Source organism: Pseudomonas sp. RA_15y_Pfl1_P11, assembly GCF_963970975.1.
GTDB lineage: Bacteria > Pseudomonadota > Gammaproteobacteria > Pseudomonadales > Pseudomonadaceae > Aquipseudomonas > Aquipseudomonas tritici.
Genome location: NZ_CAXAOY010000009.1, coordinates 115,344 through 171,644, shown reverse-complemented (window position 1 = coordinate 171,644; position 56,301 = coordinate 115,344). Strand labels below are relative to the sequence as shown.

The following is a 56,301-nucleotide window of genomic DNA, read 5'->3' as shown; positions in this document are numbered from 1 at the left end:
TACGCCAATCTCGATGCGCCCGGCGTGCAACGCCCAGGCGGTGGTCACGGTGGAGATGATCAGGCTGAACGCGGCGAACAACAGCCGGCCATTGGCAACGCGTTGATGGATCTTGTCGGCGATCCAGCCGCCGAGGGTCAGGCCCACCAGGCCGGTCAGGCCGACGATCACCCCGGTGGCCACGGCGGCGTCTTGCAGCGGCATCAGGAAGTAACGCTGCAACATCGGCACCAGGAACGAGTTACAGGCGTAGGTGGCAAAGTTAAAGCACAGCCCGGCCAGCACCAGCCACAGGAAGGTAGGCACCGCCAGCACGCGGCGAACCGGGCGATCGATGCGTTCCTGGGAAACCTGCACGGTTTCCGCCGCGCCGCGCTTGGGCTCCTTGATATAGAACATGAACACCGCAAGGATCAGCCCCGGCACTGCCGCGATAAAGAACGGTGCGCGCCAGCTGTCAAACGCCTTGACCATCCAACCGATGGTGAAAAACGCCAGCAATAACCCCAATGGCAAGCCCAGCATGAAAATGCCCATGGCCCGCGCGCGACGGTGCGCCGGGAACAGGTCGCCAATCAGCGAGTTGGCCGCTGGCGCATAGCTGGCTTCGCCGATGCCGATGCCCATGCGCACCAGCAAAAACGTCCAAAAACTGCCGACCAGGCCGTTGACCGCCGTCAGCCCGCTCCAGGCGAACAGGCCCCACCCCATCAGCTTGCTGCGCGAGCCGGTGTCGGCCATACGCCCCAGGGGCAAGCCGGCGATGGCGTAGACGAGGGTGAAGGCGGTGCCGATGATGCCGAGCTGGAAGTCGCTCAGGTGCCATTCCATACGGATTGGCTCAATGATGATCGCCGGAATGGTGCGGTCGAAAAAGTTGAACAGATTGGCCAGGAACAGCAGGAACAGAATGCGCCAGGCATTCGCCGCTTGGGTCGAGTTCTGCATGGGTCCGTCTCTTTTATTGTTATGAGAGCTGCGATGCCCGCTGCATCCTGCCCGGTACCTGCAACATAGTCAGGCGGGCGGCGGTTGTCTGTAATGATTCGTAAAGCTGATAGGGCATGATTTCACCCGGTGCTGCGGGACTTTGGCTACGAAAATATAAGTCCGCGCCCCCCTTCCCAACCGCCATGGCACGGATAGAATGGCGAGCCTTCCCGTAGTCCCCCCTCTCCTTATCCTATTGATGACGCCCATGTCCGAAGCCAGTCCGTGTCTGAGTTGCGGTGCCTGCTGTTCATACTTTCGTGTGTCTTTCTTCTGGGGAGAGTGCGCCTCATCGGGGGGCACGGTGCCCGACGACCTGGTGGTGCAAATCAACCCAACGCGCGTGGCGATGATCGGTACCGACAAGAAGCCCGTCCGCTGCTGCAGCCTTGAAGGTGAAGTGGGTAAAGGGACGAGTTGCTCGATCTATGAGCAACGCTCAAGCCCCTGCCGCGAGTTTGACGCGTCGTGGAGCCGGGGCGTGCAGAACGTCGATTGCGATGCCGCACGCGCCGCGTTTGGCTTGGCGCCGTTGCAAGCGCCCTTCGAATTGGCGCTGCCCATCAGCGCTTAGCATCAAACGCTATGAGCAGGATGCCAAAATAATTCAGAGCAAAGTGCTATCACCCATGGCAAATTCCGTAAGGCCTCTATACTCGACCTAATAGGTCATCGCCGTAGGCAGTGACGTGACGCTATGACAGGGCATGCTATGGAATGGCTGGGTCTGCATTTTTTCACCGGGCTTCCAGAAAGCGGGCATTTATTACTCAATTGCAGTCATAACCCCTTTTTGGTGCTATTGGCCTACCTCGTCGCTTGCGCGGCAGGCTTCGGCACGCTCGACATGGCTGAGCGCGTAGGTCATGTCGAGGACCCGACCGCGCAGCGCCATTGGCGCTGGCTCGGCGCCAGTTGCCTGGCTGGCGGGATATGGTCCACCCACTTCATCAGCATGCTGGCCTTCCAGGCGCCTATCGCGATTCACTACGACCTGTTGATGACGTTCGCGTCCTTGCTCATCGCGCTGATCGCCTCGTTGATCGCCATGCAGACCCTCAGCCATCCTCGCCTGCGGTTGCACCAGTATGGGCTGGCCTCCCTATGGATGGGCGCCAGCATCGCCTTGATGCATTACGTCGGCATGTCGGCCATGCGTTCCCAGGCCCAGCTGTATTTTGAGACAGAGTTGTTCATAGCCTCGGTGGCCATCGCCATGGGCGCAAGCCTGGCTGCGTTGTTACTGTCGAGCTACCTGCGCACCGGCACCGGCATGTTTCATCAACTGCTCAAATACACCGCCAGCCTGGTATTGGGCGCGGGAATCCTGAGCATGCATTTTACCGGCATGGCCGCGATGCAATTAATAGTGCCCACCGGGGCTGACCTCTCATTGCCTTCGGGTAACAACCCTATCCAGCTGGGCTTGTCGGTGGCGGTCATCACCCTGCTGGTGATTGGCAGCAGCATCAGTGCTGCCCTGGCCGACAAGAAACTGCAGCATAAGGAACGCGACCTGCGCCGGGTTAATGCGTTGCTCAGCGAACTGGATCAGGCGCGCGCTTCATTGCAACAAGTGGCCCATTACGACGCCCTGACCAGCCTGCTCAATCGCCGGGGTTTCAATCAGATCTTTGCAGAGAAGCTTGCCGAAAAAACCGCCTCCCACGGCATGATGGCGGTGATTTTTCTTGATATAGACCACTTCAAACGCATCAACGACAGCCTCGGGCATGACGCAGGTGACCAGTTGCTCACCGTGCTGGCCGCGCATATCAAGGGCTCGGTGCGCAGCCATGCCGACGTGGTTGCGCGGTTCGGCGGCGATGAGTTCTGCATCCTGATCAGCATCCACCACCGCGACGAAGCCCGGCACCTGGCCCAGCGCATCATGCAACAGATGAAAGAACCCATCGAGCTGGCCGGTCGACGCATGGTAATGACCACCAGCATCGGCATCAGCCTGTTCCCCGATGACGGCCTCACCTGCGAGGAGCTGCTGAAAACTGCCGACCTGGCGCTGTATCAGTCCAAGGACACTGGGCGCAATAACCTGAACTTCTTCAGTTCCAACCTGAAAGCTCGCGCCTTTCTCGAGCTGCAATTGGAAGAGGAACTGCGCGGCGCTTTGCGCACCCACAACCAACTGGTGCTGTTCTATCAACCGATCTTTGACATGAAACTGGGCAAAGTTACGCGGCTGGAGGCCCTCGTACGCTGGCAACATCCAAAGCACGGCCTGCTGGCGCCAGATCGGTTTATCGGCATCGCCGAAAACAATGGGCTGATTGCCGAGTTGGACCACTGGGTGTTGCGCCAAGCCTGTCATGACCTAAGAATGCTTTCTGACAGAGGCTATACCGAACTGACGATGTCGGTGAACTGCTCGGCCCTGAACCTCGCCCGTGACGAGCTGGCGGATGAAATCGAAGATGCGCTGCGCTTCAGCGGCGTCGCCGCCACCCGCCTGGAGCTGGAAGTCACCGAAAATGCGCTGATGGGCAATATCAGCAGCACCCTGACGCTGCTGCGGCAAATTCGCGCGCTGGGCGTGTCACTGGCCATCGACGACTTTGGCACCGGCTACTCGTCCCTCGCCTACCTCAAGCGCCTGCCGCTCAATACCTTGAAGATCGACCGCTCGTTTATCCAGGATATTCCCAAGTCCACCACGGATATCGAGATCGTTCAGGCAATTATCGGCATGGCCCACACCCTGCACTTGCAGGTAATCACTGAAGGCGTCGAAACCCAGGCGCAATTCGAGCTGCTGCTCAAGCATGACTGCGATTTCGTCCAGGGTTACCTGCTGAGCCCAGCAGTGGCGGCCAGTGACATCATTGGTGTGATCCAGAGCATCAACATGCGTAACCCGATCTACCCGCGCAGCGTGGTGGACACCAAAGACAACAGCTCGCCGAAAGAAACGTCCTCAAGCCGCGGCGGCTCAAAGTCCATCGTCAGGCCAATTCGCTGACGCCCAACATTTGGCATTTCGCCATCATTCGCCTAAAGAACGCCGACAAACGGCCGATTCATCAGAGTCCGGCCAGGTTTTCCCTGGAGAAACCAGGGTTATCCCCCTTCGCCCAAGACAAGGACGCACTGCAAAGTCGCGAACACCCATTCCGTGATGGCCCTTTGATTTGTTTCAGCCATCCGTCCAGGCACATGGCGCAAAATGACCTCTAAAAATAGCTCTGCCACCGTGGTATCCGACGTGTTGCTCCCAGCTCCTGCGGACAAACCCTCAGGTTCAAAGTCATTGAGCACCGCCCGGCCGCTGGCCACCCAGCAATACCTGTACTTCACCGAAACCAATACCGACCGCATCCTCGACAACCTCGATGGCCTGCGTGACATGGTGTTCCCGCGCCCGCCCCACCAGGAAGGCGACAGCGATCCGCGCAATGAGCAGGAATTCCCCTCGGTGTGCCTGATCGGCCTGGGCCGCTGCGGTTCGAACATTGCGCTGGACGTGGCGGAGTTGGTGTACAACGCGCGCAAGTTCTATTTGAACGAGTTCAGCAACGAAGACAAGTCGCAGGACAAGGGCTACAGCCCGGCCCAGTGGATCCGCAACAACCTGCGCCTGGGCAGCGGCAAGGCGAGCAAACCGGTGTTCCTGGTGGAACCACTGGTGATGCTCGGCGACCTGGACAAGGACATCGCAGGGCGCATCCGCTTCTCGCGCAAGGGCGAAAAAAGCGGCTTCCTGCGCGACTACAGCAAGATGAAAATCATGGACCTCTCGGAAGTCCATGCCGGTGGCGCCGGTAACGCGCCGATCCTCGGCCAGTACCTGGCCAAGATCATCCTCAATAAAGACACCCAGCGTTTTTCCAGCCCCGACTGGAAGATGATCCACTCGTACCTGATCGACTCCTGCGGCATCAAGGCCAACCAGTCGCGCCTGTACTTCTCGATCTTCAGCGCCGGCGGCGGCACCGGCTCGGGCATGGCCTCGGAATTCGGTCTGGCCCAGCAACACTCGTACATGAACAAGACATTCGACACCAAGCCCGCCGACGAGCACGACAGCAAAAGCGGCCACGCGTTTGTGTTCGAGCCGATCTTCACCAGCGGCATCTGCGTGCTGCCGAATATCTCCGACCACCGCAGCGAAATGTCCGAAGCGCTGCACATCAACGCCGGGCGACTGCTGTGCAAATACCTGTCGGAAGAATGGGACTTCTCTTACAACTTCGACAACGAAGACAGCAGCGAAGCCAGTGTGAAGGGCCGCATCCGGCCGTGGAACGCGATGATGCTGATCTCCAACGACATCATGCGCTACGCCGAAGAGAGCGATGACGGCAATATTCAGAACATTGACGTCAATGCCATGGAAAAACACGCCAACCAGTACATTTCCCAGCAGATCTTCAACATCCTCACGGCCCAGGCCGTCACCACCGACTACGACCAGAACTACTTCCGCCGCGCCGGCATCGACATCGGCGAAACCATTCGCCTGGATGCCAACGACCTGTTCATGAGCCTGGCCGGCCCGGTGGCGATTGCCTACGCCGAGTCCGTGGTTCCGGAAACGCCGGCACCGTCGAATGACAAATTCAAGGTATTCGAGAAAGAGCCACAGCGCCTGAACATCGACGACCTGTTCTTCCGTTCCATCGACCTGCCGCACTTCAACAAGGTCACCCAGGCCATCGAAGGCATCAGCCTGTTGCCGATCGAATCCAAACGCTACAAGGCCTCCCTGGAGCAGTACAAGAACTCCGGCTACGACGCGGCAGCGCTGCATGACCTGCACTTCTTCAAGAACTGCTCGTCAGTGGTCTCGATCGTGTCCCTGCCCAAGGACTACAAGCTGTCCTACATGGACCTGAACCGGCTCAAGACTCACCTCAACAGCCTGTTCCCCAACACCACGCTCAAGCGCTACGCCTTGGTGATCGGTGCCTCAGCCAACTTGTCGCTGACCACCCTGATCGCGAAAAGCCCGTGCCTGTCGGATGACTTCCTGACGCTGATCGTGGCGTTTATCAAACGCTGCTTTGCGCGCAACCCGTACCGTTTCGATGACACCCTGGACAACTCGATCCTGGACTTCATCATCCACGAGGACTTCGACGAAGACCGTATCGACGAGCTACTCAACGAGTTCGAGAACCCGGCGAAGATCCTCGACACCAACTGGTACGCGATCAAGCCGATGTATGAGAAGAAGTACCGCGAGTTGATCAACGACAAAGACAAGTTTGTGTCGATCAATGACATCCGCCTGTCGCGGGACTGCGTGAAGAAGGCCATCAAGTACTTGCGTGAGATTTATCGTCACCGGATCGGGAAGACCAAGGTTATTTCGCTGAATAACCACACCGGTAAGACCGGCTGAGGCATTGCGACGGCGCCGCTGGGCGCCGTCGCTGTCTGACTAGGCTCTTCGTTGTTGCAGGTAATCGACGATCGCTTGTTCGTCTGCAGCCTTGGCAGGTCGTGGCAGTTGCTTCGGCCAACCGGTGTCGTGCGTCCCGAAAAACTTCTTCTGCTCAGCCTCATCCCAACCGCGAATTTCACGCGAAGCCGACTCCCACCAGCCCTGCCGGCACACCTCGTAATACGGATGCTCAGGTGCCGCGCTGCCGTAGAGTAAGTCGCGACCGACCCTTTTCAAATGTTTGCGGTGATTGCGCAGCTTCCATTTAATCAGCAGCCGCTGCCAGGCTGATGGCACGGGCTTGACCTGTGGCACGTCCAGGCAACGCGCGACCAGTTCAGGCCCGAAGGTCTCGCCATGAAGGCTGAAAAAGTGCGCTTGCATGGCATGGAAGAAGCGCTTTTCGGCGTAGTAGTGATAGACCAGCTTCTTGGACTCACGCACCGTCTTGCCACGCATCGCAAAGGAAATCGCGACTTGCTCGATGGTGTGGATGTCGAAGGATCCCTGGGTCCACTCGTCGATCCAGCGTATCGCGGCTTCGAGCAGCGGCGCATCGGTGTCACATACACCGCACAGGCCACTGTTGTAAAGCTTGAAGCTGTTGCTGGCAGACACACCATGGGCATGCAGGTGCTTGCCCAGCTTGAGGTAGTCCGGGCGCTTGCAGACGTAGCTCCAGTCGTATTCAAACTCGTCCATCACATACTGGCCAGGCTCGATGAGTTCGAACACACGGTGAGGCGACTTCAGGAACAGCGTATCGGTATCGACGAACAAGGTTTTGTCCGCCAACGTCAACCCTTGGGCGATCGCACACGCCTTGCGTCGATGGAGGTAGCCGTTGTGGCCCTGCCATTGGCTCAGGGTCTGCTCGTCCAACTCGAGGGTCTCCACCGGCCAGCCGGTGAAGTCCTGCGGCCGATCAGTCATGACCCGGATGCACAGCGGCTCGCCAGGCTTGAGCTGCGCCAGGGCAGTAAGAATGCTGAACTTGGCCTCTCGCCGGTAAACCTCTTGTTTACCGTAGATAAGGTATAGCAACTGGTGCGAAGGTTTCGCTGAAGGGGGCAGCGCTGACGGCATGACTAGCTCCGAATAACAAGCGGCGAACTCTACCGGATTTCACCCTTTTCTACCCTGCGATCTCACCGCTACCGGGTACTTGTTCACACCGAGAAACAATTCTGCAGCCGTTTCGGCCTTTGGAAAACTGTTCCCATGACGTGCGCGTCATCCTGGGCTGTGACCTTTCTTCACGGCAAGATGCCATCAAGACGCCAGCGGTTACCCCGCTACACACTTTTAAACGGGCAAAGCGCGCACCGTTTTAGTGCTCACCTCCTAGGCGCTGCCCTTTCCTGGATCAGGATCCAAGGCGAAACCACCACCGCCCACAAGCCTGGATCACGCTCCACCAGGTCCAGCGCCCGCGTCGCAGACACTTCGCCAAGGCTCCCGGCAGCCAGCCAGGCAGCGACTTTGTCGCGGTTATCTTCGGCCATGCCTTCGGCGGCCTCGATCAAATCCAGGCCGGCATCGACCCACAATAGGGCACCCTTGGCAAAGAACGGTTCAAGCTCCTTCCAGGATATTTCGGCGGTTTCGCCGAGCAGCTTGGCATAGAGGGTGCTAGGTTCTTGCGTCATGGGACTTCACCTGAAGAAAAAATCGGCGCAATCATAACGTCACGCATCAGGTAGAAAAACCCAGTTGCAAATGAGTTACCGATTGAAAGTGTCAGGAAAGCCAAGGATTGCCCGGAACTCTGGCATCACCCCGCCGCAATTCTGTCTTTTTCTTTCATTTATGCGACACGCCCGGGTTTTGCCCCCAGCAGCCAGCTTTTCAAGCGATCAACCGGCGCTCTACACTGTACCGGTACAGTTGCCAGGGCACTGCCGGGGGGATATCCGAGATATCTGATCCGGTTCTGCAGCTCACAAGGCCGCTAGAACTATAAAAAATACAACAGTAAGAGTGGAGCAATATGAATAAGGCTACTAAGCAGATTTCCAAACTGTTTGCCGCTATGGTCCTGGCTGGGGTTGCCGGCCATTCGTTCGCAGCCGATACCATCAAGATCGGTATTGCGGGCCCTAAAACCGGCCCAGTGACGCAATACGGCGACATGCAATTCATGGGTGCCAAGCAAGCCATCGCCGACATCAACGCCAAAGGCGGCGTAGATGGCAAAATGCTCGAAGCCAAGGAATACGACGACGCTTGCGATCCTAAACAAGCCGTTGCCGTAGCCAACAAAGTGGTCAACGACGGCGTCAAGTTCGTGGTCGGCCACCTCTGCTCCAGCTCCACTCAGCCCGCCTCCGACATCTATGAAGACGAAGGCGTGATCATGATTACCCCGGCGGCTACCAGCCCGGAAATCACTGCCCGTGGCTACAAGCTGATCTTCCGCACTATCGGCCTGGACAGCGCTCAGGGGCCTGCGGCTGGCAACTACATTGCCGACCACGTGAAGCCGAAAGTCGTTGCTGTGATTCACGACAAACAGCAATACGGTGAAGGCATCGCTACCGCCGTTAAACAGACTCTCGAGAAAAAAGGCGTCAAGGTTGCCCTCTTTGAAGGCATCAACGCTGGCGACAAAGACTTCGGTTCCCTCATCCAGAAGCTCAAGCAAGCCAACGTCGACTTCGTCTACTACGGCGGTTACCACCCTGAGCTGGGCCTGATCCTTCGCCAAGCCAAGGAAAAAGGCGTAAACGCCAAGTTCATGGGCCCTGAAGGTGTCGGTAACGACTCCATCTCGCAAATCGCCCAGGGCGCTTCCGAAGGCCTGCTGGTCACCCTGCCGAAGTCTTTCGACACCGATCCGGCCAACAAGGCAATCGTTGAAGAGTTCGCCAAGAACAAGCAGGACCCAACCGGCCCGTTCGTGTTCCCGGCCTACTCGGCTGTTGAAGTCATCGCCGGCGGTATCGCTGCCGCGAAGTCTGAAGACACCGCCAAAGTGGCTGCAGCCATCCACGCAGGCACGTTCAAGACCCCTACCGGCGAGCTGACGTTTGACGCCAAGGGCGACCTGAAGGACTTCAAATTCGTGGTCTACGAATGGCACTTCGGTAAACCAAAAACCGAAGTTTCCCCTCAGTAAGCCAGGCGTTACTGGTCCAACAAGCCCACTGTGAGAGCAGTGGGCTTTGTTTTACGAGGTTTATGGGCCTGTCACTCGCGATCCGGGTGCTGGCTCACCTGAAAATCTTAAAACCGTCACCAGCGGTTCGCTGGCAAACGCTTTGTGCAACCTGCTCACAGAACAGGGCACGGGCCGGAAATGACTCCACCAGTGAAATGCGTATCGGGTTTTTAGGAGCGCTGTAATGCCTGAGATCTATCATTTTTTCCAAACGCTGGTTAACGGCATGACCGTTGGCAGCACCTATGCCTTGATAGCCATTGGCTACACAATGGTTTACGGCATCATTGGAATGATTAACTTCGCCCATGGCGAGGTCTACATGATTGGTTCCTACGTGGCCTTCATCGCCCTTGCCGGGCTGGCCATGCTGGGTATCCACTCCCTGCCGCTGTTGATGACCGCCGCGTTCCTGGCGTCGATCGTCGTGACCAGTGCCTATGGCTACAGTATCGAGCGCGTTGCCTACCGTCCCTTGCGTGGCAGCAACCGTTTGATCCCGCTGATTTCTGCTATCGGCATGTCGATTTTCCTGCAGAACACCGTATTGCTGTCCCAGGACTCCAAGGACAAGTCCATTCCCAACCTGATCCCGGGGAGCTTCTCCTTCGGCCCAGGCGGCGCACAAGAAGTGCTGATTTCGTACATGCAGGTCCTGGTCTTCGTCGTTACCCTGGTGGCCATGCTGGGCCTGACCCTGTTCATCTCCCGTTCCCGTCTGGGGCGCGCCTGCCGGGCCTGTGCCGAAGACATCAAGATGGCCAACCTGTTGGGCATCAACACCAACAACATCATCGCCCTGACCTTCGTGATCGGCGCCGCATTGGCGGCCGTCGCGGCCGTGCTGCTGAGCATGCAGTACGGCGTGATCAACCCCAACGCCGGTTTCCTGGTAGGTCTCAAAGCCTTTACCGCAGCGGTATTGGGCGGCATCGGCAGCATTCCGGGCGCCATGCTCGGTGGCCTGGTGCTGGGTGTGGCCGAAGCCTTTGGTGCCGATATCTTCGGCGACCAGTACAAGGACGTCGTAGCGTTCAGCCTGTTGGTTCTGGTCCTGTTGTTCCGTCCGACCGGCATCCTGGGCCGTCCGGAGGTTGAGAAAGTATGAGCAAATATCTTAAATCGGCGTTTTTCAGCGCCTTGCTGGTATGGGCAGTGGCCTTCCCGGTACTCGGCCTCAAGCTGAGCATTGTCGGCATCAACCTGGAAGTGCATGGTACCGGTCCCGTGACCCTCACCATCATCGCCCTGTGTTCGGTACTGTTGTTCCTGCGCGTGCTGTTCACCCAGCAGGTCAGCGCCTTGCTCAAGGGCAACCGTGGTCCGTTGGTGTCGCCTAAGGTCAGTCAATTCCTGACCCTTCCACGCACCCAGCGCTACATCATCATCGGCCTGATCGTGGCCGCGTTGATCTGGCCGTTCTTTGGCTCGCGCGGCGCGGTCGACATCGCCACCCTGATCCTGATCTACGTGTTGCTGGGCCTTGGCCTGAACATCGTGGTGGGCCTGGCCGGCCTGCTCGACCTGGGTTATGTGGGCTTTTACGCAGTGGGTGCCTACACCTACGCGCTGCTCTCGCACTACCTGGGTTGGGGCTTCTGGATCTGCCTGCCGTTGGCGGGCATGGCGGCGGCGACGTTCGGCTTCCTGCTGGGCTTCCCGGTGCTGCGTTTGCGCGGTGACTACCTGGCGATCGTGACCCTGGGCTTCGGTGAAATCATCCGTCTGTTCCTGCGTAACCTCACCGATATTACCGGCGGCCCCAACGGCATCAGCAGCATCCCCAAGCCCACCTTCTTCGGGCTGTCGTTCGACCGCACCGCAGCAGAGGGCATGCAGACCTTCCACGAATACTTCGGGATCGACTACAACCCGGTGAGCAAAGTGGTGTTCCTGTACCTGGTGGCGCTGTTGCTGGCACTGGCCGCACTGTTCGTGATCAACCGCCTGCTGCGCATGCCGATCGGCCGCGCGTGGGAAGCACTGCGCGAAGATGAAATTGCCTGCCGTGCACTGGGCATGAACCCGACAATCATCAAGCTTTCGGCCTTCACCCTCGGGGCAACATTCGCCGGTTTCGCCGGCAGCTTCTTCGCCGCTCGCCAAGGTCTGGTGACGCCGGAGTCGTTCACCTTTATCGAGTCGGCGATCATCCTCGCCATCGTGGTACTGGGTGGCATGGGCTCGCAACTGGGCGTGATCCTGGCGGCGATCGTGATGATCCTGCTGCCGGAAATGATGCGTGAGTTCAGCGAATACCGCATGTTGATGTTCGGCGCCATGATGGTGCTGATGATGATCTGGCGTCCTCAAGGCCTGCTGCCCATGCAACGTCCACACATGGAGCTGCGCAAATGAGCCGCGAGATCCTGAAAGTCGAAAATCTGAGCATGCGCTTCGGCGGCTTGCTGGCGGTCAACGGCGTGGCCCTGACCGTGAAAGAGAAACAGGTTGTGGCGCTGATTGGCCCGAACGGCGCCGGCAAGACCACGGTGTTCAACTGCCTCACCGGTTTCTACAAGCCGAGTGGTGGCAGCATCCTGCTGGATGGCCAGCCGATCCAGGGTTTGGCCGGTCACGAGATCGCCCGCAAGGGCGTGGTGCGGACCTTCCAGAACGTGCGGTTGTTCAAGGACATGACGGCGGTCGAAAACCTGCTGATTGCCCAGCACCGTCACCTGAACACCAACTTCTTCGCAGGCTTGTTCAAGACCCCGGCGTTCCGCAAAAGCGAGAGCGAGGCCATGGAATACGCGGAGTACTGGCTGGACAAGGTCAACCTCACCGAGTTTGCCAACCGCCCTGCCGGCACCTTGGCTTATGGCCAGCAACGTCGCCTGGAAATCGCCCGCTGCATGATGACCCGCCCGCGGATCCTGATGCTCGACGAACCGGCCGCGGGTCTGAACCCCAAGGAAACCGAAGACCTCAAGGCGCTGATCAGCGTGTTGCGTGAAGAAAACAACGCCACCGTGCTGTTGATCGAACACGACATGAAACTGGTCATGAGCATTTCCGACCACATCGTGGTGATCAACCAGGGCACGCCGTTGGCCAACGGCACGCCGGAGCAGATCCGCGACAATCCTGAAGTGATCAAAGCCTATTTGGGGGAAGCGTAAAATGCTGCAATTCGAAAACGTTTCCACTTTCTACGGCAAGATCCAGGCCCTGCACAGCGTCAACGTGGAAGTGCGCCAAGGCGAGATCGTTACGCTGATCGGCGCCAACGGTGCCGGTAAATCCACGCTGCTGATGACCCTGTGCGGTTCGCCCCAGGCTCACAGCGGCAGCATCCGCTACATGGGTGAGGAACTGGTGGGCCAGGCCTCTTCCGAGATCATGCGCAAGAGCATTGCCGTGGTGCCGGAAGGCCGTCGGGTGTTTGCCCGCCTGACCGTGGAAGAGAACCTCGCGATGGGCGGGTTCTTCACCGACAAGGGCGACTACCAGGAGCAGATGGACAAGGTGCTGCACCTGTTCCCACGACTCAAGGAACGCTTCAGCCAGCGCGGCGGCACCATGTCCGGCGGCGAGCAGCAAATGCTCGCCATCGGCCGGGCGCTGATGAGCAAGCCCAAGCTGTTGCTGCTGGACGAACCTTCGCTTGGCCTGGCGCCGATCATCATCCAGCAGATCTTCGACATCATCGAACAACTGCGCAAGGACGGTGTGACGGTGTTCCTGGTGGAGCAGAACGCCAACCAGGCCCTGAAGATTGCTGACCGGGCCTACGTGCTGGAAAACGGCCGGGTGGTGATGCAGGGTACGGGCGAGCAGTTGTTGACCGATCCGAAGGTGCGCGAGGCCTACCTCGGCGGTTAAAAAACGGTTGCTGGATGAACCGGATCAAAAACGTGGGAGCGGCGGTGCGAGCAAGTCGCACCGCCGCTCCCACATTTGCTTTGTGTGATCCCTGGAATTACGTTGTTTGAAACTATTTTCGGCTGATTTGTAACGAACCCCACGCCCCTCTCTCTAGTGCTACAAGCAGGCATTCAAGCCCGCCAACCCACCCCACTAGGAGATACACCATGACCACCAAACTGTCCGCTGCCACCCTCGTCCTGGCCCTCGGTTCCGCGCTGAGCCTGTCTGCCCTGACCACCACCGCCCACGCCGCCGACGACATGCAAAAGTGCTTCGGTGTCGCCGAAGCCGGCAAGAACGATTGCGCCGCAGGCGCTGGCACTTCCTGCGCCGGCACCTCGAAAACCAAGGACCAGGCCAACGCCTGGCAACTGGTTCCAACCGGCACCTGCCTCCAAACCCCAAGCTCCACCTCGCCGACCGGTTTCGGCCAGGAAGCGGCCTTCACCGCCAAGTCCTGAACCTCATAAAACCTGAGTACTGATGATGACTCTTTCATCCCTGCAAGCCGTCTCCCAGGCTCAGGCGCCCGGCCTCCCACGCCGGGTCGGGCTGGGGCTCAAGCATGAGCACTTCACTGCAGTGCTGGAGACCTCACCCGACATCGGTTTTTTTGAAGTGCACGCCGAAAACTACATGGTGGACGGCGGCCCGTTTCATCACTACCTTGGGTTGATCCGCGAACAGTACCCGCTGTCATTGCACGGCGTAGGCCTGTCCATCGGCGGAGAAGGCCCGCCGGACCGTGAGCACCTGGCGCGGTTGGCAACGCTGATCGAACGCTATCAACCCCACTCTTTTTCTGAACACCTGGCCTGGTCAAGCCACGGCCCGGTGTTTCTCAATGACCTGCTGCCCCTGGCCTATGACAGCGCGACCCTGCAACGGGTGTGCGAACACATTGACCACGTGCAAAATACCCTCAAGCGGCCAATGCTGCTGGAGAACCCGTCGACTTACCTGCAATTCCAGCGCTCAACCCTGGATGAGACCGACTTCATCAGTGAGATCATCCGCCGTACGGGCTGCGGTTTGCTGCTGGACGTGAATAACGTCTATGTGTCGTGCATCAACCATCAACGCGATCCGGTTGCCTACATCGACGGCCTGCCGATGCATGCGGTGGGCGAGATTCATCTGGCCGGTTTTGCCGAAGACACTGACAGCCTCGGTGATCGCTTGTTGATCGACGATCACGGCGCACCTATCGACAACGCCGTGTGGCAGCTCTACGAAAAAGTATTGGCGCACGTAGGCCCGATAGCCACGCTGATCGAACGGGACAACCAAGTGCCGGCGTTCAGCGTATTGCTGGCTGAGGCTCAACAGGCCGAACTGCATCTGTCGCAGGTGAGCCCATGAGCCTTCATGACGAGTTTGCCGCAGCGCTGCTGGCGCCGGACCAGGCATGCCCCAATGGCCTGTTCAGCAGCAACGGTGCCGACCCGGCCAGCCGTTTTGCGGTGTATCGCAACAATGTGCACAGTTCGTTGATCAACGCACTCGCAACGGCCTACCCCGTGACATTGCAATTGGTGGGCGAGGACTTCTTCCGTGCGATGGCCGGCCTGTTTATCCGGGCTTGCCCACCCACCAGCCCGCTGATCAGCGAGTACGGCAGTGCGCTCGCCGCATTTATCCAGGACTTTGAGCCCGCCGCCAGCGTGCCCTACCTGGCCGATATGGCGCGTTTGGAACGACTGCGTGTGCGCGCCTATCACGCGGCGGACACCCAGCCACTCGACCAACCGACTGTTCTTCAAGCACTGCAAGGCCAAACAGACCTGGGGAAATTGCGCCTGCAACTGCATCCATCCCTTGCCACCTTGAATTCTGCCTACGCGGTGGTGGCGGTATGGGCCGCGCACCAGACCGAAGGCGGCCTGGCCACCCTGAATCCCTGGCACGCCCAGAGTGCGCTGGTAGTACGTCAGGGGCTGGAGGTCAGGGTATTTGCTACCGACAGTGGCTCAGTGGCGTTTATCAACAGCCTGGCCCATGGCAATGCCTTGGAAAAAGCCGTGGAGCATGCGCTTGACGCAGCGGCCGAGTTCGACCTGCACCAATGCCTCACGCTGCTGATCAGCCACAACGCCATTACTCATTTGCATCTAGAACAAAAGGTATCGCCATGAACACTCGTCCATCAGGCCTGATCAATCGGGTCATCGCGCTTTTCGAACAAATCCCTTACAGCCTGATTGCCTTTGTCGCGCGTTTTTCGATTGCCGCAGTGTTCTGGAAATCCGGGCAAACCAAGGTCGAAGGATTCGTTATTGATTTGGTCAGCGGCACCTTCCAACTGGGCGAACCGAAACTGGCCGCCTCGACATTGCCGTTGTTTCGCAGCGAATACCACGTGCCGCTGCTATCACCGGAGGTGGCGGCGCATATGGCGGCGTTTGCCGAGCACTTCTTCCCGGTGTTGATCCTGGTAGGCTTCGCTACGCGCTTCTCGGCCTTGGCCCTGATCGGCATGACCCTGGTGATTCAGCTGTTCGTCTACCCGGACGCCTACCCGACCCATGGCACCTGGATTGCGCTGCTGTTGATACTCGTAGCCAAAGGACCGGGGCGCCTGTCCATCGATCACTTGATCGCGCGTCGCTACGCTTAGAGTCGGTCGAGGGCCTTGCCGCTGCGCTTGAACCCGTCCACCAAGTAGTCAGCCAGCACCTGGGTGCGACGCGGCAGACCGCCCTGATAGGGATGCACGAGGTACATCGGCATGCTTCGCGTCTGATAATCACGCAGGAGCCAGCGCAAGCGGCCGTCAGCCAATTCTGCGGGCAGAACGTAGGACGGCAAGCGTGCGATACCTGCGCCCACTAACGCAGCCTTTTTCAACAAGTTGTAGTGATTGGAGGCAAAGGTACCGCTCACCCGCACCCGCAGCAGTTCGTGCTGCTGGTGGTACAACCACTCTTCACGGCCGCTGTAGTGGCTGTTGAGCAGGCAGGTGTGGGCGGCCAAGTCGGCCGGTGTCTCCGGTTCGCCATGCTTCTCAAGGTACGCCGGGCTGGCGCAGGTCATTTCATGCCAGGCCAGCAGAGGCTTGACCACCAGGCGCTCGTTTTCAATCGCGCCTGAGCGTACCCCCAAGTCAAAACCATCCCGCGCCAGGTCCCGGTAACTGTTGTTGAGCTCCAGCTCGATCTGCACCTGCGGGTACTGTTTGGAAAACTCCAGCAACAAGCCATCAAAGAAGGTTTCGCCCAAGGAGACCGGAACCGTCATACGCACCGGCCCGGCCAGATCGTCCTTTAGCCGGGCCAACGCCTGACGGGCGCGATCCACCTGCACCACCAATGCCTGAGCCTGGGGCAGCAATGCCGCACCGGCTGCAGTCAGGCTGAGCTTGCGCGTCGTGCGGTGCAGCAGCACCACACAATGCTGTGCTTCCAACTGGCTGATTCGCTTGGACAACTGCCCTTTGCTACAGCCCAGTTTCTCCGCGGCCACGGTAAAACTGCCGGCGTCGATCAGCACGGCGAAGGCCGCCAAGTCATCCATTTCGCTCATGGATTGTTTCCATTTGAAAACCAAAGGTTGCCCATTAGTGCGTTTATCCGCTTAAAAAGCCACTCTACACTGAACCTTCACTTACCCTTGGAGGAACAGCACCATGAAAATCCTATTGATTGGCGCCAGTGGCACCGTCGGCTCGGCAGTCAAGGCGGAACTGGCTCAGCGCCACGAAGTGATCAGCGTCGGCCGCAGCAGCGGCGACTTCCAGGTGGATATCAGCGACAGCGCGTCAATCCGCAAACTGTTCGAGCAGACCGGCACATTCGATGCCCTGGTCTGCGCAGCCGGCAGCGTGAACTTCGTCGCGCTGGGCGACATGAGCGAAAGCGATTTCGAGCTGGGCCTGCGTGACAAGCTGATGGGCCAGGTCAACCTGCTGTTGATCGGTCGTGAATACGCCAACGATGGCGCCTCGTTTACCTTCACCAGTGGCATTCTGAATCGCGACCCCATCCCCACCGGCGCCTCGGCTGCGCTGGTCAACGGCGCCATTGACGCCTTTGTCAAAGCGACGGCAATTGAATTGCCGCGCGGCCTGCGCATCAACGCCGTGAGCCCGACGGTCCTGCTCGAAGCCATGGACAGTTACGCGCCATATTTTCGCGGCTACAAACCAGCTCCAGCCGCCGACGTAGCGCTGGCCTACGCAAAAAGTGTTGAAGGTTTACAGACAGGTCAGACCTTTATGGTGGGTTGAATCGGATACCTGTCAGATTTGACTGAATCTGGCAGCCGGGGTTGTGGTGCAACGCCGGCGTGCGTAACGTGGCGGCACTTGTCTGGAGACCGATAATGCGCGCCGCCCACACCCTAACTCTACTTGCCTTGCTTCCCCTGTTCGCCGCCTGCCAGATGTTCGACAGCGACCCGGCCAAGCCGTCTCTCGCCGGGCTGACCCGTATGCAGGGCGAACTCACGGCAGTCGGCGACAAACTGCTGTTCCAGCCCTGCAACGACAAACGCAACTACGTGGTCAACGACACCGGCGGCACCAGCATCCTGCAGGAAGCGGCCTCCCTGGCCGGCCAGCAAGGCGCGTTGTTTGCCGACCTGCGCGGCAAGTTCTCGGGGGTTGCCAGCGGCACCCAAGGCAGCGTGGACCTGCAACAACTGTATCGTGTTGAACGTTCGACCTCGGCCTGCGACGATCCGGACTTCAAGCGCATGATCCTGCGCGCCAACGGCCACAAACCGGCCTGGGCAATGAACGTGACGGCCAAGGGCATGGTGCTGGAACGTGAAGGCCAGCCGCCACTGGCAGTGCCTTATGTGGAAGAGCAGATCGGTGACGGCCGCTTCAACCTGATGACTGAAGCCAACAACCAGCACGTCGAACTGTGGGTGGCCCCGCAACGTTGCATCGACAGCGTGAGCGGCAGCCTGCAACACATGACCGCCGAGTTGCGCGTCAACGGTCAGGTACAGCGCGGTTGCGCCTCGTTTGGCGGCTCGCGCGACGACTGACTCGGCACTGCGTTGTTTTAACATGACGGGAATCGGCCATTGGGGCTTATAATCGCCGGTTTGCAAAACAGCCGGCCAATCAGCCAGCCGCCTACCGGATCCTGTCATGTTACGAATCACCGAACTCAAGCTGCCTATCGACCATCCCGAAGAAGACCTGCGGCCCGCCATCGTGCAGCGCCTGGGCATCGCCAGTGATGACCTGCTCGATTTCACCCTGTTCAAGCGCAGCTACGACGCCCGCAAGAAATCGTCGGAGCTGTGTTTCATCTACACCATCGACTTGAACGTGAAGGGCGAAGCGGCGCTGTTGCTCAAGTTCGCCGATGACCGCAACGTCAACCCGGCGCCGGATGTCAGCTACACAGTGGTCGGCCAGGCGCCGGAAGGCCTGACAGAACGTCCAATCGTCGTCGGCTTTGGCCCGTGCGGCATTTTCGCCGGGCTGTTGCTGGCGCAGATGGGCTTCAAGCCGATCATCCTCGAACGCGGCAAGGAAGTGCGCCAGCGCACCAAGGACACCTGGGGCCTGTGGCGCAAAAATGTGCTCAACCCCGAATCCAACGTGCAATTCGGTGAAGGCGGCGCCGGGACCTTTTCCGATGGCAAGCTATACAGCCAGATCAAGGACTCGAAATTCCACGGCCGCAAAGTCCTGCACGAGTTCGTCAAGGCCGGTGCGCCGGCAGAAATTCTCTACGTCAGCAAGCCGCATATCGGTACGTTCCGCCTGACCGGCGTGGTGGAGAACATGCGCGAGCAGATCATCGCCCTGGGCGGTGAAGTGCGCTTCGAGCAGCGGGTTACCGACGTGCTGATCGAAGACGGCCAGTTGAACGGCGTGGTCGTCGATGGCGGCGAGCAGATCCCGTCCAGGCATGTGATCCTGGCCCTCGGCCACAGCGCCCGCGATACCTTCCGCATGCTCCACAGCCGTGGGGTTTACATGGAAGCCAAGCCGTTCTCGGTGGGATTCCGTATTGAACACCCGCAGTCGCTGATCGACGCTGCGCGCCTGGGCAAATACGCCGGGCACCCAAAACTCGGCGCCGCCGACTACAAGCTGGTGTACCACGCCAAGAACGGCCGCTCGGTCTACAGCTTCTGCATGTGTCCAGGCGGTACCGTGGTTGCTGCGACCTCCGAGCCGGGCCGCGTCGTCACCAACGGCATGAGCCAGTACTCGCGTAACGAACGTAATGCCAACTCCGGCATCGTGGTCGGCATCACGCCTGAAGTGGATTACCCAGGTGGCCCGCTGGCGGGTATCGAGTTGCAGGAACGTCTGGAGTCCCACGCCTACATCCTCGGCGGCAGCAACTACGAGGCCCCGGCGCAATTGGTGGGCGATTTCATCGCCGGCAAGCCGTCTACCGCTATCGGCAGTGTGCAACCTTCCTACAAGCCTGGCGTTGCTCTCGGTGACCTGGCCCTGGCGTTGCCGGACTTCGCCATCGAGGCGATCCGCGAAGCGTTGCCAGCGTTCGAGAAACAGATCAAGGGCTATTCGCTGCACGACGCGGTGTTGACCGGTATCGAGACGCGCACCTCGTCGCCGCTGCGGATAACCCGTAACGAATCGATGCAGAGCTTGAACGTAAAAGGCCTGTTCCCGGCCGGTGAAGGCGCCGGTTATGCCGGGGGGATTCTGTCGGCGGGTGTGGATGGGATTCGGATTGCCGAGGCGTTGGCGCGGGATATGTTGGGCAGCCAGGGCTGAAGCTTCGCGTTGTAAGCCTCAAGCTGCAAGCTAAAAGCGGATAGGTAACCTGCTTTTTCTTGTAGCTTGGCGCTTACAACTTGCCGCTGCGACTTAGATATTTGCGCGCAGGATGCTGTCCGGTAACGGCTCACCCCGCTCCACACTGGCCGCAACGGCCGCAATCAGCCCGCCCAATTCATAGCCCTGCCCCGCCAGCCACGCTTGATCGTAATAGGTGGTGGCATACCGCTCACCCCCATCACACAAGATCGCCACGATCGAGCCCGACTCCCCCGCCGCTTTCATCTGCTTCGCCGCCACCAGCGCGCCAATCAGGTTGGTCCCGCTGGAACCGCCGACCCGCCGTCCAAGCCGTGCAGCAAGGTAATGCATGGCCGCCAGCGAGAGCGCATCCGGCACCTTGACCATCGCATCAATCACCTTTGGCAAAAAGGATGCCTCGACCCGAGGCCGACCAATCCCTTCGATGCGCGAGCCACAGTCCAGGCGCAAACTCGCGTCGCCACTCTGATAGAAATCAAAGAACACGGAGCGCTCGGCATCAGCACACAACACACGGGTGCAATGCTGGCGATAGCGCACATAACGGCCGAGAGTTGCTGTGGTGCCACCAGTGCCGGGGCTGGAGATCAGCCAGTTCGGTTCCGGATGCTGCTCGAAACGCATCTGCTGGAAGATCGATTCGGCGATGTTGTTGTTCGCACGCCAGTCGGTGGCGCGCTCGGCGTAGGTGAACTGGTCCATGAAATGGCCACCGCTTTCCAGTGCCAGGCGCTCGGACTCCGCGTAGATCTGCGTCGGGTCCTGTACCAGGTGGCTTTTACCGCCGTAGAAAGCAATCTGCGCGATTTTTTCCTGGGAGGTGGTGGCCGGCATCACCGCAATAAATGGCAAGCCGAGCAGACGGGCGAAGTAAGCTTCGGAAATCGCCGTCGACCCGCTGGACGCTTCGATCACCGGCGCGCCAGGCTTGAGCCAACCGTTGCACAGCGCATACAGGAACAGCGAGCGAGCCAGCCGATGCTTGAGGCTGCCCGTGGGGTGGCTGGACTCGTCCTTGAAGTACAACTCGATACCCGGCAACCCCGGCAATGGCAAGGGAATCAGGTGCGTGTCGGCGCTGCGCTGGAAGTCTGCTTCAATGATACGAATGGCTTCGCGGGCCCAGGGACGTTGGTCGCTCATGGAGAGTTTCTCTGATGGTGTAAGCCCTGATTTTATGGGGTTTCCTACACACCACACAGATACAGTACCGGCTCAATTGAGGACACAATTGCGAGGGTTCGACGTAACGTCATCGCGAACCACCGTTTATAACAAATAAGAATATAAATTTTGTTTTAACAGCTAACGGTACGGGTTAGGGTACCCACCTATTGAACTTGGATTGGAGAGCGTCCCTTGCCTCTGCGTAGCACTTTCACCCGTTTCTTCCAGCTGGAAGCCGCCAGCGGTCTGATGTTGATCGCGGCAGCCGCCCTGGCCCTGATCATCAATAATTCGCCTTTGTCGCACCTGTACAGCGCGTTTCTCGACGTACCGGTAGTGGCGCAGATTGGCGCGTTGAAAATCGCCAAGCCCGCCTTGCTTTGGATCAACGATGGCCTGATGGCCTTGTTCTTCCTGCTGATCGGCCTTGAGGTCAAGCGCGAGCTGCTCGACGGCCACCTGTCCAAGCCCTCGCAAGTGGTGCTGCCCGGCGCAGCGGCCATCGGCGGCATGGTGGTGCCAGCGCTGATCTACTGGGCGATCAACAAGGACTATCCCGCGGCCCTTTCGGGTTGGGCGATCCCGATGGCCACCGACATTGCCTTCGCCCTCGGCGTGCTGGCCCTGCTGGGCAAACGTGTGCCGGTGTCGCTGAAGCTGTTCCTGATGACCCTGGCGATTATTGACGACCTGGGCGCGATCATCGTGATCGCCATTTTCTATTCCGCCGACCTGTCCGGCGCCGCCCTGGCAGGTGCAGGTGCCTGCTTGATCGCCTTGGTTGCGATGAACCGCTTGGGTGTTATCAAACTCGGACCGTATCTGATTATTGGCCTGATCCTGTGGGTGTGTGTACTCAAGAGCGGCGTGCACGCGACGCTCGCCGGTGTAACGTTGGCATTCTGCATCCCGATGCGCACCAAGTACGCCGAGTCGTCGCCATTGCTCACGCTGGAGCACGCCCTGCACCCGTGGGTGGCCTACGCCATCCTGCCGCTGTTCGCCTTCGCCAACGCCGGGGTCTCGCTGACGGGTGTCAGCCTGGAAAGCTTCACTCACCATGTGCCTATGGGCATCGCCACGGGCCTGTTGATCGGCAAGACCGTTGGTGTGTTCGGGCTCACTTGGCTGGCCATCAAGACCGGCATCGCTGCCCTGCCCAACGGCGCAAACTGGGGTCAGGTGTTTGGTGTGTCGATCCTGTGCGGCATCGGCTTCACCATGAGTTTGTTTGTGGGCTCGCTGGCATTCGTGCCGGGTGCCAGTGAGTTCGCGGGTGAGGACCGCATGGGGATTTTGACCGGTTCGATATTGGCGGCGTGTATTGGTTATGCGGTGACAGCGATGGCGAGTCGCAAGAAGGCCGTAACGTCAGGTTTGAACTGACAGCCCTGAAAACCAAAAAGCCGCCTCGGCTTAAACCGAGGCGGCGCCACTTCTCAGACCTACAGGTCATCGAAGCTGTCCCGCAGAAATACCCACACGTGGTAGACACGCAGGATATTCACTACGAGGTTCCACGTACGTTGTGCAAACATCGACAGACTCGGCCCTCCTAAAGTCAGGCCTTTCCTCCAGCGCACTTAACGGAACACGTGGGCCTTTGAATGCAGGTCAATGCATCTTTGAAGTCGCAGCCCAGTCGATAATTGGGTTTGCAATAAAAAACCGCCCTACTAAGGCGGTTTTTTATTGCCTGCATTTTTTGCAGTTCAAACCGGCCACCCCCCATAAAACCAAAAAACCCCAACCGGTCACCCGGCTGGGGTTTTGTATTTCTACAACCAGCGCTTAGCGCGTAACGCGGCTAGTACCATCAACGGTCATGATGCGTACACGGTCGCCAATGCGGAAGATTTCATTCTCCTGCACAGCCTGCACATAGGCACGCATGCTGCCGTCGTCTTCGCGTACGGTGATTTCCACACCCTGGGTGCGGGTCAGGCCTTCTTCGGTGGCCGAGCCCAGCAACCCACCAGCAACGGCACCGATCACGGCAGTCACGATGCTGCCACGACCGCCACCGATAGCGCTGCCGCCAACGCCGCCGATGACTGCGCCAGCAGCGCCGCCGATTGGGGTCTTGGTGCCTTCGATTTTCACGGGGCGCAGGGATTCGATGGTCCCCATGCGCACGGTCTGAACACGACGCGCTTCGTCGCGGGAGTACGAGTCACCGGTCAGACTCGAGGCGCAGCCACCCAGCAGCAACGACAGGGTGGTAAAGCAGGCAACCAGTAAAACGGACTTACGCATAGCATCAACTCCAAAGGACAGGTGTTCATTAAACGCTGCAGCTTGACGCCTGTCACGGCAAGCGCCGCAGAAAATTGCTTTCATTCAGCCTGAGTACAGACAGCCCGTACCAGAAAACTCGACGAACGGTAGCACTCCACGCCTAGCCAGGACCTCCATGGATTACTTCATCATTGTAGTCACAACGCTTGCCGGCCTGTATTTTCACGGCTGGCTGTACCTGCGTATCAGGCGCTGGATCGACCGTGACCTGGCGCTATCACTGGCGGGCAATGATCTGCACAAGCGCGCATTTATGCTGCGACAGCTGGAACAGGCTCGCGCGCTGAAAATCAGGCGGTCCGATTTGCCGAACTGGTTGAAAAAAGCCGCGCAGCAGCACACGCCCGAAGCCTCTGCGATAGAGACTTCGGAGTGATCGGCAACATTCAGGTGAGGTGACGAAAGGTGCGGCTCAGGGCGCCAGGCGTTCGCGGGTCCAGTCGGCCCCTTGCAAGCGATAGTTCAAGCGGTCATGCAAGCGGCTGGCGCGACCTTGCCAGAACTCGATGCGCTCCGGCAGCAAACGATAGCCACCCCAGTGCGCGGGGCAATCGGGTTGGGAATCGCTGAAGCGTTGTTCGGTGGCCTTGAGCAGGTCCTGCAGTTCTTCGCGGTCACGGATGACCTGGCTCTGCGGGGACGCCCACGCCCCCAGGCGGCTGCCCAGCGGGCGGACCTGGTAATAAGCGTCCGACTCCTCAGGCGTGACCTTGACCACCCGACCCTCGATGCGCACTTGGCGTTCGAGGGTCGGCCAGAAAAAGGTCATGGCCGCAAACGGCCGAGCCGCGAGCTGTTCGCCCTTGGCACTCTGATAATTGGTGAAGAAGGTAAAGCCCTGCGCATCCAGGCCCTTGAGCAACAGGATGCGGCAGTGCGGGCGACCGTCCTGGTCGACCGTGGCCAAGGTCATGGCATTGGCTTCCACCGGGGGCTGCTCGGTTGTCACCGCGTCAGCAAACCACTCGTGGAACAACGCAAACGGCTCGCTCGGGGCCTGGGCCTCGCTCAAACCATCCCGTGTGTAGTCACGGCGCATATCGGCCAGTGCCTGGGTCATGCGGCTTTATCCTTCTGGTTCAACAGATCAGTTTTTCGCCTGGTCGTTTGCCGGTGCAGCGGCCTTGGCTTTGGCTGGAGCAGGCTTTTTGGCAGCAGGCTTAGCCGGTGCTTTTTTAGCGGCTGGCTTGGCAGCGGCTTTCTTGGCGGCTGTAGCCTTCTTGCCCGGAGCTTTGGCAGCCGGGGCCGGGGCTGGAACGTTGTGTACTGCAACCATTTCAGCCACCGGTGGAGTCTTGCCCGACTGATACTTGCTCAGCAAAGCCAGCATGGTGGTGCGCTGGGTAAACATGATTTCCATACGACGGTTCAGTGCGCGACCCTGAGTGCTGTCGTTGGCGGCACGTGGCATCATGTCGCCCATGCCGCGCAGCATCAGGCGGTCTTGCTTGAGGCCGCTGAGGCTGAAGATAGAGGCGATGGATTGTGCACGTTCCTTGGTCAGCACCTGGCTGGCCGGGGCGGTGCCGGTGGCATCGACGTGGCCCAATACCAGTACGGCGGTCTTTGGATCGGCTTCAACGGCCTTGGCAACGCGAGTGAACGGGCCGAGGGTGACGGGCAGCAGCATCGCTGGGCGTTTCGGGTTGTAGGAGCCGTCTACCGGTGCAATCACCACCAGCACATTGTCACGACGCTCCAGTTGCAGGTTGCTGTCCTTGATGGCGGCGCGCAGGCGTGGCTCATAGTCGTCCAGCCAGGCCTGAGTGATTTTCGGGTCGGGCATTGGTACGTTGGTCACGTCGACCTTGGCCAATGGCTTAGGTTTGCTTTCGAAAGGCCACCACCATTTGGTGTCGGTCTTGGCGACGACTGGGGCGGCGGCAGGTGCTGGCTCCGCGGCCTTGAGGTCGGCTTTCAGGTCAGCCTTGGCATCGGCAGCCTTTTCGTCGGCGCTTTTGAACGAGAACGGCCACCAACTGGAGCCGGTGTCAGCCTTTGCAGTTGGCGCTGGGGCTTGCGCAGCAGCAGCGGCCGCTACCGGTGCTGCAGGCTTGGCGCCCGCAGCGGGCTTGGCATCCGGCTTGGCGTCGGTTTGGGTCACTGCGTCCTTGGTAGCGGCCTTATCAGATCCAAATGACCACCAATGCCCGCCCTCGGCATCATTTTGTGGAGTTTGTGCGCAGCCAGTAATAGTGAGGCACAGCGCCAGTGCCAAGGACTTGTTCGATAACATGAGATATCCACAAAATGAGAAAAGAAACGGGGGTCTGGGTGACCCGTTAAACAGACGCTTACAGAACATTAAAGTTACATCATTTCGTTCAGCGTCTTCTTATAGTTGCCTTTGTAACAAAAAAACGTGAAACAGCAAGGGGTTTACAGACAACCGGCCAATATTCCGACCAACTTCTGTGCCCGCGGGTCCATTAGTACATAAGGCCCCAATGTATTAGTCACGAAACCAAACGCTACATCATGCTCGGGATCGGCAAACCCGACCGAGCCACCCGCACCGGGATGCCCGAAAGCACGCGGGCCAAGGCCGAAGGTGGCGTTGGGCAACTGCGGTTGGTCCAACATGCAGCCCAGGCCAAAACGGGTTTGTGTCAATAATGTTTTATCCGGCCCGATACTGTGTTCACGGGTCAATTGTTCAAGCATGTCGGCCTCCAGCAAACTACCGTCCAACAATCCACTATAAAAACCCGCCAGGCTACGTGCATTACCGTGACCATTTGCCGCTGGCTGCTGCATACGCCGCCATTCAGGTTTATTAGTGCTGGTCAGAATAGACGGAGGATTGGCAAAAGCACGTGTAGTCATGGCCTCAGGTTCACGCATCATTACTTGCAGTAAACGTTGTGCGGCCTCATCGCCCCTATTGCCTTTGCTGCGCGCTATATGTGCGACGCGATAAAACTCTTCATCGGCCAAGCCCACATGAAAGTCCAGCCCCAATGGCCGTGCAACCCGCGCCACGATGGACTCTCCCGGCCCGCGCCCATCGGCGCGACGCAGCAATTCACCCACCAACCAGCCGTAGGTGATCGCCTCGTACCCATGGCCTTGGCCCGGCGTCCACCACGGCGCTTCGGCCGCCAGTGTGTCAACCATCAGTTGCCAATCGTACAGGGCTTCAGTGGGCAGCATCTGGCGGATCGCCGGCAACCCGGCCTGGTGGCAGAGCAACTGGCGCAGGGTGATGGCTTCTTTGCCTGACGCCGCAAATTCCGGCCAGTAGTTGGCGACCGGTGCATCCAGTTGCAATTTGCCTTCAGCCACCAGTTGCAGGGCCGTAACGGCGGTAAAGGTCTTGGTGCAGGAAAACAAGTTGACGATCGTATCGCTGTGCCAGGCCTCGCTACCGTCCTTGTCGGCGGTACCGGCCCACAGGTCGACGACGGTTTCACCGCCGATCTGGATGCAGAGCCCGGCCCCGCGCTCTTGCGGGTCATCGAACAACGCGGCAAAGGCTTCACGTACCGCTTCGAACTGGAGTTCGTAATGACCCTGGATCTGCACCTGAACACCCTCGGACAACACAGCAAAAAGTGGCCGACATTGTTCCAGCCCTTGTGGGTTTTGTGAACCCGTCAGCACTCAATCAATGACCATTTCCGGAGTGCCCACCGGCATTCCCGGCGCCCTGCACCGGGCCTTTGCCTCCGTGCCCGGCCCTGCCGCCTTCGCTTTCGCGCACGGCACCGGCCGCCTTGGCCTTTTCTGCCTCTTTGCCGAGTTGATCGACCGCCGCCAGGTTACTTTTGCGCACGCTTTCAACAAAACCCTGGAACGGTACGTCGGTGATGCCCACCAGGCCAAAGTGGCCATTTTCACCGTCGAGCAATCGACCGGTCACCGGCTGGTCCAGGTACTGGAACCAATGCACGCCGACAATCGACGGCTCGGCCATGGCCTGCTTCAAGAAGTTGCCGTAAGCCGTGCCACGGTCTTCTTCCTTGGCCAACTGCGTCACGCCGCCCCAGAACGGCCCACGATCGGCCGAGCCAAAGTTGAATTCGGTGATCAGCACCGGCTTGTCCAGCGCACGCAACGCGGCAAAGTCATAGCCGTCCTGTGGCTTAAGCGTGTACATGTTGAAGCTCAGCACATCGCAATACTGCGCGCAGGAGGCCACGGCTTCCGGCGTGCTGACCGCATAACGGCCACCCAACAGCAGTTGGTTGGGGGCGTGCCATTTCAGCGAGTCGGAGATGGTCTTGAAGTAGGCATCCGCAAACGTCTTCTGGAAGTATTGGAAGTCAGCTTCGATTTCCGGGTGCTCAGGGTTGGGAATCGGCGGTTCGAAGCCCGGGTCTTCCATCAATTCCCAGCCCTTCAACTCGATGCCCCAGGCTTTCGACAGGCCTCCTTCGTTACGGTATTTGTCACGCAGTTGTTTGAGGAAGGCGCGCTTGGCCGGTACGTCGGTGGTCATGCGCAAGGTGCCGTAGGCCAAGGCGTAGCGGGATTTAGCATCATCGCCGGGACCGGCCCAGGCCAGCTCGTTGTCGGCAAAAAAACCGACCAACCACGGGTCGTTACGGTGATCGCGGGCGGCGATAGCCACGGCGCGTTCGGTGGCCATGGCGAAACGCGGGTCGAACGGGTCGGGCATGCCACCCCACCAGTCGGTGCCGGTGCTGATGCTGGCGTAGTCACCGACGATCGACAGCGGCAAGGTGTAGGGCACACGATTGGCAGTGGTCAAATCCTCGTCGCTCCAGTTGCCTACGGTGTTGAAACCCCAGGCTTGCAGGCGGTCGAGGGCATGGGTGACCCAGCGTTTTTGGTCGAAACCGTCACCGCCATACGTGCGTTGCAAGTTGGCGCCGTAAAAGTCATACCAACGACCGGCACCAAAGCTACGCCCTTCGCCTGCACCGTTACCGGTACGGTTGTCGCCGCTGCCGTAGTACTTGTCGAAGGGTTCGCCACCTTTAGGCAGCGCCGCGAACATCCATTCACGGCCGGCCACATAAGTCTGGCTGTTGTCCGGGGCCACAGTATTGACGCCCAAGGAGTAGAACGGATGCCCCTCCGGCGTCACCAGGTACCAGCGGCCGTCGCGTTTTTCGGTGCGGAAAAACCCACTGGCGTCGAACGCCGGGCCTTTGTTCCAGCCGCCGTACTGGTCCAGGGCGGACTTATCCCGCGTGGCCAGCCAGCCCTGAAGTTGCTGTTGCTCCTTGGCCGCGGCGGCTTTGAGTTGCCCGTCGCCGCTGACTTTTTCCGGCCAGCGCGCCCGGGTGGATTGACCATAGGCATCCACCAACTCGCTGTAGGCCGCCTTCAACACCGGCTCGCTGTCCTGCACGCCAAAGCGCTCCAGCAAGATGCTCTGGGCGGCGTTAGGCTTGAGCATTGACAAGGTCACCGAAACCACCTGGCTGCGGTCAATTTCACCCACGCTGCCGGCCAGCAATACGCGCTGGCCGTCCACCGTGATCGGCATCGGCGGGCCAGCCTTCATGCCCTGGCTCAACGGCGAATTGGCTTGCAGCGGGATCAGCAAGGTCTGGGCCGGACCGGCTGGCAAGTCAATGCGACTGACCAGGGTGCGGCCATCGCTGCTCTGCACCTTGACATAGAGGGTCAACGCCCAGTCCATCGCACTCTGGATACGCAAGCTCATAGCGCTCGATTGCGACCAGTCCCAGGCGCCGCTTTGCGGGCTGAGCACCAGGCTCGGTTCGGCCGCCGGGTTGAAGGTGATGCGACGCAGCACTTCGCCTTCGGCGGTCTGTTCGGCGTTGTATTGCGGCAGGCTGGCGTCCTGGGTCGCCACCTTGACCACATCGGCAGGCCGGACGAAATTGAACAGCGTTTGTTGCCCCACAGGCGCAGCCATCAAGGGCGCTGTAAACAGCAGGGCAAAAAGAGCGGGCAGCGTGCGAATCATACGAGCAAGGTTCTCCCAGGCGGCTGGTGAATGGCCTGATGACATAATTGAGATAGACCACGAAGTGGGCGAATCCGCCCACGGTGGCTCAAGAAATTTCGCGCCTGAACGGCGGCAAGGCATTAAGGATAGCCTTGCCATAGCGTTGGGTGACCAAACGGCGGTCGAGCAAGGTGATGGTGCCCCGGTCTTCTTCGGTACGCAGCAAGCGACCGCAGGCCTGGACCAGCTTCAAGGAAGCATCCGGCACCGAGATTTCCATGAACGGATTGCCACCCCGTGCTTCGATCCATTCGGCCAGCGCCGCCTCGACCGGATCATCCGGCACCGAGAACGGGATCTTGGCGATCACCACGTGTTCGCAGTAGGCACCGGGCAAGTCCACACCCTCGGCGAAACTCGCCAGGCCGAACAGCACGCTGGAGTCTCCACCGTCGACCCGCGCCTTGTGCTTGTTCAGGGTTTCCTGCTTGGACAGGTTGCCCTGGATAAACACTTGCTTGCGCCAGTCACGGTCGAGGCCGTCGAACACGTCCTGCATCTGCTTGCGCGACGAGAACAGCACCAGGGTGCCCCGCGAGCCTTCTACCAGCTCCGGCAGGTCGCGGATGATCGCGGCCGTGTGGGCGGGGGCATCCCGCGGGTCGGCCTTGAGGTCCGGCACCCGCAACACACCCGCGTCGGCGTGATGGAACGGGCTTGGCACTACCGCCGTAACCGCTTTTTTTGGCAGGCCGGCACGCATGCGGAAGCGATCAAAAGTACCCAGTGCGGTCAGCGTGGCCGAGGTCACCAGGCAGCCGTAGGCCACGTTCCAGAGGTTGCGCCGCAGCATTTCGGCCGCCAGGATCGGGCTGGCGTTGACCTCGATATCAAACAGTGCCCCGCTTTCGGACAGGGTCAGCCAGCGGGCCATGGGCGGGTTGTCTTCCGGGTCTTCGACGGTAAAGGCGGTCCACAACTCCCAGTTGCCTTGGGAACGGGAAAGCAGACTGCCGAACAGCGGGTACCATTCTTCGGCCTGGTTGCTGGCGATGCCAATGTTGACCTCGCCGTCCATGCCTTCCTTGAGCAGGTCAGTAAGGCGGGTGAACAGGTCGGTCAGGCGCGAGAAGCCCTTCTTTAACTCGATGCCCATTTCACGCATGTGTTCGGGGATCAACCCACCGACGAAACGATGACGGGGTCGCTCACGGCCCTCGACGTCTTCACCGGGCTTGAAGTCAGCCACCTGTTCGCAGGCGCTGAACATGAATTGCTGTTGGGTCTTGATCTCCCTCGCCAGCTCCGGCACTTGTTCGATCAGCTTGCCCAGGTCGCCGGGCAACGGGTGCTGGGCCAGCAACTTGGTGAGGTTCTTCGCAGTGGTTTCAAGCCAGTCGGCGGTTGAGCGCAGCCGCGTATAGTGGGCGAAGTGGCCGATGGCCTTGTCGGGCAGGTGATGACCTTCGTCGAACACATAGAGGGTGTCGCGCGGGTCAGGCAGCACGGCGCCACCGCCCAGGGCCAGGTCGGCCAGGACCATGTCGTGGTTAGTGACGATGACATCGACCTTGCCCATGCCTTCGCGCGCTTTGTAGAAAGCGCACTGGCCGAAGTTGGGGCAATGGCGGTTGGTGCACTGGCTGTGGTCGGTGGTCAGGCGCGCCCAGTCAGCGTCCTCCAGCGCGGTGGGCCAGCTGTCGCGGTCGCCGTCCCATTTATTACCGGCCAGCTTCTCGATCATGCTGGTGAACAGCTTCTGGCTGACTTCATCCACTTCGATCTTGAAGCCTTCTTCTTCAAACAGCGACGCCGTGGCGGTTTGCGCGTGGCCTTCCTGCAACAGCACGTCGAGCTTGGACAGGCACATGTAGCGGCCACGGCCCTTGGCCAGGGCGAAGGTGAAGTTCAGGCCGCTGTTGCGCATCAGGTCAGGCAGGTCTTTGTAGACGATCTGCTCTTGCAGGGCGACGGTCGCGGTGGCAATCACTAAGCGTTTGCCGGCAGCCTTGGCGGTAGGAATCGCGGCCAGGCTGTAGGCCACGGTCTTGCCGGTACCGGTGCCGGCCTCAACGGCCACGATCGCCGGGTCGCCACTGCGCCGGCCTTCGTCGTCGGTGTCGATATCCCCGAGGACCTTGGCCACTTCGGCGATCATCAGGCGTTGGCCGTAGCGCGGTTTCAAGCGCTTGGCTTCGAGAAAACGCGTGTAGGCGCCCTGGATCGTAGTTTTGAGTTCAGTGCTGATCATGGATAGTCGGGCGCAAAAAACGCTGGATAAATTTTCAGTGGTTCGGATCGGCCGCTATCATACCCCGCTAATTAATCCTGCGCAGAACGGAGTACCTCAATGACTGTGTTTAGCCTCGTTTATACCCTGCATGTACTGGCTGCCCTGATCTGGGTCGGCGGCATGTTTTTCGCCTGGATGATCCTGCGCCCCGCCGCTGTGGCGGCGCTTGAAGGCCCTGCCCGGCTTAAGCTGTGGGCAAATGTATTTCAACGTTTTTTCGTTTGGGTGTGGGTCGCGGTGGCGATTTTGCCGATCAGCGGAATTGGCCTGTTGCACCTGCGCTTCAGCGGGTTTGAGACGGCACCTCGCTATGTGCAGGTGATGATGGGGTTGTATCTGGTGATGACGGCGCTGTTTATCCGTATCCAGGCGTTGAAACTCCCGGAATTGCGCACGGCAGTGGCGGCTGAGGATTGGCCGGCGGGTGCGGCGGTACTGGGTCAGATTCGCAGGTTGGTGGGGATTAACTTGATTGTGGGGTTGGTGGTGGTGGCGATCGCTTCGGCTCGGCCGATGTTCTAATAGTGTGCTTTAGGGCTTCTTCGCGGGCAAGCCCGCGAAGACGTCAGCCCCAACGACTCACAGCCGCTGAATGGTCACAGTACCCGCAGGCCCCGTCGGCCCAGGCTGCCCTTCCAACCCTGGGCGGCCCTTCTCGCCGCCATCAGCGCGGTACACCACACAGCCTTTGGATTGCCCGCCTTTGCCGGGTTTACCCGCCGTGCCCGCTAAACCACCGGCGCCACCGTCGACCCAGACCTTTATCTGCTCAGTCGGAAAACTCTGCGGCAATTCGACCCGCACCTGTGCACCCGCCGCTCCCGGAAGGCCATCCCCGCCGTTATCACCATTGAAACCCCGGCCCGCCGAACCCCAGGTGCAACCTGGGTCTTCACCATTGGCACCATCCAGCCCGGCATAACCCTGGGCACCGGCGCCGCCACGGGCGTCCACCGAGAGCTCTTCAGCGTTCAGCGAATTGATGCGCAAGATCAAATCACGCCCAGCCTTGGCAGGCTTTTCATGGGTACCGGGAGCACCGCGCGAAGTGATCTGGCTGCCGTGATCCAACTGCGCATGGCGCACCTGCAATTGCAGCGCAGTGCCGCCGGGCACGATGGCGATACGAGCGTCACGCCCCAGGTGCAACTCATCCACCGTGACTTGGCTGATGGTGGAAGGCACCAGCAAGGTGCCGTAGTCCGCCACGTCCAGGCGCTCCAGTTGCAACACGCTGGTGCTGCTGGGCAGGCGCATCAACGAGTTGGTTTCAACACTGACGCTTTGCGCCAGGGCAACGGGGCTGACCAACACGGCCAACAGTAAAACCTTACGCATATGAAGCTCCCCGGAATTATTACAAAAGCTATTTCAACTTATTCTTTGGACGCACAGTAACGACTTCTACCGGCGTTTTGCCAGTGAAGGATCAAAAAAGTTAACAAAGGGGAGACTTCAGCGAAAGTTGCCAGCAATGCCCCTGTGGAACCCACAGGGGCAAGGGCCGTCAGCGGTTGATCTGGATTTCCGTACGGCGGTTCAAGGCACGGCCTTCAGCGGTTTTATTGTCAGCCACCGGCTGGCTCTCACCCGCACCCGTCACCGCCACAAAAGCGCTGCGTGGCACACCCGAGCCGACCAGGTAATCCGTCACCGAATGCGCGCGCTTATCCGAGAGCCGTTGGTTGTAGGCGTCTTTGCCCACGCTGTCGGTATGGCCGGTGACACGCAGTTGAGCGCTTGGGGCTTCCTGTTTCAGGCGGGTGGCGATGATGTCGAGCTCGGTTTTATCCGCCGCAGTCAGCCTGGCCGAGTCGAATTCAAAGTGCACATCGCGAATCACGATGGTTTCTTCCTTGACCACCACGACCTCCTCAACCACGGCCGCTGGCGGCGCAGGCGGGCACCCATCGGCATTTACCTGCACGCCTTTTGGCGTGCCCGGGCACTTGTCGCGGCTGTCTGGCACGCCGTCGCCGTCTTCGTCGCCATCGCCGTGCACCCAGCAATAGGCGCCGGCCATGCCACCGATCAGCAGCGCACCATAGCCTGCATAGGCCGAGCTTTCAGTGGCACCGATCGCCGCGCCGGTCACACCGCCAACGGCGGCACAGGTGGGCCAGTCGGTTTTTTGCAAACCTGCGCAACCTGTCAATACTCCGGTTAGCAGAACCAAGGGTAGAGCTGTCCGCATGATGCTCATCTGATTTCTCCTGAGGGGATCGGCGGGGGCCGATGGGTGGAGTAAAGACGGCTCTTTTCATCTTCGCCACTGCGCCGTCCCCCTGTATTCATTGAGGTTCGTTGCTACTGTCGGACTTTTCGCTGCCGCCCGCTCTAGGCCCGCACGCTCAGCCGCGCTAGTCTCTACGGTCCTGATGTGAGGATCTCTGATGACCGCTGGTATTTCTGCTCGTACACCCCAGCAAGCCTTGGCCGCCTTGCTTGATCTGCACCCGCCAAAACGCCTGTTGCTGTTGGGCGCCAGCCAGTTCCCGGCGCTGGAGGCTTTTAAAAAGGCGCACCCGGATACCCAGGTGTCTATCGCGGCACCGGGAGCCTTGCCGGCGGAGCTTGCCGCACAGCGGTTTGACCTGGCGCTGGTGGTGGACTGCCTGGAGCACCTGTCAAAACCACAAGGCCTGACGCTGCTGGGCGGCATCCGCAACCTCAATGCCAGCCGCATCGCGGTACTGGTGGACCTGGGCGCCTGTGACTGGAAAGACACCGACTTCTTCTCCCTGGCCTTGCAGGCTGGTGAGCGTTTCCAGCGTGATGAGCAGGTTCTGACGCTGTTTACTTATGATCTGCTTGACTATAAACAAGTACCGGACTGGCTCAACGCCCGCTTTTGGGCCAACCCGGAAAACTTCGGAAAGTACTGGTGGTAACCCGATGAGCACACCCATTTGCCCCTGCGGCAGTGGCAACCTGCTGGATGCCTGCTGCGGCCATTATCACGCCGGGCACCCGGCACCTTGCGCCAGCGCGCTGATGCGCTCGCGCTACAGCGCCTACGTGCTGGGCCTGGTGGACTATCTGGTCGCCACCACCCTGCCCGCCCAACAGCCGGACCTGGACCGCAATGCCATCGGCGCCTGGAGCGCGCAGAGCACCTGGCTCGGCCTTGAAGTGGAAAGCTGCGAGGTGTTTGGCGGCCAGCCGGAACACGCCTTTGTGACCTTCACCGCACGCTGGCATGACAGCACCGGCGAACATAGCCACCGCGAGCAGTCCTCTTTCGTACAGAATGACGGGCGCTGGTACTTCATCGACCCGACAGTGCAAGTGAAGGCCGGACGCAACGATCCGTGCCTGTGCGGCAGTGGGCAGAAATTCAAGAAGTGTTGTTCCAGCTATCTCTAGCCACCACAGGACTCACGCCATGCTCCGGATGTACAGCTTGATGCTGGCGTTAACCCTTGGTTTGAGCGGCTGCGCGTCGTGGTTCGAAGACGACTCACCGCCGCCGCACGTGTCCCTGGTGAAAGTCGAAGTGGTGCGCGCCAAGCTGCTGGAGCAGAAGTTCAAGCTGTTCTTTCGCGTGGACAACCGTGACGACGCCGACCTGACCGTGCGCGGCCTGATCTACAAGGTCAGCCTGGGCGACTTCGTGTTGACCGAGGGCGAGTCCGACGAGTGGCTAACCGTACCGCCGCGCAGTCATAAGTTTTTCCGGGTGTCGGTACGCACCAACCTCTGGCCGCAGATCCGTGATGTGGTGCAGATGCTGAAAAACCCCAACAAGCCTGTGCCGTATCGCCTGGAAGGTGAGTTGAAAACCGGATTATTCATCGGTTATGACGTGCAGGTGAACCACAATGGCGAGATAATCCCCGGCGATTTTATTCCGGAGCGACATCAATGACTCAGCAACCCCATGTCCATGGTCCTGACTGCAACCATGATCACGATCACCATGATCACGACCACGGCCATGTCCACGGCCCGAACTGCGGCCACGCTCACCAGGAGCCTGTGCGCAATGCGTTGAAGGACGTGGGTCGCAATGACCCTTGCCCGTGCGGCAGCGAGAAGAAATTCAAGAAGTGCCACGGGGCGTAAGCCACGCTGAAGATCCAAATGTGGGAGCGGCGGTGCGACGATTCGATTTGCTCGCTCCCACATTGGGTTGGTGGATGGGGCCGTATAAATTGCTTCTAAGATTATGCGCAAATGTTTCATTGAATTTTTGCGCACTGAACATCACCTATACCTACAGGCATCCGCTCAAGCATTCCCCTTTTAGGAGAGCTTCATGATCGACCTGTATTACTGGACCACCCCCAACGGTCACAAAATATCGCTGTTCCTGGAAGAAGCCGGTCTCCCCTACGAGGTGCACCCGATCAATATCGGCCAGGGCGAACAGTTCAAGCCTGACTTCCTGAAGATAGCCCCCAACAACCGCATTCCGGCGATCGTCGATCAGAACCCTGCCGACGGCGGCGCGCCGATTTCGCTGTTTGAATCCGGTGCAATCCTGCTGTACCTCGCGGAAAAAACTGGCCAGTTCATTCCAAAAGACCTGCGCGGTCGTCAGGAAGCCTTGCAATGGCTGTTCTGGCAAATGGGCGGATTGGGGCCAATGGCCGGTCAGAATCATCACTTCAGCCAGTTCGCGCCGGAGAAGATTCCCTACGCAATCAAGCGTTATATAGATGAGACCGCCCGGCTTTACGGCGTGCTGGACCGGCGCTTGGCGGATCGGCCGTGCGTGGCAGGCGAGGCCTACAGCATCGCGGATATGGCGATCTACCCGTGGATTGTTTCCCACAAGTGGCAGAGCCAGCGGCTGGAAGATTTCCCACACCTGGAGCGCTGGTTCAACCGCATCAAGGAACGGCCGGCGACGGTCCGCGCCTATGAACTGGTGCAGAAGATCAACCCGCCCAAATCCTGATCTTAAGTCGCACTCAATCAAAATGTGTGGGGTTGCTCGCGAAAGCGGTGTATCAGTCGGTACGTGTGTGACTGACCGACCGCCTTCGCGACCAAGTCGAATCGTCACACCGCAGCCCTCACATTGGTCTGCGCAAGACTCAAGATCTCACGCTTTCCCCAAACTCCCGCTTGCGTCGTTTAGCCGCGCTCACTAACGTAGCGCCTTTACTGACGCTACCCCCCGCAGGAGCTTTGCCATGGCCTCGCCAGCCCTCTCACATTTTCTTCCCCGGTTCGGCGTTGCCGCGGCAGTGGCCAGTGCGTTAAGCCTGGCCGGTTGCCAGCTCCAGAACACCCAGGACACCCTGCCGCCGGTCGCCGGTGTGCTGCCGATCAAAGGCCTGGCTCAAAACGTTTCCGTGCGTCGCAATGCCCAGGGCATGCCGCTGATCGAAAGCAATACCTTCCATGACGCGCTGTTCAGCCTCGGTTACGTGCACGCCAGCGATCGCATCACCCAGATGGTCACCCTGCGCCTGCTGGCCCAGGGTCGCTTGGCGGAAATGGCGGGTGCTGAAGTGCTGGACGTCGACCGTTTCATGCGTGCGGTCAACCTGAAAAAAAGTGCCGGCGAGCTGTATAACGCTTCGTCGCCGCGCCTCAAACGCTTCTTTGAAGTGTATGCCCGTGGCGTCAACGCCTACCTGTTCCGCTACCGCGACAAGCTACCGCCAGACCTGGCCCAGACTGGCTACAAGCCGGAATACTGGAAGCCGGAAGATTCGGCGCTGCTGTTCTGCCTGCTGAATTTCAGCGAGTCGGCCAACCTGCAGGAAGAAATTTCATCCCTGGTGCTGGCGCAGAAAGTCGGCGTCGACAAACTCGCCTGGCTGACCCCAAGCGCGCCGGATGAAGCGGTCCCGCTGGCCGAAGCCGAGAAACTCAAGGGTGTGAGCCTGGGCCAGATCACCGGCCTGGCCGGGCTGGACGCGGTCAGCCAGCAACTGAGTCGCCTCAACTCACTGGCGGTCACCACCTCGAGCAACTGGGCAATCGGTCCGCAACGCAGCCGCAGCGGCAGAAGCCTGTTGGCCAACGACCTCGCCGCCCAGCCGCAAGCCCCGTCGCCATGGAGCTACGTGCAGATCCGTGCACCTAAATACCAGGCCGTGGGCGCCTCGATTGCCGGCTTGCCGACGCTGCTGTCCGGCTTCAACGGCAAGGTCGCGTGGAGCATGAGCACGGTCAAGGGCGACACTCAGGACCTGTTCCTGGAAAAGGTCAAACGCCAGGGCAACGCGTTGTACTACGAGAACAACGGAAAATGGCTACCGGCAGGTGTGCGTAACGAAACCTTCTTCGTGAAAGGCCAGCGCTCGATTCGTGAAGTGGTGTACGAAACCCGCCACGGTGCCCTGCTCAACAGCAGCCAGGCGCTGACCACCGGCCTGGGCCTGGCCCTGCACACCGCCGACTTCAAGGACGACAAGAGCCTGGATGCGTTCTTCGACCTGTCGCGCGCGCAAAACGCCGCCAAGGCCTCGGACGCAACCCGCGAGATTCGCGCCATTGCGCTGAACATGGTCTTCGCCGACGCCAGCAATATTGGCTGGCAAGTCACCGGCCGCTTCCCCAACCGTCGCGAAGGCGAAGGTTTGCTGCCGTCGCCGGGCTGGGACACGCGTTTCGACTGGGACGGTTACGCCGACGCGATGTTGCACCCCTATGACCAGGACCCGGCCCAAGGCTGGGTCGGCACTGCCAACCAGCGCACCGCGCCACGCGGCTATGGCATGCAGTTGTCCAATTCCTGGGACGCCCCGGAACGTAGCGAGCGCCTGGCGCAGTTGGCCAATGCCGGCAAGCATGACAGCCGCAGCATGATCGCCATGCAATACGACCAGACCACCACGTTTGCTGCCAAGCTAAAGACCATGTTCCAGGCCCCAGGCATGGCCCAGCCACTGAAACAGGCGATCGATGCGTTGCCGGCGGCTGAGCAGGTCAAGGCGCGGGAAGCACTGAATCGCTTGATGGCCTTCGATGGTCGACTGGTGGCAACGTCCGCCGACGCCGCGATCTACGAACTGTTCCTGCAGGAAAGCACCCGTCAGATCTTCCTCGACGAACTCGGCCCGGAAAACAGCACCAGCTGGAAGGCTTTCGTCAGCAATGCCAGCCTGTCCTACGCCGCCCAGGCCGATCACTTGCTGGGCCGCGAAGACAGCCCATTCTGGGACGACGTGCGCACCCCGCAGAAAGAAGACAAACCTTTGGTCCTCGCCCGCAGCCTGGCTGCGGCGATCAGCGCCGGTGACAGCCAACTGGGTACCGATCACAAGGCCTGGCAGTGGGGCAAGCTGCACACGACTACCTGGAAAAACACCAATGGCCAGGTAATTCGTGGCCCACTGGCGTCCGGCGGCGACCACAACACCTTGAACCCGGCACCGTACAACTGGGGCCAGGATTTCACCACCACCCGAGTGCCGGCGCTGCGCATGATTGTCGATTTCGGCCAGGTGGAACCGATGATGGGCCAGGGGGGCATCGGCCAGTCCGGCAACCCGGCCAGCCCGAACTATGCCAATGGCATCGACCCGTCGCTCAAGGCGCAATACCTGAGTTTTCCGATGCAGCCGCAGAACTTTGAGAAGGTGTATGGGAAAACAAGGTTGACCCTGACGCCGGGTAAATAACCCGGGGCCTTACTGAAGAAACCGGACAAGAATGTGGGCGCTGGCTTGCCTGCGCCCACATTTGTTCTGTATACATTCCGATCGAACTTCTGCGTTCAGCCCCGCCTCATAAGTAACAAGCCCACTTCCCCGGTCATTCCATGGACCTCGTCATCGCCCGCCCCGAAGGCCTTTATTGCCCCGCCGGAGATTTCTACATCGACCCCTGGCGCCCGGTGGAACGTTCGGTCATCACCCACGCCCACGGCGACCATGCCCGCACCGGCAACCAGCACTACCTGGCGGCGGCTCCCGGCGAAGGCATCCTGCGCTCGCGGCTGGGCCAGGACATCAACCTGCAAACCCTGGCCTACGGCGAACAACTGGTCCATCACGGCGTCACCCTGAGCTTCCACCCGGCCGGGCATGTATTGGGATCGGCCCAAGTGCGCCTGGAATATCAAGGCAAAGTCTGGGTCGCATCCGGCGATTACAAAGTCGAGCCCGACGGCACCTGCGCCCCCTTCGAACCGGTGCGTTGCCATACCTTCATCACCGAATCCACCTTCGGCCTACCGATCTACCGCTGGCAACCCCAGGCGCAGATTTTTGCCGGGATCAACGATTGGTGGAAGGCGAACATCGCAGCCGGCAAGGCCAGCGTGTTGTTCTGTTATTCCTTTGGCAAAGCCCAGCGAATCCTGCATGGGATCGACGCCAGCATCGGCCCGATCCTCAGCCATGGCGCAGTCGAACCGCTGAACCGGGTGTACCGCGAGGCCGGGATCTACATCCCCGAAACCCTGTATGCCGGTGACTTCAAAAAGACCGACCCGTTGTTGCGCCAGGCCTTGATCATCGCCCCCCCCTCCGCCGGCGGCAGCAGTTGGATAAAGCGCTTTGGCGACTATAGCGATGCCTTCGCCAGCGGCTGGATGCGCCTGCGCGGTACCCGTCGGCGGCGGGGGGTGGATCGAGGTTTTGTGCTGTCAGACCACGCCGACTGGCCCGGTTTGTTGTGGGCCATCGAGCAAACCGGCGCCGAACGGGTGATGGTCACCCACGGCTCTGTCGGTGTATTGGTGCGCCATCTGCGGGAAAAAGGTCTGGATGCCCAAGGCTTCACCACTGAATACGGCGATGACGAAGAGGAGGCCAGCGCATGAAGGCCTTCGCCGAGCTGTACGCCAACCTCGACGCCACCACCTCCAGCAACGCCAAGCTTGCTGCACTGCAAGCCTACTTTCTGCAAGCGCCACCGGCCGATGCCGCCTGGGCGGTGTACTTTCTGTCCGGGGGTCGCCCTCGCCAGTTGGTCCCCACGCGCCTACTGCGGGACACGGCCACCGAAGCGTCGGGCATAGAACCTTGGCTGTTCGAAGAAAGCTACCAGTCGGTGGGTGACTTGGCGGAGACGATTTCCCTGCTGTTACCGGAATCCACCTACACCTCAGAAGACGGCCTTGCCGTGTGGCTGGAAGAAAAACTCCTGCCCCTGCGTGGCTTGCCTCCGTTGGAATTGGCTGAGCGCCTACCGGCGTTATGGGCGCAACTGGATCAGCCCAGCCTGATGGTATGCATCAAGTTGATCACCGGCAGTTTTCGCGTGGGCGTGTCCAAGTTGCTGGTCACGCGAGCCCTCGCTGCCATGGCCGACCTCGACAGCAAGCGCGTGGCGCAGCGGCTGGTGGGCTACACGGACTTGTCCAACCGTCCTACGCCTGAGGGCTACCTCAAGCTGATCGCCGCCGAATCGTCCGACGAACATGCACAAAGGGGTGGGCAGCCCTATCCGTTTTTCCTCGCCCACGGTTTGGCGCAACCGGTGGAGCAGTTCGACACCCTGCTAGGCTCGCCCGCCGACTGGCAGGTGGAATGGAAGTGGGATGGTATTCGTGCGCAACTGGTGAAACGTGAGGGCCGCCTGTGGATCTGGTCCCGGGGCGAAGAACTGGTCACCGAGCGTTTCCCTGAACTTCACAGCCTGGTCAGTGGCTTGCCCGATGGCACCGTAATCGACGGCGAAATCGTGGTATGGAAAGACGCGGTGCAACCCTTCGCCTTGCTGCAACAGCGGATCGGCCGCAAGACCCTGAGCAAAAAAGTACTGAAGGACGCCCCGGTCGCAGTCCTGGCCTACGACCTGCTGGAACATCAGGGTGACGACTGGCGCAACCACACTCAGGCTGAGCGCCGCGCGCAACTTGAGCAGGTGATTGCCCAGTGCAACCAATCCTTGTTGCAGGCATCACCCTTGCTGACGGGGAGCAGTTGGCAGGACCTCGCCGAACAACGCGAAGCCTCTCGCAGCCTCGGGGTGGAAGGCATGATGCTCAAGGACCGCAAAGGTCTCTACGGCGTGGGCCGTACCAAGGATATGGGTCTATGGTGGAAGTGGAAGGTGGACCCGTTCAGCATCGATGCGGTGTTGATCTATGCCCAGCGCGGTCATGGTCGACGCGCCAGCTTGTATAGCGACTACACCTTTGCGGTGTGGGACGGTCCGCCCGGTACCGAACGCACGCTGGTGCCGTTTGCCAAGGCGTATTCAGGGTTGACTGATGAGGAAATGCGCAAGGTCGACGCGATCGTGCGCAAGACCACGGTGGAGAAGTTCGGGCCGGTCAGCAGCGTCACGCCGAGCATGGTGTTTGAGCTGGGGTTTGAGGGGATCGCCCTTTCCAGGCGGCATAAAAGCGGGATTGCGGTGAGGTTTCCGCGCATGTTGCGGTGGCGGCAGGATAAGGCGGTGGAAGAAGCCGATAGTTTGGCCTCACTGCAAGAGTTATTGGTCTGACACATACCCCCTGTGGGAGCGAGCAAGCCCGCTCCCACTTTTTGACCTGCACATGGCTCAAATTGGGGCGTCAGATTTTCCATGCCCATTTCCGGGCATCTCCTACACTCTAACTTCCCTCATCCCACCTTTTAAAACGCTCATTCGGAACTATGGTGCAGAAATTGCTACCAGTGATCCGTCTGACACCGTTCAGTAACAGTCCTAAACGCGCCACAAGCGCTTATCTTGGTTTCCAGGGATTACATAATGAAAAAAGCATTGCTGACCCTTTCTGCACTGGCTCTGTGCATGGCCGCCGGTTCCGCGCTGGCCAAGGAATACAAGGAACTGCGTTTTGGTGTCGATCCGTCCTATGCACCGTTTGAATCCAAGGCCGCCGACGGCAGCCTGGTCGGCTTCGATATCGATCTGGGCAATGCGATCTGCGCCGAGCTGAAAGTGAAGTGCAAGTGGGTCGAAAGTGACTTCGACGGCATGATTCCAGGCCTGAAAGCGAAAAAATTCGACGGCGTGATTTCGTCCATGACCGTGACCCCGGTGCGTGAAAAGGCCATCGACTTCTCTAACGAGCTGTTCTCCGGCCCAACCTCGCTGGTGTTCAAGAAGGGGGCTGGCTTCTCGACGCCCGAGTCCCTCAAGGGTAAATCCGTGGGCTACGAGCAAGGCACCATCCAGGAAGCCTACGCCAAGGCTGTATTGGATAAAGCCGGTGTGACCACCAAGGCCTACGCCAACCAGGACCAAGTGTATGCCGACCTGACCTCCGGCCGTCTCGACGCTTCCGTGCAGGACATGCTGCAAGCCGAACTGGGCTTTTTGAAGTCGCCAGCCGGTGCAGGCTACGAAGTCAGCGCCGCCATTGACGACCCACTGCTGCCGTCGAAAACCGCCATCGGTATCAAAAAAGGTAACACTGAATTGAAGGCGCTTTTGGATAAAGGTATCAAAGCGTTACACGATGATGGCACCTACGCCACCATCCAGAAGAAACACTTTGGCGATCTGAACCTGTACAGCGGCAAATAATGCCTGGAGCGCCCTTCCCTGGAAGGGCGCTTTTTTATCGCCATAGGTCCTGATTTATGTTCGAAGAACTGTTGCAAACCCTCGGGCTGAGCGCGCTCAGCTTGAAGGGTTTCGGCCCGCTGTTGCTGCAAGGCACGTGGATGACGATCAAGTTGTCGGTGCTGTCCCTGGCCGTCAGCATCGTGCTCGGCTTGCTCGGTGCCAGCGCCAAATTGTCCAGCCTGCCCTTTTTGCGCATCCCCGCCCGGCTCTACACCACGCTGATTCGCGGCGTACCCGACTTGGTCCTGATGCTGCTGGTTTTTTACAGCCTGCAAACCTGGCTCACCGGCTTCACTGACTTCATGGAATGGGAATACATCGAGATCGACCCATTCAGCGCCGGGGTGATCACCCTGGGCTTTATCTACGGTGCTTATTTCACCGAAACCTTTCGCGGCGCGATCCTCGCCGTGCCCCGTGGCCAACTGGAAGCCGCCACGGCCTACGGCCTCAAGCGCGGGCAACGGTTTCGCTACGTGACCTTCCCGCAGATGATGCGCTTTGCCCTGCCGGGTATCGGCAACAACTGGATGGTGATGCTCAAGGCCACGGCGCTGGTGTCGATCATCGGCCTGGCCGACTTGGTCAAGGCTGCCCAAGACGCGGGCAAGAGCACCTATCAGTTGTTCTACTTCCTGGTGCTCGCCGCGTTGATCTACCTGATGATCACCAGCGCGTCCAACTTCGTCTTGCGTCGCCTTGAACGGCGCTACTCCGCAGGCGCCCGGGAGGCAGTGCGATGATCGAACTCTTGCAGGAATACTGGCGCCCCTTCCTTTATAGCGACGGCCAGCACATCACCGGTCTGGCCATGACGATGTGGCTGCTCAGCGCCGCGCTGGTCATCGGCTTTCTGGTGTCGATTCCGCTGTCCATTGCGCGTGTCTCGCGCAATCGTGCCGTGCGTTGGCCAGTGCAGTTCTACACCTACCTGTTCCGGGGCACGCCGCTCTATATCCAGTTGCTGATCTGCTACACCGGCATCTACAGCATCGCCGCCGTGCGCGAGCAACCGCTGCTGGACGCGTTCTTTCGCGATGCGATGAACTGCACCATCCTGGCCTTCGCCCTCAACACCTGCGCCTACACCACGGAGATTTTCGCCGGGGCGATCCGCAGCATGGCCCATGGCGAAGTCGAAGCGGCCAAGGCCTATGGCTTGAGCGGCTGGAAGCTGTACGCCTACGTGATCATGCCGTCCGCGCTGCGTCGCTCGCTGCCTTACTACAGTAATGAAGTGATCCTGATGCTGCACTCGACCACGGTGGCCTTCACCGCGACGATTCCAGACATCCTCAAAGTGGCGCGGGACGCCAACTCGGCCACCTTCATGACCTTTCAATCATTCGGTATCGCTGCGCTGATCTACCTGACCGTGACCTTCGCGCTGGTCGGTCTGTTTCGTCTGGCGGAGCGCCGCTGGCTGGCGTTTCTCGGGCCGAGCCATTAAGGAGTGTGTATGCGTCACCAGGTTCATGAACTGATCGCGCCAGTGCCAGGTACGGCGCGGCAGGTTCACAGTTTTCACTTCGGCCCGGAGCAGGCCGAGGGCAAGATTTACATCCAGTCGTCGCTGCACGCCGATGAGCTGCCGGGCATGCTGGTGGCCTGGCACCTCAAAGTGCAATTGGCGAAGCTGGCCGCGGCCGGTCGCCTGCGCAGCGAGATCGTGCTGGTGCCCATCGCCAACCCGGTTGGCCTGGAACAGGTGTTGATGGATATCCCGCTGGGTCGCTATGAGCTGGAGAGCGGGCAGAACTTCAATCGCCTGTTTGTCGACCTCAGTGAAGCCGTCGGCAACCAGGTCGAAGATGTGCTCGGGGATGATCCTCGGCACAACGTCGAACTGATCCGCGCCGCGCTGTCCACCGCCCTCGCCGCGCAAAATGCCGACACCCAGTTGCAATCCCAGCGCCTGGTGCTGCAACGCCTGGCCTGTGACGCCGACATAGTGCTGGACCTGCATTGCGATTTCGAAGCCGTGGCGCACGTGTACACCACGCCCGAGGCCTGGCCGAAGGTGGAACCGCTGGCGCGGTATATCGGTTCGGAGGCCAATTTGCTCGCGACCGACTCCGGTGGGCAATCCTTCGATGAGTGTTTCACCTTGGTCTGGTGGCAATTGCAGCAACGCTTCGGCGAGCGCTTCCCGATCCCCATGGGCAGTTTTTCGGTGACCGTCGAACTGCGCGGGCAAGGCGACGTCAACCACGGCCTGGCCAGCCTCGACTGCCAGGCAATCATCGACTACCTGATTCACTTCGGCGCCATTACCGGTGATGCGGCACCGCTGCCCGACCTGCCCTACCCGGCCACACCGCTGGCCGGCGTTGAACCGGTGGCGACGCCAGTGGGTGGCCTGCTGGTGTTCAGCGCCCTGCCCGGTGAATACCTGGAAGCCGGGCAACTGATCGCCGAAATCATCGACCCCATTTCCGACCGCGTAACGCCGGTGCACTGCCAGAAGGCCGGCCTGCTTTACGCCCGTTCGCTACGCCGCATGGCCACTGCCGGGATGGTCATCGGCCATGTCGCAGGCACCGAGGCCTACCGCAGCGGCTATCTACTTTCGCCTTGAGGATGCACGCCCCATGTACAAATTGACCGTTGAAGGCCTGCATAAAAGCTATGGCGACAATCAGGTGCTCAAAGGTGTTTCGCTCAAGGCCAACACCGGTGACGTGATCAGCCTGATCGGCGCCAGCGGCTCGGGCAAGAGCACCTTTTTGCGCTGCATCAACTTCCTGGAAACCCCCAACGACGGCGCCATGACCCTGGACGGCCAGTCGATTCGCATGGTCAGCGATCGCCACGGCATGCGCGTGGCCGACGACGCCGAACTGCAGCGCCTGCGCACGCGCCTGGCGATGGTGTTCCAGCACTTCAACCTGTGGAGCCACATGAGCGTGCTGGAAAACATCACCATGGCCCCGCGCCGGGTGCTGGGTTGCAGCAAGAAAGACGCCGAAGACCGCGCCCGTCGCTACCTCGACAAGGTAGGGTTGCCGGCGCGTGTGGCCGATCAATACCCGGCGTTCCTGTCCGGCGGCCAGCAGCAACGGGTCGCCATCGCCCGCGCATTGGCCATGGAACCCGAGGTGATGCTGTTCGACGAGCCCACCTCGGCCCTCGATCCGGAACTGGTGGGCGAAGTGCTCAAGGTGATCCAGGGCCTGGCCGAGGAAGGCCGCACCATGATCATGGTGACCCACGAGATGAGCTTTGCACGCAAGGTGTCGAGCCAGGTGCTGTTCCTGCACAAGGGCCTGGTGGAAGAGCAAGGTGCGCCTGAGGATGTGTTGGGCAATCCCAAGAGTGAGCGCTTGCAGCAGTTTCTAAGTGGCAATCTCAAGTGAAGCAGATACGCGCATGAAACGTATGGCGTGTGCGTCGGGTTTCAAAGCGCCAGCCTGCCTGCGTGCAGGCACGCGAGACGATTTCCAGGCCAAAGCCGAACCCCGGCGACACGCGCTGTTCCACACGGTTATTGATGATCACCAGTTGCTGCTCAGTGAGGACAACCCGGACTTTGCCGGCGCCATGCTGAACAGCGTTGCCCAGCAGGTTCTGCACCACACTGCGGGCTATCGCCTCATTGGTCTGCACGCAGATCGTTGATGCTCCAGTCAGCACCCGCGCATCAGCCGCGAGAGGGTAAAGCAGCTGGTATTTTTCGATCTGCTCGGCGACAACGGCGCACAGGTCAATCGCCGCATGGGGTAATTGACGCGGTTCACGGGCCAGGGACAAAAACAGCTCAATGGTCATTTTCATTCCGGACAACGCGCCTTCCATGCGTAGCAGGCTGCGTGCGGATTTTTCGGCGTTGCAGCCGGGCAAACGCAGGATCGCCAGGCTGTTGTTCAAGATACCCAAGGGGGTGCGTAGCTCGTGGCTCACGTGCCGGGTAAAGGCCTGCTCGCGCAGCAGCGCGGCATTTTGCTGGGTCACCAGAGCCGACAGCGTACGGCTCAACGTGCCGATTTCATCCTGGCGCTCGAACCCGCTGAATCTGCACGGCCCACGCGGTTCAGAGGCCACGTCCTCCACCAATTGGCTGACGGGTTGGGCAATGGCACGGGCAATCGCGATGGCCAGGATCGTACCCAGGATCAGGATCAATCCGGCCACCGCGCACAACAGCCCGAAAATCCGAGCGCCGTAGCCTTCGGTCTGGCTGAGTTCAGACTCGTTCAGCACCAGTATCAGCCACTGTGACGCACCCGGTACAACACTTACGAACACATGGACATCCTCTCCCTCCAGTTCATGGTGACCGGCTGGCAATTGGCGCATGACGGCCGGAACTTCAGCGTCCCCTGACCAGTAGCCTTGCAGGTAAATGCTGTTGGGCATCGCTGTCGCTGCCCCCTGCAGGCTATGCCGTTCCGTGAACGCCTGTGCCTCAAGCTTCAAATAGCTGGCAATGATGTTGTCCTCTGTCACGTTGACAGTGGCCCAGATCAGCACGCTGTAGAGCAACGTGATGGTTGCCATGAACGGCAGCAGTGCAGAGAGGATTCGCGCAAAAAAGGAATCAGTAAGGAATCGCAAGACGATAGCCCTTACCGTGAACCGTGCGGATCAGTTCGTTACCGTATGGCTTGCCCAGGGCTTGGCGCAGCCGGTAGATATACGTGCGCAGTGCATCACTGTCTGGCGGATCACCCTCTGGCCACAACGCGGCCTCCAGTTTGCGCCGGCTGACGGGCTCCGGTGCCCCATCGGCAAGCAGGTTCAGCAAGGTGAATTGGAGGGCGGGCAACACCGTCATGACGCCGTTGTGACGCAACGCCTGCGAGACCGGATCAATCACCAGGTCGCCCAGTTGTTTGACACCGCGTGGCTGGCGCGGGGAGCCCCGGCGGATCAGCGCGCGGATACGCCATAGCAACTCTTGAGGCTCAAAGGGTTTGACCAGGTAATCGTCGCCGCCTGCGTCGTAACCCTCTTGTTTATCGGGCAGTGCGTCGCGTGCCGTCAGGAATATAACGGGCGTGTGGTTCTGCTCGCACCGCAACTGGCGACAGGTGTCAAAACCACTCATGCGAGGCATTGCCACATCCATGACGATGAGGTCGTATTCATGGTGCTGGACACGCTCCAGACAACTTCGCCCATCGCGAGCGAAATCTACATCGAAACCAAATTCACCGAGATAATCCCCTAACGAGCCCGCCAACGCATGATCATCTTCAACTAGTAATATTTCCATCAGGACAAACTCCAAATTCTTACAAGCAACTAAGAACATCCCTTCAGCAAACAAATAAAACCCGACAACAAATATCGTTTCGCGACGTTACATTTGATTCACACTTCATCTTATACATTCTTGTCATGCAAAAAATACTTCGATTGTTCATCCGTTATCTGGGCGCAGGCTTCTTCGCGACACTGGTGCATTTCGTAGTGTTCGTCTGCGTGCTGCCTTACTACGGCCCAACACCATCCGTTTTTTGTGCAGCCGTTGCGGGGGCGCTGGTCGCCTATTGCCTGTCCAGGCATTGGGTATTTGCACAGCGAGACTGCAATAGAGGGCGATTTTTCATAACGACCGCCAGTCAGGTTTTATCTAGCACGCTTATTGTCACGCTACTGATCCACTGGGGCGTACCTGCACAACTTTCACAGCTCATGACAATGGTAGCCGTGACCCTTCAAGGTTTTACGATTAATTACCTCTGGGTATTCAAACATGACAGCAAACGCGAACCTCTTCAGTGAGTCCTTGCCTGCCACGAAACTTACAATACTGGTGCCTTGCTTTAACGAGCAGTGCGTAATAATGCAATTCCATTCGCGCCTGATGGCCATCATTGACCGCGTAAAAATCCGCACTGAAGTGTTCTACATCAATGACGGCAGTCAAGACCAGACAGCGGCTATGATCGATCAATTTTCTCAGGACCCGCGTGTCAGGTGTCTGCACTTGAGTCGCAACTTCGGCAAAGAAGCGGCCATGCGCGCAGGCATCAACGACATAGACGGCGGCGCAGTAATCATCATGGACTGCGACCTGCAAGACCCACCGGAGTTGATCCCGCTCATGGTGCAGGAATGGCACAAGGGCTATGAGGTCGTGAACATGCAGCGCCGTTCGCGGCACTGCGATTCCTGGATAAAACGCACGGCCGCAAGGCTCTATTACGCCACGCTGGACCAACTGATCGACAATTTCGAAGTCCCCCAGCAAGTCAGTGATTTCAGACTGATAGGGCCCAACGCCCTCGCGGCCATTCGCGCCATGGACGACAACGCCGGCGTATTGAAACTACTGGTCAGTTGGCTCGGCTATCCAAGTACCGAAGTGAACTACGACCGCAAGCCACGCCAAGCGGGCACAACCAAGTGGACGCCATTGTCATTGCTGGACCTGTGTGCGGACTCGATTCTTGCTTTCTCTACTCGCCCGCTGCGCCTGTACAGCTACTTGAGTGCCATGAGTTTTCTGGTTGGCTCACTGTGGGTTGCAGTCACCGCGACATTCGGTGAACTGACCCATGCGCATCTGCTGGTGCAATCGATTCTGTTGTTGTGCCTGGGAACCGCCGTGGTCGGCGAGTATGTCGGTCGGGTGCTGACGGTGGCGAGCCCCAGGCCCAACTCCCTGCATAAGCGCGATCAATCTTGAATCCCTTCATAAAGGCTGACGGCATGAATCATTCCGCGTCCGTGCGTTTGCTCTGGGGCATCCTGTTCGCGGTGCTGCTGGCGCGCCTGGTCACACTCGGGCTCTATCCAATCATGGATACCTCGGAGGCCCGCTATGCCGAAATTGCCCGAAAAATGCTCGTTTCCAATGACTGGATCACGCCGATGTTCGATCACGGTGTGCCGTTCTGGGGCAAGCCGCCTTTGTCATTCTGGCTACAGGCCCTGAGCATGAAAGTGTTCGGCATCAACGAGTTCTCCAGCCGTTTTTCAACCTGGCTGCTGCATGTCGCCAGCTGCGCGCTGATCGTGCACTTCGCCTGCCGCGAGCGCAGCCTGCGAGTCGGCCTGACGGCAGCGATTATCTACTCGACTTGCACACTCGGGTTCCTTTCCAGCGGTGCCGTGTTGACCGACGGCGCATTGGCGTTCGCCCTTTTGCTCGCCCACTTGGGCGTGTGGCGCGGTTTGATGCACGGTGACCGCAGGTGGGCCATGGCGGGATTTCTCGGGCTTGGCCTGGGCCTGCTCGCAAAAGGCCCGCTGGCGCTTGTGTTGCTGGCGATGCCCGCGTCAATCTGGCTGGCGCTTACCGGCCATTGGCGGCGATTGCTGGGGCTGCCATGGTTGCCGGGGTTGGCACTGATGCTCGTCGTGGCCATGCCCTGGTATTGGCTGGCCGAACTGAAAACCCCGGGTTTTCTGGAGTACTTCATCGTCGGCGAACATTTCAGTCGCTACGTCATCAGCAAATGGCAAGGCGATCTATACGGCAGCGCGCATGCGCAACCCTTGGCGATGATTTGGGGGCACCTGCTGGGCGGGCTTTTGCCCTGGGCGCTGTGTTTACCGATGCTGGTCAAGCTGCGCGGGCAATTTGAAGGTCAGCGGGAGTACTTGATCTTTGTACTGGGGTGGGCTGTTTCAGCGCCCTTGTTCTTTACCATGTCCACCAACATTCTCTGGACCTACGTACTGCCCGCGCTGCCAGCCTGGGCGTTATTACTGGCTGAGGTGCTGTGCCGCAAAATACGCGGTACCGTCATCGCAGCCATGGCGTCGGCCTTGCCACTACTGGGCTACATCTTGATCATCAGCGGCGAGGTTGCCGACCGCCCACAAAACCAGAAAAACATGGTTGCGCTTTGGAAAGCGCAACAAGCCGCTGCGCCCGGCGACTTGATCTACCTGGGCTCACGCTCCTATTCGGCCGAGTTCTATAGCAGCGGCTGGGCACGGCACACCAAAAGCCCACAACAACTGCCGCTGTCGAAAGACTTTTACCTAGTCCGACGCAAAAACAACCAGCAACCGCTGCCGCCAACCTTGACCTGCAACGCAGTGGCCCAGGCCAATACCTACCAATTGCATTACTGTCGTGCTGCACCCGGTTAAACCTTTGGCAGGCGTTCAGGGTCTGTGCAATAAGCCCTTCAGAGCGTCAGCGCCCGCATGGCAAAACCTCTCGACTTCGCCCGGCAATGGTTCACCGCCAAAGGCTGGAAGCCGTTCGCCTTTCAAAAAGAAGTCTGGGCGGCGGTCAAGGAAGGCCGATCGGGTTTGCTGCACGCCAGCACCGGCGCCGGTAAAACCTATGCACTGTGGTTTGCCGCGCTCAACCGCTTCGCCATCACGCGCCCAGCGGCAACCGGTAAACGCAAACCGCCGGTTGAACCGCTGACGGTGCTGTGGATCACGCCCATGCGTGCGTTGGCCGCCGACACCGCCCGCGCCCTTGAAGCGCCGCTCGAGGCGTTACAGATTCCCTGGCGTGTCGGCCTGCGCACCGGCGATACCAGCAGCAGCGAACGCGCACGGCAGACCCGCCGCCAGCCCACCGCACTGGTCACCACTCCGGAAAGCCTGACGTTAATGCTCGCCCGCGCCGATAGCGAAGCCAGCCTGGGAAACCTGCGCATGGTGGTCGTGGATGAGTGGCACGAACTGATCGGTAATAAACGCGGCGTGCAACTGCAACTGGCGCTGGCACGCTTGCGGCGCTGGCATCCAGAGTTGATGGTGTGGGGTATTTCGGCAACTTTGGGTAATCAGTCTCACGCATTGGAAGTACTGGTCCCACAGGGTGACGGGATCAATGTGCAGGGGCTAACGACCAAGCAGTTGATCATCGACACGTTATTGCCACCCGTTACAGAACGTTTTCCCTGGGCCGGGCATATCGGCTTGAAGATGCTGCCCCAAGTGGTGGCCGAGGTGGAAAGCAGCAGCAGTTGCCTGGTCTTTACCAACACGCGAGCGCAATCGGAAATCTGGTACCAGGCATTGCTTGATGCCCGTCCCGATTGGGCCGGAGTGATTGCCCTGCACCATGGTTCGCTGTCGCGAGAGACCCGTGACTGGGTGGAGCGGGCGTTGAAAGACGGCCAGCTCAAGGCGGTGGTGTGTACGTCAAGCCTGGACCTGGGGGTGGATTTCCTGCCGGTGGAGCGCGTACTGCAGATCGGCTCGGCCAAAGGCGTGGCCCGCCTGATGCAACGCGCGGGTCGCTCGGGACACGCGCCGGGGCGGCCCTCGCGGGTGACATTGGTGCCGACCCACAGCCTGGAGTTAGTGGAGGCCGCAGCAGCGCAGGATGCGATTGCGCAGCGGCGCATTGAAGCGCGCGAGTCGCCGCACAAATCGTTGGATGTACTCGTCCAGCATCTTGTCAGCATGGCATTGGGCGGTGGCTTTACACCGCAAGCGCTGCTGGCCGAGGTACGCGGCGCCTGGGCTTATCGCGATCTGACGGATGAAGACTGGGCCTGGGCGCTGGGATTTGTGCGCCATGGTGGCCTTTCGTTGACGGCTTATCCGGATTACCGTCGCGTCGAGCCGGACGAGCACGGCATCTGGCGCGTCCCGGACGCAAGGCTGGCACGTCGGCATCGCATGAGCATCGGCACCATCGTCAGTGACGCGAGCATCCAGTTGAAGTTCTGGAGCAAGGGCGGCGGCGGCAAAAACCTCGGCAGCGTCGAGGAAGGTTTTATTGCGCGGCTCAAGCCGGGAGATGGCTTCCTGTTCGCCGGGCGCTTGCTGGAGCTGGTGCGGGTCGAAAACATGACCGCCTATGTACGCCGCAGCACCGCGAAAAAAGCCGCTGTGCCGCGCTGGAATGGTGGGCGCATGCCGCTTTCCAATGAGCTGGCCCAGGCCGTCGTCGTGCGCTTGGATGAAGCGGCCCAGGGACACTTCGAAGGGCCGGAGATGCAGGCGGTGCAAACCCTCTTGCAAACACAATTGCGCTGGTCCGGCTTGCCGACGCGCGCGCATTTGCTGGCTGAAGCCCTGAAATCGAGGGAGGGATGGCAACTGTTCCTCTACCCCTTCGCCGGACGCCAGGTGCACCTGGGGCTGGCGAGTGTGTTGGCGTGGCGGGTCAGCCGAGGGCAGCCGGTCACCTTCTCCATTGCGGTGAATGATTACGGGCTGGAGTTGTTGAGTGCCACGCAATTGGATTGGCCGGCGCTGTTGAACGACGCGCTGCTGAGTTCTGAAAACCTGCTGGATGATGTGGTGGCCAGCCTGAATGCCGGGGAGCTGGCCCTGCGCCGTTTCCGTGAAATCGCACGGATCGCCGGGCTGGTGTTCGCCGGTTACCCTGGCGCGCCGAAAAGTACCCGACAGGTGCAGGCGTCCAGCGGGTTGTTCTTTGAGGTGTTCAAGCAATATGACCCGCAGAACCTGCTGCTGACCCAGGCGGGGGAAGAAGTCCTGCGTGATGAGTTGGATATTCGCCGGCTGGAAGAGACATTACGTCATCTGTCGGCGCTGAAACTGGACCTGCATGAGATCGAACGGCCTACGCCGCTGGCCTTTCCCCTGTTGGTTGAGCGGATGCGCGAAAGCATGAGTTCGGAAAAACTCTCTGAGCGCATTGCGCGGATGGTCAAGGACCTGGAAAAAGTCGCGGATAACGGGAAGCGCTGATGGTTTGTTCGGTAATGCTAGAGGGAGAAGCGTTGTGGTTGCTGGCAGACAAGGCCGTCTATTGGCCTGCGCGTCAGTGCCTGTTGATTGCAGATGCGCATTTCGGCAAGGCGTCGGCGTATCGAAGCCTGGGGCAACCGGTGCCGCAGGGAACCACGACCGAGAATTTGCAACGACTGGACCGGCTGCTATCGACGCTACCGTGTGCACAGATGATCTTTCTAGGTGATTTCCTACACGGTCCAGGCTCTCATGCCAGCGGCACGCTGAGCGCACTGAGAACCTGGCGAGCACGCCATCCTGACCTGCCTATGACCTTGATTCGAGGCAATCATGATAAACGTGCGGGTGACCCGCCTGCGGATCTGAGGATCGAGGTTGTTGCGCAGCCGCTGCTGATGGCCCCGTTTGCACTGCAACACGAACCGGAAGCCCATGCGACCCACCATGTATTGGCAGGGCACGTGCATCCTGTGTATCGCTTGCGCGGCAAGGGACGGCAAAGTTTGCGCCTACCGTGCTTTCAGATCGGGACGCAGGTCAGCTTGCTGCCGGCGTTTGGCGCGTTTACCGGTGGCTTTGCCGTGGAACACGCCAATGACCGCCGAATATTTGTCATCGGCGACCATCAAGTTTGGCCAGTGCATTGATTGGCTGACGAGGTGTCAGGCTACAGGCGCGGGAGGCGGCTCATCTGGAACAGTGGGCGAGCCCGGTTCTTCAATGGGCTGCGGGGAATCCGGGTCTGGCTGGCCGGGAATACCACCCGCATACGCAGGGTCGGCCATCAGGGACCAGGCCAGAACGCCAATCTGGTTGGGTTCAAGCCGGGCAATTTCTGCGCTGATTCGCGGGTCGATCTTCATAAAGTACTCCTCAAGCGTGGCTCGACGCGTTTTACACGCGCCGAGGCAGTACACCTAGATAGAGTCACTTTCTTCAGACTAATTCCCTTTACGCGTAAGACCTTTCTATCAAGCGCGTGGGAGAGTGACGCCGCGCTGGCCCTGATACTTGCCCGCGCGGTCTTTATAGGACACTTCACAGGCCTCGTCAGACTGCAGGAACAGCATCTGCGCCACGCCTTCGTTGGCGTAGATTTTCGCCGGTAGCGTCGTGGTGTTGGAGAATTCCAGGGTGACGTGGCCTTCCCACTCAGGCTCAAGCGGAGTCACGTTGACGATAATGCCGCAGCGCGCGTAGGTACTTTTACCCAGGCAGATGGTCAGCACGTCGCGGGGGATACGGAAGAACTCCACGGTGCGCGCCAGGGCGAAGGAGTTCGGAGGGATGATGCACACGTCGCTCTTGACGTCGACGAAGCTCTTTTCGTCGAAGTTCTTTGGATCGACGATGGCCGAGTTGATGTTGGTGAACACCTTGAATTCATCGGCACAGCGCACGTCGTATCCATAGCTGGAAACGCCGTAGGAAATCACCGGGGCATCGCCTTGGCCGCGGATCTGCCGCTCGACGAACGGTTCGATCATGCCGTGCTCTTGCGCCATGCGGCGAATCCACTTATCCGATTTGATGCTCATGGCGGTGTCCTGAATAGCGAGGTGAAAAATCTGTTGGGCATCTTACCGGGGCCGGCGTTGGGGTTCAAAGGCCACGGGACTTTTCTTAAAAAAACGCCGGTTGCTTACACGTCTTAGCCAACGGAGCCGGGCCCCCTATAGCGGTGGGAGGGGAATAGAAATACCACCCCCAGTCACGAAAATAGAGAAACCTTCGGAAATATCATTGGCACGTCCGAGAAAAACAGTTAAGGTGACGTCACTGTGTTGCTTGTGTCACTGAGAATCTCTACACGATATGTTGAATTTCGATCCAACCATCTCCAAGAATTTTTCCTGCTCTTTGCACTCAGTCTCGGCCAGGGCTTTTCCTGAGTCGCAGTTAACTTTGTTCAAGGAGTTACACCATGTCTAATCGCCAAACTGGTACCGTTAAGTGGTTCAACGATGAAAAAGGCTTCGGCTTCATCACTCCACAATCCGGTGACGACCTGTTCGTTCACTTCAAAGCTATCCAATCCGACGGCTTCAAAAGCCTGAAAGAAGGCCAACAGGTTTCTTTCATCGCTACCCGCGGTCAGAAAGGCATGCAAGCTGAAGAAGTTCAAGTTATCTAACTTGTACTGACTTAGTCGAAAAGACCCCGCCCTTAAAAGCGGGGTTTTTTTATGCCTGGGATTTCATGCAGCATGACTGTGCTACGGCAGCAGAAAGCAAAACGCCCGGCGCACTCTCATGCACCGGGCGCTTTAATAGCGGCCTTAGGCGTCGTTACTGGAACAACGACTCACTCGACAAGCCATTCTTCTCCAGGATCTCGCGCAAGCGCTTGAGCCCTTCCACCTGGATCTGCCGCACCCGCTCACGGGTCAGACCGATCTCCAGACCTACGTTTTCCAGGGTGCTGCTCTCATGGCCACGCAGGCCGAAGCGGCGAATCA

Annotated in this window: 55 protein-coding genes (2 of these 55 running past the window's edge); 37 read left to right on the top strand and 18 right to left on the bottom strand. The window is 59.7% G+C overall.

Translation table 11 applies throughout. The annotated features are described in order from the left end of the window. Positions 1-948: the 5' portion of a spinster family MFS transporter gene (locus AACY44_RS14200; RefSeq protein WP_339415015.1), read on the bottom strand. It extends 399 nt beyond the left edge of the window; 948 of the gene's 1,347 nt are visible here — the first part of the coding sequence; it begins with the start codon at positions 946-948; the stop codon falls past the left edge of the window. Between the two features lie 250 nt (positions 949-1,198). Here AACY44_RS14200 and AACY44_RS14195 point away from each other — a divergent pair, with 250 nt between their 5' ends. From AACY44_RS14195 to AACY44_RS14185, 3 genes are all read left to right on the top strand, one after another. Then, positions 1,199-1,564, top strand: coding sequence for a YkgJ family cysteine cluster protein (locus AACY44_RS14195; protein ID WP_339506525.1), 366 nt, complete (start codon positions 1,199-1,201; stop codon positions 1,562-1,564). Positions 1,565-1,702: 138 nt separating this feature from the next. Further along, positions 1,703-3,967 (top strand): putative bifunctional diguanylate cyclase/phosphodiesterase, encoded by a 2,265-nt coding sequence (locus AACY44_RS14190; RefSeq protein ID WP_339455707.1) that lies wholly within the window; start codon positions 1,703-1,705, stop codon positions 3,965-3,967. A 204-nt stretch (positions 3,968-4,171) separates the two neighbouring features. Continuing rightward, positions 4,172-6,349, top strand: a complete 2,178-nt coding sequence (locus AACY44_RS14185) for a hypothetical protein (RefSeq protein WP_339437991.1) — start codon at positions 4,172-4,174, stop codon at positions 6,347-6,349. Between the two features lie 39 nt (positions 6,350-6,388). Here AACY44_RS14185 and AACY44_RS14180 read toward each other — a convergent pair whose 3' ends face one another. Then, positions 6,389-7,477 (bottom strand): hypothetical protein, encoded by a 1,089-nt coding sequence (locus AACY44_RS14180; RefSeq protein WP_339415019.1) that lies wholly within the window; start codon positions 7,475-7,477, stop codon positions 6,389-6,391. 251 nt (positions 7,478-7,728) lie between these two features. Continuing rightward, positions 7,729-8,040, bottom strand: a complete 312-nt coding sequence (locus AACY44_RS14175; protein ID WP_339435913.1) for a DUF2288 domain-containing protein — start codon at positions 8,038-8,040, stop codon at positions 7,729-7,731. Between the two features lie 341 nt (positions 8,041-8,381). On the opposite strand from AACY44_RS14175, the gene AACY44_RS14170 reads away from it, so the two are divergent. The 9 genes from AACY44_RS14170 (at position 8,382) to AACY44_RS14130 (ending at position 16,038) form a co-directional block, all read left to right on the top strand. Continuing rightward, positions 8,382-9,509: a branched-chain amino acid ABC transporter substrate-binding protein gene (locus AACY44_RS14170; protein WP_339415021.1), complete on the top strand. Its 1,128-nt coding sequence runs from the start codon at positions 8,382-8,384 to the stop codon at positions 9,507-9,509. 226 nt (positions 9,510-9,735) lie between these two features. Further along, entirely contained in the window at positions 9,736-10,659 is a 924-nt protein-coding gene (gene livH / locus AACY44_RS14165) for a high-affinity branched-chain amino acid ABC transporter permease LivH (protein WP_339415022.1), read from the top strand. Continuing rightward, positions 10,656-11,909 (top strand): high-affinity branched-chain amino acid ABC transporter permease LivM, encoded by a 1,254-nt coding sequence (locus tag AACY44_RS14160; RefSeq protein ID WP_339415023.1) that lies wholly within the window; start codon positions 10,656-10,658, stop codon positions 11,907-11,909. Before livH ends, AACY44_RS14160 begins: the two co-directional genes overlap by 4 nt. Beyond that, positions 11,906-12,673 carry a high-affinity branched-chain amino acid ABC transporter ATP-binding protein LivG gene (gene livG, locus AACY44_RS14155; protein ID WP_339415024.1) on the top strand — a complete coding sequence of 256 codons (768 nt, stop codon included), beginning with the start codon at positions 11,906-11,908 and terminating at the stop codon, positions 12,671-12,673. Before AACY44_RS14160 ends, livG begins: the two co-directional genes overlap by 4 nt. Position 12,674: 1 nt before the next feature. Further along, complete coding sequence (locus AACY44_RS14150) at positions 12,675-13,376, top strand: ATP-binding cassette domain-containing protein (RefSeq protein WP_122540346.1); 702 nt, start codon at positions 12,675-12,677, stop codon at positions 13,374-13,376. Positions 13,377-13,585: 209 nt separating this feature from the next. Beyond that, positions 13,586-13,882 carry a BufA1 family periplasmic bufferin-type metallophore gene (locus AACY44_RS14145; protein ID WP_339435910.1) on the top strand — a complete coding sequence of 99 codons (297 nt, stop codon included), beginning with the start codon at positions 13,586-13,588 and terminating at the stop codon, positions 13,880-13,882. Positions 13,883-13,904: 22 nt separating this feature from the next. Next, positions 13,905-14,783, top strand: coding sequence for an MNIO family bufferin maturase (gene bufB / locus AACY44_RS14140; protein ID WP_339415026.1), 879 nt, complete (start codon positions 13,905-13,907; stop codon positions 14,781-14,783). Then, complete coding sequence (locus AACY44_RS14135; protein WP_339415027.1) at positions 14,780-15,556, top strand: DNA-binding domain-containing protein; 777 nt, start codon at positions 14,780-14,782, stop codon at positions 15,554-15,556. Before bufB ends, AACY44_RS14135 begins: the two co-directional genes overlap by 4 nt. Continuing rightward, on the top strand, positions 15,553-16,038 hold the full coding sequence (locus AACY44_RS14130; protein WP_339435909.1) for a DoxX family protein: 486 nt from the start codon (positions 15,553-15,555) through the stop codon (positions 16,036-16,038). The genes AACY44_RS14135 and AACY44_RS14130 overlap by 4 nt, the downstream gene beginning before the upstream one ends. Here the strand turns inward: AACY44_RS14130 and AACY44_RS14125 are convergent. After that, on the bottom strand, positions 16,035-16,943 hold the full coding sequence (locus tag AACY44_RS14125) for a LysR family transcriptional regulator (protein ID WP_339415029.1): 909 nt from the start codon (positions 16,941-16,943) through the stop codon (positions 16,035-16,037). The two genes, AACY44_RS14130 and AACY44_RS14125, sit on opposite strands and share 4 nt — an antisense overlap. Before the next feature lie 103 nt (positions 16,944-17,046). Between AACY44_RS14125 and AACY44_RS14120 the strand changes: the two genes are divergently transcribed. From AACY44_RS14120 to AACY44_RS14110, 3 genes are all read left to right on the top strand, one after another. Beyond that, the gene (locus AACY44_RS14120; protein WP_339530455.1) at positions 17,047-17,646 is read left to right on the top strand and encodes a short chain dehydrogenase; all 600 of its coding nucleotides are present in this window, start codon (positions 17,047-17,049) and stop codon (positions 17,644-17,646) included. Between the two features lie 95 nt (positions 17,647-17,741). Further along, positions 17,742-18,413 (top strand): COG3650 family protein, encoded by a 672-nt coding sequence (locus AACY44_RS14115; protein WP_339415031.1) that lies wholly within the window; start codon positions 17,742-17,744, stop codon positions 18,411-18,413. A gap of 106 nt (positions 18,414-18,519) precedes the next feature. Next, positions 18,520-20,133: an NAD(P)/FAD-dependent oxidoreductase gene (locus AACY44_RS14110; RefSeq protein ID WP_339415032.1), complete on the top strand. Its 1,614-nt coding sequence runs from the start codon at positions 18,520-18,522 to the stop codon at positions 20,131-20,133. A gap of 93 nt (positions 20,134-20,226) precedes the next feature. On the opposite strand, the gene AACY44_RS14105 is transcribed toward AACY44_RS14110, so the two are convergent. Continuing rightward, positions 20,227-21,321, bottom strand: coding sequence for a PLP-dependent cysteine synthase family protein (locus AACY44_RS14105; RefSeq protein WP_339530453.1), 1,095 nt, complete (start codon positions 21,319-21,321; stop codon positions 20,227-20,229). Positions 21,322-21,537: 216 nt separating this feature from the next. On the opposite strand from AACY44_RS14105, the gene nhaA reads away from it, so the two are divergent. Further along, the gene (nhaA, locus tag AACY44_RS14100) at positions 21,538-22,731 is read left to right on the top strand and encodes a Na+/H+ antiporter NhaA (RefSeq protein WP_339415034.1); all 1,194 of its coding nucleotides are present in this window, start codon (positions 21,538-21,540) and stop codon (positions 22,729-22,731) included. A 405-nt stretch (positions 22,732-23,136) separates the two neighbouring features. On the opposite strand, the gene AACY44_RS14095 is transcribed toward nhaA, so the two are convergent. Then, positions 23,137-23,601: an outer membrane lipoprotein gene (locus tag AACY44_RS14095; protein WP_003189251.1), complete on the bottom strand. Its 465-nt coding sequence runs from the start codon at positions 23,599-23,601 to the stop codon at positions 23,137-23,139. 157 nt (positions 23,602-23,758) lie between these two features. On the opposite strand from AACY44_RS14095, the gene AACY44_RS14090 reads away from it, so the two are divergent. After that, the gene (locus AACY44_RS14090; RefSeq protein ID WP_339435906.1) at positions 23,759-24,019 is read left to right on the top strand and encodes a hypothetical protein; all 261 of its coding nucleotides are present in this window, start codon (positions 23,759-23,761) and stop codon (positions 24,017-24,019) included. 36 nt (positions 24,020-24,055) lie between these two features. Here the strand turns inward: AACY44_RS14090 and pdxH are convergent, their stop codons facing one another. The 5 genes from pdxH to dinG form a co-directional block, all read right to left on the bottom strand. Continuing rightward, on the bottom strand, positions 24,056-24,703 hold the full coding sequence (gene pdxH / locus AACY44_RS14085; RefSeq protein WP_339530451.1) for a pyridoxamine 5'-phosphate oxidase: 648 nt from the start codon (positions 24,701-24,703) through the stop codon (positions 24,056-24,058). Positions 24,704-24,730: 27 nt separating this feature from the next. Beyond that, positions 24,731-25,879, bottom strand: coding sequence for an OmpA family protein (locus AACY44_RS14080; RefSeq protein WP_339530449.1), 1,149 nt, complete (start codon positions 25,877-25,879; stop codon positions 24,731-24,733). Positions 25,880-26,022: 143 nt separating this feature from the next. Beyond that, positions 26,023-27,168 carry a serine hydrolase domain-containing protein gene (locus AACY44_RS14075; RefSeq protein ID WP_339435903.1) on the bottom strand — a complete coding sequence of 382 codons (1,146 nt, stop codon included), beginning with the start codon at positions 27,166-27,168 and terminating at the stop codon, positions 26,023-26,025. 82 nt (positions 27,169-27,250) lie between these two features. Then, positions 27,251-29,548: a beta-galactosidase gene (locus tag AACY44_RS14070; protein ID WP_339437978.1), complete on the bottom strand. Its 2,298-nt coding sequence runs from the start codon at positions 29,546-29,548 to the stop codon at positions 27,251-27,253. An 88-nt stretch (positions 29,549-29,636) separates the two neighbouring features. After that, positions 29,637-31,781, bottom strand: coding sequence for an ATP-dependent DNA helicase DinG (gene dinG, locus AACY44_RS14065; RefSeq protein WP_339418082.1), 2,145 nt, complete (start codon positions 31,779-31,781; stop codon positions 29,637-29,639). 99 nt (positions 31,782-31,880) lie between these two features. Here dinG and AACY44_RS14060 point away from each other — a divergent pair, with 99 nt between their 5' ends. Then, on the top strand, positions 31,881-32,345 hold the full coding sequence (locus tag AACY44_RS14060; protein WP_339418084.1) for a CopD family protein: 465 nt from the start codon (positions 31,881-31,883) through the stop codon (positions 32,343-32,345). A 57-nt stretch (positions 32,346-32,402) separates the two neighbouring features. Here AACY44_RS14060 and AACY44_RS14055 read toward each other — a convergent pair whose 3' ends face one another. Next, the gene (locus AACY44_RS14055) at positions 32,403-33,161 is read right to left on the bottom strand and encodes a collagen-like protein (protein WP_339418086.1); all 759 of its coding nucleotides are present in this window, start codon (positions 33,159-33,161) and stop codon (positions 32,403-32,405) included. Positions 33,162-33,330: 169 nt separating this feature from the next. Further along, positions 33,331-34,026, bottom strand: a complete 696-nt coding sequence (locus AACY44_RS14050) for an OmpA family protein (RefSeq protein ID WP_339418088.1) — start codon at positions 34,024-34,026, stop codon at positions 33,331-33,333. 190 nt (positions 34,027-34,216) lie between these two features. On the opposite strand from AACY44_RS14050, the gene AACY44_RS14045 reads away from it, so the two are divergent. The 13 genes from AACY44_RS14045 to AACY44_RS13985 all read left to right on the top strand — a co-directional run bounded on the left by AACY44_RS14045 (position 34,217) and on the right by AACY44_RS13985 (position 46,609). Then, positions 34,217-34,714, top strand: a complete 498-nt coding sequence (locus AACY44_RS14045) for a DUF6231 family protein (RefSeq protein WP_339418089.1) — start codon at positions 34,217-34,219, stop codon at positions 34,712-34,714. A 4-nt stretch (positions 34,715-34,718) separates the two neighbouring features. Next, the gene (locus AACY44_RS14040) at positions 34,719-35,189 is read left to right on the top strand and encodes a YchJ family protein (protein ID WP_339418090.1); all 471 of its coding nucleotides are present in this window, start codon (positions 34,719-34,721) and stop codon (positions 35,187-35,189) included. A 19-nt stretch (positions 35,190-35,208) separates the two neighbouring features. Beyond that, positions 35,209-35,691 (top strand): LEA type 2 family protein, encoded by a 483-nt coding sequence (locus AACY44_RS14035; protein ID WP_339418091.1) that lies wholly within the window; start codon positions 35,209-35,211, stop codon positions 35,689-35,691. After that, entirely contained in the window at positions 35,688-35,888 is a 201-nt protein-coding gene (locus AACY44_RS14030; RefSeq protein ID WP_003189235.1) for an SEC-C metal-binding domain-containing protein, read from the top strand. Before AACY44_RS14035 ends, AACY44_RS14030 begins: the two co-directional genes overlap by 4 nt. A gap of 193 nt (positions 35,889-36,081) precedes the next feature. Beyond that, the gene (locus AACY44_RS14025) at positions 36,082-36,726 is read left to right on the top strand and encodes a glutathione binding-like protein (protein ID WP_339418093.1); all 645 of its coding nucleotides are present in this window, start codon (positions 36,082-36,084) and stop codon (positions 36,724-36,726) included. Positions 36,727-36,964: 238 nt separating this feature from the next. Further along, positions 36,965-39,406 (top strand): penicillin acylase family protein, encoded by a 2,442-nt coding sequence (locus tag AACY44_RS14020; RefSeq protein WP_339435901.1) that lies wholly within the window; start codon positions 36,965-36,967, stop codon positions 39,404-39,406. Positions 39,407-39,546: 140 nt separating this feature from the next. Then, positions 39,547-40,551: a ligase-associated DNA damage response exonuclease gene (locus AACY44_RS14015; RefSeq protein ID WP_339455710.1), complete on the top strand. Its 1,005-nt coding sequence runs from the start codon at positions 39,547-39,549 to the stop codon at positions 40,549-40,551. Beyond that, on the top strand, positions 40,548-42,182 hold the full coding sequence (locus AACY44_RS14010) for an ATP-dependent DNA ligase (protein WP_339418099.1): 1,635 nt from the start codon (positions 40,548-40,550) through the stop codon (positions 42,180-42,182). Before AACY44_RS14015 ends, AACY44_RS14010 begins: the two co-directional genes overlap by 4 nt. Before the next feature lie 249 nt (positions 42,183-42,431). Next, positions 42,432-43,211 carry a transporter substrate-binding domain-containing protein gene (locus tag AACY44_RS14005; RefSeq protein ID WP_339418100.1) on the top strand — a complete coding sequence of 260 codons (780 nt, stop codon included), beginning with the start codon at positions 42,432-42,434 and terminating at the stop codon, positions 43,209-43,211. 56 nt (positions 43,212-43,267) lie between these two features. Then, complete coding sequence (locus AACY44_RS14000) at positions 43,268-43,996, top strand: ABC transporter permease (RefSeq protein ID WP_339418102.1); 729 nt, start codon at positions 43,268-43,270, stop codon at positions 43,994-43,996. Next, positions 43,993-44,703: an ABC transporter permease gene (locus AACY44_RS13995; protein WP_065872420.1), complete on the top strand. Its 711-nt coding sequence runs from the start codon at positions 43,993-43,995 to the stop codon at positions 44,701-44,703. The genes AACY44_RS14000 and AACY44_RS13995 overlap by 4 nt, the downstream gene beginning before the upstream one ends. 9 nt (positions 44,704-44,712) lie before the next feature. After that, positions 44,713-45,831, top strand: coding sequence for a succinylglutamate desuccinylase/aspartoacylase family protein (locus AACY44_RS13990; RefSeq protein ID WP_339427095.1), 1,119 nt, complete (start codon positions 44,713-44,715; stop codon positions 45,829-45,831). 13 nt (positions 45,832-45,844) lie between these two features. After that, on the top strand, positions 45,845-46,609 hold the full coding sequence (locus AACY44_RS13985; protein ID WP_339418106.1) for an ABC transporter ATP-binding protein: 765 nt from the start codon (positions 45,845-45,847) through the stop codon (positions 46,607-46,609). Here AACY44_RS13985 and AACY44_RS13980 read toward each other — a convergent pair. Further along, the gene (locus tag AACY44_RS13980) at positions 46,602-47,750 is read right to left on the bottom strand and encodes a sensor histidine kinase (RefSeq protein WP_339530444.1); all 1,149 of its coding nucleotides are present in this window, start codon (positions 47,748-47,750) and stop codon (positions 46,602-46,604) included. The two genes, AACY44_RS13985 and AACY44_RS13980, sit on opposite strands and share 8 nt — an antisense overlap. 40 nt (positions 47,751-47,790) lie before the next feature. After that, positions 47,791-48,468 (bottom strand): response regulator transcription factor, encoded by a 678-nt coding sequence (locus tag AACY44_RS13975; RefSeq protein ID WP_339418109.1) that lies wholly within the window; start codon positions 48,466-48,468, stop codon positions 47,791-47,793. Between the two features lie 125 nt (positions 48,469-48,593). On the opposite strand from AACY44_RS13975, the gene AACY44_RS13970 reads away from it, so the two are divergent. Genes AACY44_RS13970 through pdeM form a run of 5 tightly spaced genes read left to right on the top strand, consistent with a single transcriptional unit; the run spans position 48,594 to position 54,490 of the window. After that, positions 48,594-48,980, top strand: a complete 387-nt coding sequence (locus tag AACY44_RS13970) for a GtrA family protein (RefSeq protein ID WP_339437973.1) — start codon at positions 48,594-48,596, stop codon at positions 48,978-48,980. Continuing rightward, positions 48,952-49,887: a glycosyltransferase family 2 protein gene (locus AACY44_RS13965; protein WP_339418111.1), complete on the top strand. Its 936-nt coding sequence runs from the start codon at positions 48,952-48,954 to the stop codon at positions 49,885-49,887. The genes AACY44_RS13970 and AACY44_RS13965 overlap by 29 nt, the downstream gene beginning before the upstream one ends. Positions 49,888-49,910: 23 nt before the next feature. Beyond that, the gene (locus AACY44_RS13960) at positions 49,911-51,302 is read left to right on the top strand and encodes an ArnT family glycosyltransferase (protein ID WP_339418112.1); all 1,392 of its coding nucleotides are present in this window, start codon (positions 49,911-49,913) and stop codon (positions 51,300-51,302) included. A 57-nt stretch (positions 51,303-51,359) separates the two neighbouring features. Beyond that, positions 51,360-53,840 (top strand): ligase-associated DNA damage response DEXH box helicase, encoded by a 2,481-nt coding sequence (locus AACY44_RS13955; RefSeq protein WP_339530441.1) that lies wholly within the window; start codon positions 51,360-51,362, stop codon positions 53,838-53,840. Then, positions 53,840-54,490, top strand: a complete 651-nt coding sequence (gene pdeM / locus AACY44_RS13950) for a ligase-associated DNA damage response endonuclease PdeM (RefSeq protein WP_339437971.1) — start codon at positions 53,840-53,842, stop codon at positions 54,488-54,490. Before AACY44_RS13955 ends, pdeM begins: the two co-directional genes overlap by 1 nt. Positions 54,491-54,505: 15 nt before the next feature. Here the strand turns inward: pdeM and AACY44_RS13945 are convergent, their stop codons facing one another. Continuing rightward, positions 54,506-54,706 carry a hypothetical protein gene (locus AACY44_RS13945; protein ID WP_049709645.1) on the bottom strand — a complete coding sequence of 67 codons (201 nt, stop codon included), beginning with the start codon at positions 54,704-54,706 and terminating at the stop codon, positions 54,506-54,508. Positions 54,707-54,814: 108 nt separating this feature from the next. After that, the gene (dcd, locus tag AACY44_RS13940; protein ID WP_010212421.1) at positions 54,815-55,381 is read right to left on the bottom strand and encodes a dCTP deaminase; all 567 of its coding nucleotides are present in this window, start codon (positions 55,379-55,381) and stop codon (positions 54,815-54,817) included. Between the two features lie 386 nt (positions 55,382-55,767). Between dcd and AACY44_RS13935 the strand changes: the two genes are divergently transcribed. Continuing rightward, positions 55,768-55,977 carry a cold-shock protein gene (locus AACY44_RS13935; RefSeq protein ID WP_002554837.1) on the top strand — a complete coding sequence of 70 codons (210 nt, stop codon included), beginning with the start codon at positions 55,768-55,770 and terminating at the stop codon, positions 55,975-55,977. Between the two features lie 154 nt (positions 55,978-56,131). Here AACY44_RS13935 and rpoS read toward each other — a convergent pair whose 3' ends face one another. After that, a protein-coding gene (gene rpoS, locus AACY44_RS13930) for an RNA polymerase sigma factor RpoS (RefSeq protein WP_339455716.1) crosses the window boundary here: on the bottom strand, positions 56,132-56,301 show its 3' portion. It continues 835 nt past the right edge of the window; only the last 170 of its 1,005 coding nucleotides appear in the window; the start codon falls outside the window, past its right edge — the gene reads right to left on this strand; the stop codon is at positions 56,132-56,134.

Coding starts and splice junctions, on each gene's coding strand:
- AACY44_RS14195 (WP_339506525.1), top strand. CDS start 1,199: ATGTCCGAAGCCAGTCCGTGTCTGAGTTGCGGTGCCTGCTGTTCATAC.
- AACY44_RS14190 (WP_339455707.1), top strand. CDS start 1,703: ATGGAATGGCTGGGTCTGCATTTTTTCACCGGGCTTCCAGAAAGCGGG.
- AACY44_RS14185 (WP_339437991.1), top strand. CDS start 4,172: ATGACCTCTAAAAATAGCTCTGCCACCGTGGTATCCGACGTGTTGCTC.
- AACY44_RS14180 (WP_339415019.1), bottom strand. CDS start 7,477: ATGCCGTCAGCGCTGCCCCCTTCAGCGAAACCTTCGCACCAGTTGCTA.
- AACY44_RS14175 (WP_339435913.1), bottom strand. CDS start 8,040: ATGACGCAAGAACCTAGCACCCTCTATGCCAAGCTGCTCGGCGAAACC.
- AACY44_RS14170 (WP_339415021.1), top strand. CDS start 8,382: ATGAATAAGGCTACTAAGCAGATTTCCAAACTGTTTGCCGCTATGGTC.
- livH (WP_339415022.1), top strand. CDS start 9,736: ATGCCTGAGATCTATCATTTTTTCCAAACGCTGGTTAACGGCATGACC.
- AACY44_RS14160 (WP_339415023.1), top strand. CDS start 10,656: ATGAGCAAATATCTTAAATCGGCGTTTTTCAGCGCCTTGCTGGTATGG.
- livG (WP_339415024.1), top strand. CDS start 11,906: ATGAGCCGCGAGATCCTGAAAGTCGAAAATCTGAGCATGCGCTTCGGC.
- AACY44_RS14150 (WP_122540346.1), top strand. CDS start 12,675: ATGCTGCAATTCGAAAACGTTTCCACTTTCTACGGCAAGATCCAGGCC.
- AACY44_RS14145 (WP_339435910.1), top strand. CDS start 13,586: ATGACCACCAAACTGTCCGCTGCCACCCTCGTCCTGGCCCTCGGTTCC.
- bufB (WP_339415026.1), top strand. CDS start 13,905: ATGATGACTCTTTCATCCCTGCAAGCCGTCTCCCAGGCTCAGGCGCCC.
- AACY44_RS14135 (WP_339415027.1), top strand. CDS start 14,780: ATGAGCCTTCATGACGAGTTTGCCGCAGCGCTGCTGGCGCCGGACCAG.
- AACY44_RS14130 (WP_339435909.1), top strand. CDS start 15,553: ATGAACACTCGTCCATCAGGCCTGATCAATCGGGTCATCGCGCTTTTC.
- AACY44_RS14125 (WP_339415029.1), bottom strand. CDS start 16,943: ATGAGCGAAATGGATGACTTGGCGGCCTTCGCCGTGCTGATCGACGCC.
- AACY44_RS14120 (WP_339530455.1), top strand. CDS start 17,047: ATGAAAATCCTATTGATTGGCGCCAGTGGCACCGTCGGCTCGGCAGTC.
- AACY44_RS14115 (WP_339415031.1), top strand. CDS start 17,742: ATGCGCGCCGCCCACACCCTAACTCTACTTGCCTTGCTTCCCCTGTTC.
- AACY44_RS14110 (WP_339415032.1), top strand. CDS start 18,520: ATGTTACGAATCACCGAACTCAAGCTGCCTATCGACCATCCCGAAGAA.
- AACY44_RS14105 (WP_339530453.1), bottom strand. CDS start 21,321: ATGAGCGACCAACGTCCCTGGGCCCGCGAAGCCATTCGTATCATTGAA.
- AACY44_RS14095 (WP_003189251.1), bottom strand. CDS start 23,601: ATGCGTAAGTCCGTTTTACTGGTTGCCTGCTTTACCACCCTGTCGTTG.
- AACY44_RS14090 (WP_339435906.1), top strand. CDS start 23,759: ATGGATTACTTCATCATTGTAGTCACAACGCTTGCCGGCCTGTATTTT.
- pdxH (WP_339530451.1), bottom strand. CDS start 24,703: ATGACCCAGGCACTGGCCGATATGCGCCGTGACTACACACGGGATGGT.
- AACY44_RS14080 (WP_339530449.1), bottom strand. CDS start 25,879: ATGTTATCGAACAAGTCCTTGGCACTGGCGCTGTGCCTCACTATTACT.
- AACY44_RS14070 (WP_339437978.1), bottom strand. CDS start 29,548: ATGATTCGCACGCTGCCCGCTCTTTTTGCCCTGCTGTTTACAGCGCCC.
- dinG (WP_339418082.1), bottom strand. CDS start 31,781: ATGATCAGCACTGAACTCAAAACTACGATCCAGGGCGCCTACACGCGT.
- AACY44_RS14060 (WP_339418084.1), top strand. CDS start 31,881: ATGACTGTGTTTAGCCTCGTTTATACCCTGCATGTACTGGCTGCCCTG.
- AACY44_RS14055 (WP_339418086.1), bottom strand. CDS start 33,161: ATGCGTAAGGTTTTACTGTTGGCCGTGTTGGTCAGCCCCGTTGCCCTG.
- AACY44_RS14050 (WP_339418088.1), bottom strand. CDS start 34,026: ATGAGCATCATGCGGACAGCTCTACCCTTGGTTCTGCTAACCGGAGTA.
- AACY44_RS14045 (WP_339418089.1), top strand. CDS start 34,217: ATGACCGCTGGTATTTCTGCTCGTACACCCCAGCAAGCCTTGGCCGCC.
- AACY44_RS14040 (WP_339418090.1), top strand. CDS start 34,719: ATGAGCACACCCATTTGCCCCTGCGGCAGTGGCAACCTGCTGGATGCC.
- AACY44_RS14035 (WP_339418091.1), top strand. CDS start 35,209: ATGCTCCGGATGTACAGCTTGATGCTGGCGTTAACCCTTGGTTTGAGC.
- AACY44_RS14030 (WP_003189235.1), top strand. CDS start 35,688: ATGACTCAGCAACCCCATGTCCATGGTCCTGACTGCAACCATGATCAC.
- AACY44_RS14025 (WP_339418093.1), top strand. CDS start 36,082: ATGATCGACCTGTATTACTGGACCACCCCCAACGGTCACAAAATATCG.
- AACY44_RS14020 (WP_339435901.1), top strand. CDS start 36,965: ATGGCCTCGCCAGCCCTCTCACATTTTCTTCCCCGGTTCGGCGTTGCC.
- AACY44_RS14015 (WP_339455710.1), top strand. CDS start 39,547: ATGGACCTCGTCATCGCCCGCCCCGAAGGCCTTTATTGCCCCGCCGGA.
- AACY44_RS14010 (WP_339418099.1), top strand. CDS start 40,548: ATGAAGGCCTTCGCCGAGCTGTACGCCAACCTCGACGCCACCACCTCC.
- AACY44_RS14005 (WP_339418100.1), top strand. CDS start 42,432: ATGAAAAAAGCATTGCTGACCCTTTCTGCACTGGCTCTGTGCATGGCC.
- AACY44_RS14000 (WP_339418102.1), top strand. CDS start 43,268: ATGTTCGAAGAACTGTTGCAAACCCTCGGGCTGAGCGCGCTCAGCTTG.
- AACY44_RS13995 (WP_065872420.1), top strand. CDS start 43,993: ATGATCGAACTCTTGCAGGAATACTGGCGCCCCTTCCTTTATAGCGAC.
- AACY44_RS13990 (WP_339427095.1), top strand. CDS start 44,713: ATGCGTCACCAGGTTCATGAACTGATCGCGCCAGTGCCAGGTACGGCG.
- AACY44_RS13985 (WP_339418106.1), top strand. CDS start 45,845: ATGTACAAATTGACCGTTGAAGGCCTGCATAAAAGCTATGGCGACAAT.
- AACY44_RS13980 (WP_339530444.1), bottom strand. CDS start 47,750: ATGGCAACCATCACGTTGCTCTACAGCGTGCTGATCTGGGCCACTGTC.
- AACY44_RS13975 (WP_339418109.1), bottom strand. CDS start 48,468: ATGGAAATATTACTAGTTGAAGATGATCATGCGTTGGCGGGCTCGTTA.
- AACY44_RS13970 (WP_339437973.1), top strand. CDS start 48,594: ATGCAAAAAATACTTCGATTGTTCATCCGTTATCTGGGCGCAGGCTTC.
- AACY44_RS13965 (WP_339418111.1), top strand. CDS start 48,952: ATGACAGCAAACGCGAACCTCTTCAGTGAGTCCTTGCCTGCCACGAAA.
- AACY44_RS13960 (WP_339418112.1), top strand. CDS start 49,911: ATGAATCATTCCGCGTCCGTGCGTTTGCTCTGGGGCATCCTGTTCGCG.
- AACY44_RS13955 (WP_339530441.1), top strand. CDS start 51,360: ATGGCAAAACCTCTCGACTTCGCCCGGCAATGGTTCACCGCCAAAGGC.
- pdeM (WP_339437971.1), top strand. CDS start 53,840: ATGGTTTGTTCGGTAATGCTAGAGGGAGAAGCGTTGTGGTTGCTGGCA.
- AACY44_RS13945 (WP_049709645.1), bottom strand. CDS start 54,706: ATGAAGATCGACCCGCGAATCAGCGCAGAAATTGCCCGGCTTGAACCC.
- dcd (WP_010212421.1), bottom strand. CDS start 55,381: ATGAGCATCAAATCGGATAAGTGGATTCGCCGCATGGCGCAAGAGCAC.
- AACY44_RS13935 (WP_002554837.1), top strand. CDS start 55,768: ATGTCTAATCGCCAAACTGGTACCGTTAAGTGGTTCAACGATGAAAAA.